The organism is Lentibacillus juripiscarius (assembly GCF_042685205.1).
GTDB classification, from domain to species: Bacteria; Bacillota; Bacilli; order Bacillales; family Amphibacillaceae; genus Lentibacillus; species Lentibacillus juripiscarius.
Window position 1 is genome coordinate 1 of record NZ_JBHUNA010000020.1, and the last position, 57,671, is coordinate 57,671.

General features: G+C 45.5%; 49 protein-coding genes and 2 pseudogenes (1 of these 51 running past the window's edge). 38 read left to right on the forward strand and 13 right to left on the reverse strand.

Annotation, left to right across the window (positions count from 1 at the left end):
• Window positions 1-214: 214 nt before the first annotated feature.
• Window positions 215-1,264 carry a dipeptidase gene (locus ACFSUO_RS08980; protein ID WP_382393234.1) on the reverse strand — a complete coding sequence of 350 codons (1,050 nt, stop codon included), beginning with the start codon at window positions 1,262-1,264 and terminating at the stop codon, window positions 215-217.
• 175 nt (window positions 1,265-1,439) lie between these two features.
• Between ACFSUO_RS08980 and ACFSUO_RS08985 the strand changes: the two genes are divergently transcribed.
• Both ACFSUO_RS08985 and ACFSUO_RS08990 read left to right on the forward strand, forming a co-directional pair.
• Complete coding sequence (locus tag ACFSUO_RS08985) at window positions 1,440-2,153, forward strand: FAD-dependent oxidoreductase (protein ID WP_382393236.1); 714 nt, start codon at window positions 1,440-1,442, stop codon at window positions 2,151-2,153.
• Between the two features lie 267 nt (window positions 2,154-2,420).
• Complete coding sequence (locus tag ACFSUO_RS08990) at window positions 2,421-3,308, forward strand: DMT family transporter (protein WP_382393238.1); 888 nt, start codon at window positions 2,421-2,423, stop codon at window positions 3,306-3,308.
• Between the two features lie 83 nt (window positions 3,309-3,391).
• Here ACFSUO_RS08990 and ACFSUO_RS08995 read toward each other — a convergent pair whose 3' ends face one another.
• The gene (locus tag ACFSUO_RS08995) at window positions 3,392-3,841 is read right to left on the reverse strand and encodes a flavodoxin domain-containing protein (protein ID WP_382393240.1); all 450 of its coding nucleotides are present in this window, start codon (window positions 3,839-3,841) and stop codon (window positions 3,392-3,394) included.
• 238 nt (window positions 3,842-4,079) lie between these two features.
• On the opposite strand from ACFSUO_RS08995, the gene ACFSUO_RS09000 reads away from it, so the two are divergent.
• A complete protein-coding gene (locus ACFSUO_RS09000; protein ID WP_382393242.1) occupies window positions 4,080-4,538 on the forward strand; it encodes a carboxymuconolactone decarboxylase family protein in 459 nt (152 codons plus the stop codon).
• Window positions 4,539-4,590: 52 nt separating this feature from the next.
• Here the strand turns inward: ACFSUO_RS09000 and ACFSUO_RS09005 are convergent, their stop codons facing one another.
• Window positions 4,591-4,776 carry a hypothetical protein gene (locus ACFSUO_RS09005; protein WP_382393244.1) on the reverse strand — a complete coding sequence of 62 codons (186 nt, stop codon included), beginning with the start codon at window positions 4,774-4,776 and terminating at the stop codon, window positions 4,591-4,593.
• A gap of 63 nt (window positions 4,777-4,839) precedes the next feature.
• On the reverse strand, window positions 4,840-6,039 hold the full coding sequence (locus ACFSUO_RS09010; protein WP_382393246.1) for a M14 family zinc carboxypeptidase: 1,200 nt from the start codon (window positions 6,037-6,039) through the stop codon (window positions 4,840-4,842).
• Between the two features lie 483 nt (window positions 6,040-6,522).
• Between ACFSUO_RS09010 and ACFSUO_RS09015 the strand changes: the two genes are divergently transcribed.
• The 3 genes from ACFSUO_RS09015 (at window position 6,523) to ACFSUO_RS09025 (ending at window position 11,323) form a co-directional block, all read left to right on the forward strand.
• On the forward strand, window positions 6,523-7,866 hold the full coding sequence (locus ACFSUO_RS09015) for an aminotransferase family protein (protein WP_382393248.1): 1,344 nt from the start codon (window positions 6,523-6,525) through the stop codon (window positions 7,864-7,866).
• Between the two features lie 174 nt (window positions 7,867-8,040).
• Window positions 8,041-9,447 carry an APC family permease gene (locus ACFSUO_RS09020; RefSeq protein ID WP_382393250.1) on the forward strand — a complete coding sequence of 469 codons (1,407 nt, stop codon included), beginning with the start codon at window positions 8,041-8,043 and terminating at the stop codon, window positions 9,445-9,447.
• 691 nt (window positions 9,448-10,138) lie between these two features.
• A complete protein-coding gene (locus ACFSUO_RS09025; protein ID WP_382393559.1) occupies window positions 10,139-11,323 on the forward strand; it encodes a M24 family metallopeptidase in 1,185 nt (394 codons plus the stop codon).
• A 109-nt stretch (window positions 11,324-11,432) separates the two neighbouring features.
• Here ACFSUO_RS09025 and ACFSUO_RS09030 read toward each other — a convergent pair whose 3' ends face one another.
• Complete coding sequence (locus ACFSUO_RS09030) at window positions 11,433-12,419, reverse strand: 2-hydroxyacid dehydrogenase (protein ID WP_382393252.1); 987 nt, start codon at window positions 12,417-12,419, stop codon at window positions 11,433-11,435.
• A gap of 197 nt (window positions 12,420-12,616) precedes the next feature.
• On the opposite strand from ACFSUO_RS09030, the gene ACFSUO_RS09035 reads away from it, so the two are divergent.
• From ACFSUO_RS09035 to ACFSUO_RS09080, 10 genes are all read left to right on the forward strand, one after another.
• Window positions 12,617-13,306 carry a GntR family transcriptional regulator gene (locus ACFSUO_RS09035; protein WP_382393254.1) on the forward strand — a complete coding sequence of 230 codons (690 nt, stop codon included), beginning with the start codon at window positions 12,617-12,619 and terminating at the stop codon, window positions 13,304-13,306.
• The gene (gene gabT / locus ACFSUO_RS09040) at window positions 13,303-14,658 is read left to right on the forward strand and encodes a 4-aminobutyrate--2-oxoglutarate transaminase (protein ID WP_382393256.1); all 1,356 of its coding nucleotides are present in this window, start codon (window positions 13,303-13,305) and stop codon (window positions 14,656-14,658) included. The genes ACFSUO_RS09035 and gabT overlap by 4 nt, the downstream gene beginning before the upstream one ends.
• 106 nt (window positions 14,659-14,764) lie before the next feature.
• Complete coding sequence (locus ACFSUO_RS09045) at window positions 14,765-16,207, forward strand: NAD-dependent succinate-semialdehyde dehydrogenase (protein WP_382393258.1); 1,443 nt, start codon at window positions 14,765-14,767, stop codon at window positions 16,205-16,207.
• Between the two features lie 23 nt (window positions 16,208-16,230).
• Window positions 16,231-16,617 carry a Rid family hydrolase gene (locus ACFSUO_RS09050; RefSeq protein WP_382393260.1) on the forward strand — a complete coding sequence of 129 codons (387 nt, stop codon included), beginning with the start codon at window positions 16,231-16,233 and terminating at the stop codon, window positions 16,615-16,617.
• Window positions 16,618-17,385: 768 nt separating this feature from the next.
• Complete coding sequence (locus ACFSUO_RS09055; RefSeq protein ID WP_382393262.1) at window positions 17,386-18,645, forward strand: M20 metallopeptidase family protein; 1,260 nt, start codon at window positions 17,386-17,388, stop codon at window positions 18,643-18,645.
• A gap of 1 nt (window position 18,646) precedes the next feature.
• On the forward strand, window positions 18,647-19,639 hold the full coding sequence (locus ACFSUO_RS09060; protein ID WP_382393264.1) for a pyridoxal-phosphate dependent enzyme: 993 nt from the start codon (window positions 18,647-18,649) through the stop codon (window positions 19,637-19,639).
• Window positions 19,640-19,769: 130 nt separating this feature from the next.
• Window positions 19,770-20,615, forward strand: coding sequence for a D-amino-acid transaminase (gene dat / locus ACFSUO_RS09065; protein WP_382393266.1), 846 nt, complete (start codon window positions 19,770-19,772; stop codon window positions 20,613-20,615).
• Between the two features lie 48 nt (window positions 20,616-20,663).
• Window positions 20,664-21,800, forward strand: a complete 1,137-nt coding sequence (gene alr, locus ACFSUO_RS09070) for an alanine racemase (RefSeq protein ID WP_382393268.1) — start codon at window positions 20,664-20,666, stop codon at window positions 21,798-21,800.
• 91 nt (window positions 21,801-21,891) lie between these two features.
• Complete coding sequence (locus ACFSUO_RS09075; RefSeq protein WP_382393270.1) at window positions 21,892-23,439, forward strand: Na+/H+ antiporter NhaC family protein; 1,548 nt, start codon at window positions 21,892-21,894, stop codon at window positions 23,437-23,439.
• A gap of 42 nt (window positions 23,440-23,481) precedes the next feature.
• On the forward strand, window positions 23,482-24,552 hold the full coding sequence (locus tag ACFSUO_RS09080; protein ID WP_382393272.1) for a tartrate dehydrogenase: 1,071 nt from the start codon (window positions 23,482-23,484) through the stop codon (window positions 24,550-24,552).
• Between the two features lie 226 nt (window positions 24,553-24,778).
• Here the strand turns inward: ACFSUO_RS09080 and ACFSUO_RS09085 are convergent, their stop codons facing one another.
• Entirely contained in the window at window positions 24,779-25,372 is a 594-nt protein-coding gene (locus ACFSUO_RS09085) for a hypothetical protein (protein ID WP_382393274.1), read from the reverse strand.
• Between the two features lie 336 nt (window positions 25,373-25,708).
• On the opposite strand from ACFSUO_RS09085, the gene ACFSUO_RS09090 reads away from it, so the two are divergent.
• Window positions 25,709-25,846: a hypothetical protein gene (locus ACFSUO_RS09090; RefSeq protein WP_382393276.1), complete on the forward strand. Its 138-nt coding sequence runs from the start codon at window positions 25,709-25,711 to the stop codon at window positions 25,844-25,846.
• Between the two features lie 204 nt (window positions 25,847-26,050).
• Complete coding sequence (locus ACFSUO_RS09095) at window positions 26,051-27,712, forward strand: peptide ABC transporter substrate-binding protein (protein ID WP_382393278.1); 1,662 nt, start codon at window positions 26,051-26,053, stop codon at window positions 27,710-27,712.
• A 66-nt stretch (window positions 27,713-27,778) separates the two neighbouring features.
• Here the strand turns inward: ACFSUO_RS09095 and ACFSUO_RS09100 are convergent, their stop codons facing one another.
• Complete coding sequence (locus tag ACFSUO_RS09100; RefSeq protein ID WP_382393280.1) at window positions 27,779-29,170, reverse strand: plasmid pRiA4b ORF-3 family protein; 1,392 nt, start codon at window positions 29,168-29,170, stop codon at window positions 27,779-27,781.
• 218 nt (window positions 29,171-29,388) lie between these two features.
• Between ACFSUO_RS09100 and ACFSUO_RS09105 the strand changes: the two genes are divergently transcribed.
• Window positions 29,389-30,222, forward strand: a complete 834-nt coding sequence (locus ACFSUO_RS09105) for an aldo/keto reductase (protein WP_382393282.1) — start codon at window positions 29,389-29,391, stop codon at window positions 30,220-30,222.
• Window positions 30,223-30,419: 197 nt separating this feature from the next.
• Window positions 30,420-31,976, forward strand: coding sequence for an AbgT family transporter (locus ACFSUO_RS09110; RefSeq protein WP_382393284.1), 1,557 nt, complete (start codon window positions 30,420-30,422; stop codon window positions 31,974-31,976).
• 43 nt (window positions 31,977-32,019) lie between these two features.
• Here ACFSUO_RS09110 and ACFSUO_RS09115 read toward each other — a convergent pair whose 3' ends face one another.
• From ACFSUO_RS09115 to ACFSUO_RS09125, 3 genes are all read right to left on the reverse strand, one after another.
• Complete coding sequence (locus ACFSUO_RS09115) at window positions 32,020-32,853, reverse strand: YitT family protein (RefSeq protein ID WP_382393286.1); 834 nt, start codon at window positions 32,851-32,853, stop codon at window positions 32,020-32,022.
• 639 nt (window positions 32,854-33,492) lie between these two features.
• Window positions 33,493-34,317 carry a phosphosulfolactate synthase gene (locus ACFSUO_RS09120; protein WP_382393288.1) on the reverse strand — a complete coding sequence of 275 codons (825 nt, stop codon included), beginning with the start codon at window positions 34,315-34,317 and terminating at the stop codon, window positions 33,493-33,495.
• Window positions 34,314-35,705, reverse strand: a complete 1,392-nt coding sequence (locus ACFSUO_RS09125; protein WP_382393290.1) for an MmgE/PrpD family protein — start codon at window positions 35,703-35,705, stop codon at window positions 34,314-34,316. Before ACFSUO_RS09125 ends, ACFSUO_RS09120 begins: the two co-directional genes overlap by 4 nt.
• Window positions 35,706-35,964: 259 nt before the next feature.
• Here ACFSUO_RS09125 and ACFSUO_RS09130 point away from each other — a divergent pair, with 259 nt between their 5' ends.
• The 12 genes and pseudogenes from ACFSUO_RS09130 to ACFSUO_RS09185 all read left to right on the forward strand — a co-directional run bounded on the left by ACFSUO_RS09130 (window position 35,965) and on the right by ACFSUO_RS09185 (window position 47,738).
• The gene (locus ACFSUO_RS09130; RefSeq protein WP_382393292.1) at window positions 35,965-36,408 is read left to right on the forward strand and encodes a hypothetical protein; all 444 of its coding nucleotides are present in this window, start codon (window positions 35,965-35,967) and stop codon (window positions 36,406-36,408) included.
• 250 nt (window positions 36,409-36,658) lie between these two features.
• Window positions 36,659-37,336, forward strand: coding sequence for a ribose-5-phosphate isomerase RpiA (rpiA, locus tag ACFSUO_RS09135; protein WP_382393294.1), 678 nt, complete (start codon window positions 36,659-36,661; stop codon window positions 37,334-37,336).
• 116 nt (window positions 37,337-37,452) lie between these two features.
• Entirely contained in the window at window positions 37,453-40,083 is a 2,631-nt protein-coding gene (locus tag ACFSUO_RS09140) for a sigma 54-interacting transcriptional regulator (RefSeq protein WP_382393296.1), read from the forward strand.
• Window positions 40,084-40,322: 239 nt separating this feature from the next.
• Window positions 40,323-40,550 (forward strand): hypothetical protein, encoded by a 228-nt coding sequence (locus tag ACFSUO_RS09145; protein ID WP_382393298.1) that lies wholly within the window; start codon window positions 40,323-40,325, stop codon window positions 40,548-40,550.
• 18 nt (window positions 40,551-40,568) lie between these two features.
• Window positions 40,569-40,886, forward strand: coding sequence for a PTS sugar transporter subunit IIB (locus ACFSUO_RS09150; RefSeq protein ID WP_382393300.1), 318 nt, complete (start codon window positions 40,569-40,571; stop codon window positions 40,884-40,886).
• Window positions 40,887-40,900: 14 nt separating this feature from the next.
• Window positions 40,901-42,199 (forward strand): PTS sugar transporter subunit IIC, encoded by a 1,299-nt coding sequence (locus tag ACFSUO_RS09155; protein WP_382393302.1) that lies wholly within the window; start codon window positions 40,901-40,903, stop codon window positions 42,197-42,199.
• Between the two features lie 69 nt (window positions 42,200-42,268).
• On the forward strand, window positions 42,269-42,604 hold the full coding sequence (locus tag ACFSUO_RS09160) for a PTS lactose/cellobiose transporter subunit IIA (protein WP_382393304.1): 336 nt from the start codon (window positions 42,269-42,271) through the stop codon (window positions 42,602-42,604).
• 102 nt (window positions 42,605-42,706) lie between these two features.
• Window positions 42,707-43,690: a Gfo/Idh/MocA family protein gene (locus ACFSUO_RS09165; RefSeq protein ID WP_382393306.1), complete on the forward strand. Its 984-nt coding sequence runs from the start codon at window positions 42,707-42,709 to the stop codon at window positions 43,688-43,690.
• An 81-nt stretch (window positions 43,691-43,771) separates the two neighbouring features.
• Window positions 43,772-43,936: a hypothetical protein gene (locus ACFSUO_RS09170; RefSeq protein WP_382393308.1), complete on the forward strand. Its 165-nt coding sequence runs from the start codon at window positions 43,772-43,774 to the stop codon at window positions 43,934-43,936.
• 104 nt (window positions 43,937-44,040) lie between these two features.
• Window positions 44,041-45,117 (forward strand): CdaR family transcriptional regulator, encoded by a 1,077-nt coding sequence (locus ACFSUO_RS09175; RefSeq protein WP_382393310.1) that lies wholly within the window; start codon window positions 44,041-44,043, stop codon window positions 45,115-45,117.
• A 119-nt stretch (window positions 45,118-45,236) separates the two neighbouring features.
• Window positions 45,237-46,358, forward strand: coding sequence for a glycerate kinase (locus ACFSUO_RS09180; protein WP_382393312.1), 1,122 nt, complete (start codon window positions 45,237-45,239; stop codon window positions 46,356-46,358).
• Between the two features lie 18 nt (window positions 46,359-46,376).
• Window positions 46,377-47,738 (forward strand): annotated as a pseudogene (locus ACFSUO_RS09185) (GntP family permease).
• A gap of 60 nt (window positions 47,739-47,798) precedes the next feature.
• Here the strand turns inward: ACFSUO_RS09185 and ACFSUO_RS09190 are convergent.
• Complete coding sequence (locus ACFSUO_RS09190) at window positions 47,799-48,581, reverse strand: HAD family hydrolase (RefSeq protein WP_382393314.1); 783 nt, start codon at window positions 48,579-48,581, stop codon at window positions 47,799-47,801.
• 196 nt (window positions 48,582-48,777) lie between these two features.
• Here ACFSUO_RS09190 and ACFSUO_RS09195 point away from each other — a divergent pair.
• The 3 genes and pseudogenes from ACFSUO_RS09195 to ACFSUO_RS09205 form a co-directional block, all read left to right on the forward strand.
• Window positions 48,778-48,957, forward strand: a pseudogene (locus tag ACFSUO_RS09195) (small, acid-soluble spore protein, alpha/beta type); the annotation flags it as partial.
• Between the two features lie 408 nt (window positions 48,958-49,365).
• The gene (locus ACFSUO_RS09200; protein WP_382393316.1) at window positions 49,366-50,922 is read left to right on the forward strand and encodes a Na+/H+ antiporter NhaC family protein; all 1,557 of its coding nucleotides are present in this window, start codon (window positions 49,366-49,368) and stop codon (window positions 50,920-50,922) included.
• A 246-nt stretch (window positions 50,923-51,168) separates the two neighbouring features.
• Complete coding sequence (locus tag ACFSUO_RS09205; protein ID WP_382393318.1) at window positions 51,169-51,453, forward strand: hypothetical protein; 285 nt, start codon at window positions 51,169-51,171, stop codon at window positions 51,451-51,453.
• Window positions 51,454-51,523: 70 nt separating this feature from the next.
• Here ACFSUO_RS09205 and ACFSUO_RS09210 read toward each other — a convergent pair whose 3' ends face one another.
• Window positions 51,524-52,381: a CvfB family protein gene (locus ACFSUO_RS09210; RefSeq protein WP_382393320.1), complete on the reverse strand. Its 858-nt coding sequence runs from the start codon at window positions 52,379-52,381 to the stop codon at window positions 51,524-51,526.
• A 147-nt stretch (window positions 52,382-52,528) separates the two neighbouring features.
• On the opposite strand from ACFSUO_RS09210, the gene ACFSUO_RS09215 reads away from it, so the two are divergent.
• Window positions 52,529-53,425 (forward strand): AEC family transporter, encoded by an 897-nt coding sequence (locus ACFSUO_RS09215; protein WP_382393322.1) that lies wholly within the window; start codon window positions 52,529-52,531, stop codon window positions 53,423-53,425.
• Between the two features lie 118 nt (window positions 53,426-53,543).
• Here ACFSUO_RS09215 and ytaF read toward each other — a convergent pair whose 3' ends face one another.
• Window positions 53,544-54,170, reverse strand: a complete 627-nt coding sequence (ytaF, locus tag ACFSUO_RS09220) for a sporulation membrane protein YtaF (RefSeq protein WP_382393324.1) — start codon at window positions 54,168-54,170, stop codon at window positions 53,544-53,546.
• A gap of 123 nt (window positions 54,171-54,293) precedes the next feature.
• Here ytaF and ACFSUO_RS09225 point away from each other — a divergent pair, with 123 nt between their 5' ends.
• Together ACFSUO_RS09225 and ACFSUO_RS09230 are read left to right on the forward strand one after the other, a co-directional pair.
• Window positions 54,294-56,450 carry a DNA topoisomerase III gene (locus ACFSUO_RS09225; RefSeq protein WP_382393326.1) on the forward strand — a complete coding sequence of 719 codons (2,157 nt, stop codon included), beginning with the start codon at window positions 54,294-54,296 and terminating at the stop codon, window positions 56,448-56,450.
• 1,069 nt (window positions 56,451-57,519) lie between these two features.
• A protein-coding gene (locus ACFSUO_RS09230; RefSeq protein ID WP_382393328.1) for an AbgT family transporter crosses the window boundary here: on the forward strand, window positions 57,520-57,671 show its 5' end (the start). The gene runs 1,372 nt beyond the window's last position; only the first 152 of its 1,524 coding nucleotides appear in the window; the start codon lies at window positions 57,520-57,522; the stop codon falls past the right edge of the window.

A 57,671-nucleotide genomic window follows, 5' to 3' on the forward strand; every position in this document is an offset into this window, starting at 1 on the left:
TGGAAGGCCAAAAGAACATCCTGTTTTAAAGTTAAAAGGACTTAGTTTGGAAGTATGAATAATTCAGGATAAACTATACTTTCTGACGTACAAAAAAATCGGTACCCCACGTGAGAAGGTACCGACTGGTACGCGGGGACAGGTTCCTTGTCCCCGCGTGAGCGCATTGATTTACATTTTTTGGTGGGACGATGGACCTGTCCCCATGTCCCGGTTATTTCCATGTGTCCTCTAATACACGCACCCAATTCCCATGGGTGATTTTCTGCAGTTCATCATTGTGGAATCCGTGTGCTTTTAGGCGGTCGAGCAGTTTCGGCAGGCCGGTTACGTCTTTCAGGGAGTCGGGGACGGTTGTGCCGTCAAAATCGGAGCCCAACACCACGTGATCGACACCGAATTTCTCGGCTATGTATGCCACGTGCCGGACAATTTCATCCAGTGATATGTCTGTTCCAAGGCCGCCGTCTTCCCGCAGCATATTGACAGCGTAATTGATGCCAGCAACCCCGTTCGATTCGGCGATGGCCGCAAGCTGTATATCGGTTAGATTCCGGGCAATCGGACTCAGCGCATGGGCGTTCGAGTGGGTGGCAACAAGTGGAGCATCCGTGATGTTTGCGACGTCCCAGAAACCTTTTTCATTCAGATGGGTGGTGTCTATCATGATGCCGAGCTGATTGCACTCCCGGACAAGCCTCTTGCCGGCTTCGGTCAATCCTGCTCCTGTATCTGGTGTTGATGGATAACGGAACGGCACACCTTCCCCAAAGACATTTGGTCGGCTCCAGACGATCCCGAGTGAGCGAAGGCCTGCCTGATATAGCACATGAAGTGCATCCAGGTCGGGATCAATGGCCTCCGCACCTTCGATATGAAAAATCGCAGCCATGATGCCTTTATCCAGGCAACGGGTCAATTCATCAGCGGTTCTTACCACTTTCAGCCTTCCAGTCGATGCAGCCTCCAGCCGGAACAGTCTGGAAGCGAGTGCATTGGTGAATGCCAGTGCTTCATCCTGTTGGATAGGCGGGGGAAGCGGTACGTCATAGCCGCTATCTGTCATATAATCTTCCGGTTTCACTTCATAATTCTTGTTTGGGGTGTAAACGGCAAAAAATCCTCCACCGAACCCACTCATTTCAGCACGAGGCAAGTCAATGTGGCCTTCTGAGCTTTCTGTGAAAAATGACGGTGCATTATCAGACATGTGCAGCCTGAGCAATGTATCGTTGTGCCCATCGAATATCGGGAATTGTGTCATAAAATGGTCGCCCCTTTGTACAATTTTTATACTGGTATCATATCACATCTGTAACCGGGACGCGGGGGCGGGTTCTCTGTCCCGAGACCAGCCGGGATCACCCTGGTGTTTACAGGGCAGCAAAAAGGGAAATAGTCATGGTAGTGAAAACTTTTTTGAAAAGGAGATGAAAGTGATGTCTGACATAATAAAATTGCGCCGGAAAGAAATAATTGCTAACGACACGATGGCGTTTTACTGGGAGATGCCGGATGGATTCGAATTTAAAGCTGGGCAGTTCGGCGATTTTACATTGATTAACCCGAGTGAGACCGATGAAAAAGGCGACACAAGAGCTTTTTCCTTTGTTCAAGCTCCGTCTGAAAACGAGCTTGTCACGGCCACTCGTATGCGGGATTCGGCTTATAAGCGTGAACTGGAAAAACTTTCGGAAGGTGCAGAGGTGAAATTTGACGGACCGCATGGGAATTTCAAACTTCATAAAACAGAGTCAACTCCCGCCGTATTTATTATCGGGGGTATTGGCGTAACACCGATCAGAAGTATGATTGCGGAGGCAACACTCCAGCAAACGTCACATGACATGACGTTGCTTTTTTCCAACAGTACACCGGAAGATGCGCCATTCATGTCGGATTTTAGAGAATTTGAGAAGAAAAATCCTCATTTCACGTTTGTTCCCGTCATGACGCAAACGGATTCGGGTGAATGGAATGGAGAAAGTGGCCACATCGATGAAGACATGCTGAAGCGTCATGTATCTGATGTGAGTGAACCGATTTATTATCTTTCTGGGCCCGCCGGCATGGTTACGGTGATGTATGATATGCTCGTTGAAGCGGGTGTAAATGAAGATAATATTCGGGCGGAAGAGTTCACAGGCTATTAATGAGAGACTGTCATAAAAAAGATGGAACTATCATGGTGTATAGCACTGTGATAGTTTTTTTGTTTTTATGGGGTTGTTCTGGTAAAAATGACACTTGGAATCTCTTTGTTGACTTGCTTTTCCATTGCATAGGCATTTTGGATAGCTGGAGTTCACAGGTGCTAAACCAACGTTCTTAACATTTATCTTACAAACATGCATAACTCGTTCCGTCTACTTTTTTGAAAAAATTCATGTATAATAGAGGGGCAATGGGGAGGGACGCTTATGACTAAAAAAGCTTTGGTGATGGCATTTATTACCATTATTATTTGGGGATCCACATTTGCTGCTATTCGTGCGAGCCTTCATGGTGGCTACAGTTCAGGTCATTTGGTGCTGATCAGGTTTCTAATTGCCTCAGGCTGCTTTCTGCTGTATGCATTGTGGCCTGGGACGACATTCCGATTGCCAGCCAAAAACGACCTGCTGAAAGTGCTGGTTCTTGGCTGGATTGGCATCACGATTTACCATACCGGCATCACGTTTGGTGAGCAGACGGTAGCGGCCGGGACTGCAGCGATGATTGTTGCTTCAGCCCCTATCTTTACGGCAATTATCGCCATTTTTGCCTTAAAGGAATACCCAAGCTTTTTTGGCTGGATTGGACTTGGTATCGGTTTTATCGGTATTTTTTTGATTACACTGGGTTCGGCGGATGCGGATTTTGCGATATCGGGCGGTGCGTTGCTGATTGTGATTGCGGCAATTGCGACGTCGATTTTCTTTGTATTTCAAAAACCACTTTTAACCAAGTACAGGCCGGTTGAATTGACGGCTTACTTTACGTGGTCAGGGACGCTGCCCTTATTGGTTTTTTCGCCCGGATTATTCGAGACGATACAGGGGGCAACAGTGGAAGCGCACTTGGCAGCGGTATATGTCGGTATTTTTCCCGCAGCGATTGCGTACGTGACATGGGCGATTGCACTTTCTTCCGGTAAAGCTGGCGCGGTGACAAGCATCATGTACATTGAACCGGTATTTGCTATTTTCGTTGCCTGGGTCTGGTTGCAGGAATTGCCCAGCCTGTTGTCTGTTATTGGCGGTTTAATTGCGATATCGAGTGTTATTCTTGTTAATATGTTTGAACGGGGGCGGCGAAGGGCTGGTTAGAAGAGTTGCATAGCGGGAATTTAGTTATAATTCAACGCGAATCCGGCTTTTTTCGGCGGATTCGCGTTTTAAACAATGACGATTTATTTCGCCAGCTCCTGCAAAAATCCTTCTGCAAATTGCTCGCAATGTTCAATGTCCTGGTCATCAGGCTCCAGTTCAACTTTCAGCTTTTCTTTATAGACAGCGCTATTTCGCTCTTCGGCCTTTGTTGCCAGGGTGTCAAGGGCCGGTCCGTATATGTCATAATAGGAATCACAAGATCCGAATGTCCCGACCAGTTTGCCGGATAGGTCCACATCGTCCATGTCCTGATAGAAATCTTCCACTTCAAATGGAATGTCATCGTCCCATGAGTAGGAACCGAGCAGTATACCATCATAATTGACTAGTTCCTTGGCAGGGATCGGCTCGAAATCAAATGATTTGAAATCGACATCATGATCCTTTGCTTTTATATAATCGGTAATGGTCTCAGCCATAACTTCTGTGCTGCCTGTCAGGCTTGCATATAGTACGAGAACTTTTGCCATGGGCTCTTCAGCTCCTTTTTGTTCATTCCTTATATATAGTTTACAACCTAATGAGAATGAATTTCAATTATTAGCTTGGCCATTCACAAAATAGCTACAAAAAATCGACAGATGCGTGACAGATTAAGACGGGTCATGGGGGTTATCTTTTTATTTCCCGGGCAATGTTTTTGTCGTTTTTTCTGGAAAGGTTTACGATGAAACAGAAAGAAAATTTCTATACACGGGAGTGATCAGAATGGAAGCTCGGCTTGATTATTATTCAATAGCACCAGAAGCGGCAAAGATTATGGTGGAATTTGAGAAGTATATTCAATCGACCAATCTGGACACAATGCTTCTCGAATTAGTGAAAACAAGGGCTTCACAAATCAATGGGTGCGCATTTTGCTTGGACATGCATACGAAAGACGCGCGGGCAAATGGTGAAACAGAACAGCGGTTGTATTGCCTCAATGCATGGCGGGAAACCGACTTTTACACCGAAAAAGAACGCGCCGCTTTAGCTTTGACAGAAGCGATTACCGAAATAGCAAACCATCACATTTCCGATGAACTATATAATGAGGTGCGGGAACAATTCAATGAAAAGGATTTTGTTGACTTGGTCTACGCAATCAACACCATAAACAGCTGGAATCGCCTGGCAATTACAACAAGGGCAGTCCCGGGACGATACAAGCCAAAAAGCAAGTAAGAACAAAAAATCCTCGCTGATTCGGGACGTGGGGACAGGCTTCTTGTCCCAGTCAGTCTGGGACAGTGAACCTGTCCGCATGTCGCTTGTCAAGGGAATGGTAGAATGTACGCAGAAGTTCGTTATCTATTGTGCCATTGGTAACTTCATAGAATGTATGGCTGACCATAATTTTGTCACCGAACGATACAATGAAATCTGTTTGATCACTGGATGCATAAATCATAATGGCAGTCATTGTTTCCGGGACAAAAAACCCTCTTCACAACGGGTGGTCGTGAAGAGGGTCTGTTTGTATTGCTTATCGTTCGGTCAATGGGATGTCGTCATAGTTATCCGGATTTATTTCGTCCACTTCATCATTAGCAAGGCTGTTCAGGATCCCATAGACGCCTGTTTGTACGGCCTTTACCAGCTGGCCTTTTTTCTTCTGTCCAAAACTTTGTGTCTGCCCGGTCACTTCAAATAAAACTGTTCCACTGCCGTTAAGGGCGAACGAACCGAGCGCTGTACCCGGCAAATCCAAATTTTGCTGGTAAAGGGAAATGTTATTGTACGGTGAATTTCCAATGCTCTGAAGTGCCTCATATGCCGCGACACTTAGCTGTTTGGAAAATTCCTCGTTATAGCTGTCAGCGTATTTGCTGTATTTTTCTCCTGCCTCACTGTCTGGATGTGGGACAAACACACCCGATAAGGATAATGTCACTTCATCGTTGGTACCCTCAATCATATATTGTCCTTGATGGTGGAGATCGATGAATGTGTTCACTTCGCCAAATTCATCTTGCAATCCTTTATACACATCGCGAACGGTTTGCGCTTCTGGTGTAATATACCATCCAGGTTCTGCAGATGATCCTGGGAGATCCTCCGGCTGCGGAGTGTAGTCGAGGTTCGGGTTAAAATCCCTGTTCATATCAAAACCTGGGTTAGATGCATAATCCCAATACTCGTTCGTGTACGTATAGTAATTCCATGATGGAGATGCGTCTTCCAGCTGCGGAAAATCATCCACGACCTCGCTCCATGACATATCAGTTCCGCGACGGTTTAATTCAGTGGCGTCCGGGTTAATCATCGGCATCGCGACAATCGTCAGTTCTTCCCGAAGCTTCCGAAACTCAGGCGAATTGTTGGAACCAATCTGTTTGAGCATTTTTAATAATGCGGCTGTACCCGTTTTTTCATTCCCATGAATCTCACTTTGAATGAGAACTACTTTGTCACCGGTACCCACTCTAGCTGTATAAATCTCCCGTCCCTGATTGGAGTGTCCGGCTACATTGACGTCAACTTTACCGTTGCTGGAACGCTCCATTTGCTGCAGTTTCTTACTAAGCTCCTTATGATCAATAAACCCGGAGATGGAATAGTGCTGCTCGCTTGGTGTTCCGGGTGCGTAATTCCCGTTACCGGGTGCAGCTGCTGCAGGTGTAAGGATGCTGGCACTCAGCAAAACAGAACCAAAGACAGCTGCCACTTTCTTTTTCCTCATCATAAAATCCCTCCTCATATTGATTGCTTATATATTCTTTGTTCAGCACTGTTTCCCCTTTAAAAAACAGAAAAATCAATCAAAAGTCACACTTAACGGAACGCAAGAACAGGCCCATTGTCCCGAGTTGCGGGAGGAGTAAACCAGTCCCCATCTCCCACTTGCAATACGCCCTATTTTTTGATAAATTTACAATAATAAAAATATGCTGCTTGATCTAATTGACTCTGCTGATGAAGCAGGGCATGTCCTTAGATTGAAACCAGGTATACAGACGGGAGTGCTATGCATAATCCTGTCTATATAGCTGGTTTTTTTTACAAATTAGGAATGTATAAAATTTCAGCTAAGATAATTACTCAGCTGCAGTGAAAATTTTAACGTCCTAAGTGTAAGTGCAACTATGGTAATCACCTGCGGCCAAAAGGCTTGGTGCTAGCCAAGTTTACTTTAGTAGCAGCCAAATGAATAAAGGGAGGGAAGGGAATGGAACATTTAGCAGAACTGGATAAGAAACATTTTATTCACCCGACATCATCGATACAGCAACAGCAGGCAAATGGACCGAAAGTAATTATGGAAAAAGGGGAAGGCATCTACTTAACGGATATAAATGGAAGCGAATACATGGATGCCATGTCCTCGCTGTGGAATGTCAACATTGGCCATGGCCAGGATGAACTTGCTGAAGCAGCGGCGGAACAGATGAAACAGCTGGCATTCAGCTCCGCCTTTTCCACTTTCAGTCACGAACCAGCAATCCGGCTGGCTGAAAAAATAGCATCCATTGCGCCTGACGGTTTAAACGCCGTGTTTTTCACGTCCGGCGGATCAGAATCCAATGACTCCGCTATTAAACTCACACGGCATTACTGGCGGATTCAGGATCAGCCGGAGCGGAGGAAGATTATCGGCCTGAAACGGGCATACCATGGGGTTGCGGCTGCATCGACCAGTGCAACAGGTATCAAGGAGTTCCAGGAAATGGCCGGAGAAATGATGACAGGTTTTGTTCATACCGAAACACCATATGAAAAAACGGCTGATGAAGCGATCCATGATTTACGGCAAACTATTGAAACAGAAGGCCCTGACACGGTTGCAGCGGTTATGGCAGAACCGATACAAGGGGCCGGTGGTGTGCTCATTCCGCCTGACGATTATTTGCGCCAAGTCCGCGCATTGTGTGATGAATATGGGATTTTGTTCATTGCGGATGAAGTCATCACCGGATTTGGCCGGACAGGTAAGATGTTTGGTGTGGAGAACTTTAGCATAACACCTGATTTGATGACGTTTGCTAAAGGAGTTACAAGTGGGTATTTACCACTCGGTGGTGTCATCGTTTCCGATCATGTGCATGAAATGCTGAAGGAAAAATCAAAGGGGACACTTTTCCACGGGTTCACTTATAGCGGTCATCCGACTGCAGCTGCTGTAGGGCTGAAAAATATCGAAATTATTGAGCGTGATGGCCTTGTAGAAAATGCCAGGGAAATGGGCGGGCAGATGCTGCGGGCATTTGAGAAAGTCCAGTCCGAACTGGACATTGTGGGAGATGTCCGCGCTAAGGGGCTGCTTGGTGCCGTTGAGCTGGTACAGGATCCGGCTACCAATAAGCGTTTCTCACCGGACCAGCAGGCAGCGCCAAAAGTGATTGACCAATTGCATGAACGAGGGATGATTTGTCGCCCAGTATCGTTTGAGGGAACAGACATCATCTGTTTTGCACCACCACTCATTATCAATCGTGAGCAGGTCCATACGATGGTGGAAAAACTGCACGATGCCGTGTTTGCCGTGCAAAAAGAGCTGCAAGTAAAAGGTTAGATAGAAAGATAGACTTAAACTCGTGCGATCCGGGCAAAAACTCGCTCGAAAATCGGGAAAGTCGTGCGACCCGGGCGAAAAGTCGCGCGAAAAACCTTAAATTCGCGCGGCAACCGAAAAACTTGATCACCACAAATGTAGCAATTATCCGATTCATTCGTTAGGAGGGAGAAAGTGGAAGAAAAAAAGCTGTTAAAAATATTGGGGAACAAAGATGTGCTGGCCCTCGCTTTTGGTGCCATGATCGGCTGGGGATGGGTTGTGACAACAGGTCTGTGGATCACCGAAGCTGGTTCGCTGGGGGCGATTCTAGCATTTGCCATCGGTGGTGTACTAGTCGTTGTTGTCGGACTGACGTATGCGGAGCTCGCTTCCGCACTTCCGCTTGCCGGGGGTGAGCATGTCTATACATTCAAAGCGATGGGCAGAACTGCTTCGTTTATTGCAACCTGGGCAATTATTCTTGGTTATGTATCAGTTGTTGCCTTCGAAGCGGTGGCGCTCCCGACTGTTTTCGAGTATCTCGTTCCCGATTATAGTCAGGGGTATTTATATACGATAGCCGGCTGGGATGTGACAGCTACATGGGCAGGTGTAGGCATTCTAGGGTCGATTCTTGTGGCCTGGGTCAATTACCGGGGCATCAAGCTGACAACGGCTATTACATTCATCCTGACGATGCTGATTTTGGGAGCAGGGCTTCTACTGATTACCGGAAGCACAGTCAGTGGCGATATCCAGCACATGCAGCCACTGTTTGAGAAAGGTATTGCGGGTGTCCTGACTGTCATTATTATGACACCGTTTATGTTTGTCGGCTTTGATGTCATTCCGCAGGCGGCGGAAGAAATTAATCTACCACAGCGAAAAATCGGTCAGCTGCTGATTGCTGCTGTTGTCTTGGCAGTGCTTTGGTATGTGGCGATTATTTTTGGCGTATCGCGGGTGCTGGGTTCCGGAGAACTGGATGCATCGAACTTGGTCACGGCTGATGCGATGGCAAAGGCGTTTGGTGACAGCCGGATGATGGGCAATATTCTTGTGCTTGGTGGAATTGGAGGTATTATGACTAGCTGGCTTGGATTTTATGTTGGCGGCAGCCGGGCTATTTTTGCACTGGCCAGAGCAGGAATGCTGCCGAAGTCGCTAGGAGAATTACATCCAAAATACAATACACCGCACAAGGCTATCGTGCTGATTGCTGTTTTGTCCACTGCCGCACCGCTATTGGGGCGTCCTGCATTGGTATGGCTTGTTGATGCTGGCGGACTCGGTCTTGTTGTTGCATGGCTGATGGTGGCAATTTCGTTCGTCATTCTTCGGAAAAAAGATCCGGAAATGAAGCGTCCATTCAAACTTTCCGGCGGTACGACAATTGGCTGGGTTGCCATCGTTATGGCGTGCGGTGTCACGGTTTTATATATGCCTGGTATGCCATCGGCGCTCATCTGGCCGTACGAGTGGGCTATTATCGGCCTGTGGATTATTCTTGGTGTGGTACTTTATCACGTTTCTCTTTCGAAATATGGCAGGGAATACGCAGATAAGCATATGAAGGAAGAGATTGACAAGATTGCCTGATTCTTCAGTAGTTGTGCAACTTTCTGGGAAGATATGCAGACTGGATCGGTGCCGTCTGTTATTTTCACCTTCTTTCTGTTAAGCTGTTTCCGTTTTTTTTGAATTAATCATCATTTGAAAGAAGGGGCACCTTTTCAGTGGCCTCGACTTTTGGCCTTGAGAAGCCTTCTCTCTCGGACTTTTAGCGGCGCTTTCCCGCGAGGTGGTTAAGTAAGGTTCATTCTCTAGAGTGGCGAAAAGACTACAATCTTTTAGAGAACAGCCTTCCGTTAAAACCTATAAATTTCCAAGCAGCGTTTCCAAATTCCTGGGGCGCTTCTTTTTTATGTTGTAAAGCTATTTTCATGTACCATTACGTTATGCACCTGCATAAAATATGAATAAATGGTGCCTGCGAATGTTCCAACGGGGCAGCACTGCCGCCGCAAACAATCAGGTTTTTGTAACAAGTGCCCAAATTATTTTAATTGTACAAATAATGTTTGACTTCCGGATAATACGTGAATATACTAGTAGTATCAAAAATGTCGACAGTCGACAGGGTAGTCCACATAAATCTATGAATCGGTTTGTAATAACATGTTCTGCACAGTACTTTCCGAACAGTTTTGCGTATGAAAACTAAATAGTTAAAGGTAAGCGGTTTCAAAAAGGGATCGCAAAGTTTGAACATGGGGGAGGGGTAACCGTGTTGACATTTCCGTTTTCAGAGTTTCAGGAGCGATTGAATAAAACGAAGCAGCGGATGGTTAACGAAGGGGTTGATTTGCTGCTTGTGACAGATCCGGCTAACATGAACTACCTGACCGGATATGACGCGTGGTCGTTCTATGTTCACCAAATGCTGATTGTCATGCTCGAGGATGAACAGCCGATATGGGTAGGCCGCAGTCAGGATACGAGCGCGGCACTTCATACAACGTGGCTTGATACCGACCATATTGTTGGCTACGGTGATCAATATGTCCAGTCCGGCGTCAGACATCCAATGGATTTTGTCAGTGATTTGCTCAGGGAAAAGAAATGTGATAATAGAACAATTGCTGTGGAGCTTGACGCCTATTATTTTACGGCAAGAAGCTATATGCAATTGACCAAGGGACTGCCCAATGCGACGTTTAAAGATGGCACCAATATGGTCAACTGGGTCCGCATCATTAAATCGGAACGCGAGATTTCGTATATAAAACACGCCGCCAAGATTTCCGAAAAGGCGATGCAAGTGGCCTTTGACACGATTAATGAAGGTGTCCGGCAATCTGACGTTGTTGCAGAGATATCTCATGCACAAATAAGCGGAACAGAAGATTTTGGCGGTGATTATCCGTCGATTGTACCGCTTTTGCCAACAGGGGATAAAACATCCGCAGCCCACTTGACTTGGACCGATGACCGTTTTCAGAATGGGGATCCAGTGATCATTGAACTTGCTGGCTGCTATAAACGCTATCATTCACCACTGGCACGAACGGCTGTGCTTGGGCAACCGGATGAAACCATGCAGTATGTCTCTGATGTTGTCCTGGATGGAATTAATGCGACGCTAGATGCTGTTAAACCAGGAGTAACATGTGAAGAGCTTGAAGCAGTATGGCGGAGTGTTATTGAAAAAAGTGGTATCAAAAAAGAATCGCGCATGGGTTATTCGATGGGGTTGAACTATCCGCCTGACTGGGGAGAGCACACAGCTAGTCTGAGACCAGGCGACCGAACAGTGCTGGAGCCAAACATGACCTTCCATATGATACCAGGCATTTGGATGGATCATATGGGTGTTGAAATTAGTGAATCCTTCCTGGTGACAGACACAGGCTGTGAAGTATTGGCTGACTTCCCGCGGGACTTGATGGTCAAACCAAATATCCGGCTCGCGTAATTAGAAAAATAACGTCCTTGTGACAAGCTAAAACCGCAAAAAACCCCGTATCACTTATGAGAGTGGTACGGGGTTTTTTGTGATTCTTACGGACTGGAGTTCTGCCCAATTATGTCGCCTTTTCGGGCCAGACACTTGCATCAACCAGATTAGGCGGCTTCCTTCCGTTCAGACCCGCCTCCAGATTTTCGGCGGCAAGTTCAGACATCTTCAGTTCCGTTTCATGGGTAGAGGAGCCAACATGCGGCGTCGTCACGGTATTTGTCATTTTTAATAGCGGATTATCAGGCTCAACCGGTTCATTCGCATAGACATCAAGTCCCGCTGCAGCAATTTCACCGTATTTAAGCGCATCAATTAAATCTGCTTCAACAACCGTCTTCCCGCGCGATCCGTTGATGAAGATAGCGGAGTCTTTCATCAGCTTGAACTCCCGCTTGCCAATAAGCCCTTCCGTTTCAGGCGTCAGCGGTGTGATTAAACAGACAAAGTCCGATTCCGTAAGCAAGTCATCGAGGGTGCGGTAGCCTGCCTGGAAGGTCGTTTCCACGTCCGGTTTCCTGCTGCGGCTATGGTACAGAATATCCATGTCAAAACCGAAGTGGGCCCGTTTGGCGATCGCTTTTCCAATTCGCCCCATTCCGACAATACCGAGTGTTTTATGGTGGACATCCGTGCCGAACAGGTCATTGCCGACAGCTTCGATTTCCCATTGCCCATTTTTGACATACTGATCCAATTCCGGAAGACGTCTGGCTGTTGCAACGAGAATACCGAAAACTGTATCCGCCACTGTATCGGTCAGCACTTCCGGTGTATTCGTTGCCATGATGTTTCTTTTCTTCAGCGCCTCCAGGTCCAGATTGTTGTAGCCGACGGAAACATTGCTGACGATTTTCAGATTGGGTGCATGGCTGAGCAGTTCATCATTGACTGGAAGCTCAAGCCCGATAATTCCTTCTGCCTCCTGCAATTGGCTCAAGAATTCCGGATCTGTGGCGGGGTCAATGTCTTTGAAAAAACGGACATCATATCGCTGTTTCAGATCGTCAAGGACAGGCTGTTCCACCCGGTTGTATGCAATTATTTTTTTCAATGTACTCCCTCCCCTTCTTCATGCAAAACATGTGCATCTATTATTAAAATAGGTGTATTTAAAGGTAAAGTCAATAAATTTAAAAAAATGGAAATACTATTTGACAATATGAATTATCTGAATTATGATGAACGTATACATCAATGTCGACAATCGACATTGAACATTCGGGGAGGATACAGAGAGGAGCTTTTGGTTTGCACGAACAAGATAGCAGTGGGATTACGCAGAAACCATTAAGTGAACTGATTGCCGACCAGCTGAAACGAAAAATTTGGAATGAGGAGATTCAGCTCGGTGAACGGCTGCTTGAGACAGAGCTGGCAGAATTATTTGATGTCAGCCGCAGCACGATCCGGGAGGCGCTGAAAATCCTGGAAATTGAGGAGCTGGTGGTCATTCAGGCACGAAAAGGAACTTATGTCGCTGCATTCACCGAACAGGATGTGGATGAGATCATCGAACTGCGCACATTGATTGAGGCGCGTGCGTTTACCCAAGCAACTCATCATCTGGAACAGAATCATGTGGAGGATTTGCAAGCCATTGTTGATCAGATGAAAACGAAGGCAGATGAGAAAGACTGGAATGCGCTGTTTGATCTTGATATGCAATTTCACAGCTATGTTGTTCGGCTGTGCGGGAATTCACGAATCATTAAAATTTACGATTCGCTGCAAGTGCAAATCAGGACATTTCTTATGCACCTTGACCAGTATTATTCAAACCATCAGTCGTTCTATGATGAGCATAAACAGCTGCTCCAGGCATTAGTCTCAAAAGATGTGCATACAGTGGAGGGGGGAGTCAGGAACCACATTGAATACGTGGAAACGAAACTGCTCGGTCAAAAAACGATACAGAATTTAAGGAGGTATAATTTATGAATAAACAATTTGCGCAAGTAAAAACGGAATTGCCAGGACCAAAAGCAAAGGAATTGCTCGACAGAAGGCATGAGGTTGTCCCGCACGGTGTCAGCTACGGTGCCCCAACGTTTGTTGACTCAGCAAAAGGGGCCTTGCTCCGGGATGTGGACGGGAACCAGTTCATCGATTTTGCCGGGGCAATAGGTGTAATCAATGCCGGGCATAGCCATGATACAGTTGTCAGTGCGCTACAGGATCAGGTCGCCAAATATATTCACACCGGTTTTAATGTGATGATGAATGATCCATACATCGAATTTGCAGAAAAGATTGCTGAGCTCGCACCGGGCGCGTTTCAAAAGAAAGTCATGTTTCTCAACAGCGGGGCAGAGGCTGTGGAAAACGCTGTAAAAATTGCTCGCAAATATACTAAACGGCAGGCAGTCGTATCCTTTACAGGCGGATTCCATGGACGTACCTTGATGACGATGTCCATGACAGGCAAAGTGAAGCCATATAAATTTGAGTATGGCCCGTTTGCACCGGAAGTCTATCATGCACCATTCCCATACAATTATCGCCGTCCGGAGCAGATGACGGAAGATGAATATACGGATCACCTGCTGGAACAGGTAAAGAATTTCTTCATTAGTGAAGTGGATCCAAGTCAGGTTGCAGCCTTCATCATGGAACCGGTTCAGGGGGAAAGCGGCTTTATTATCCCGAATAAAAAGTTCGTTCAAGGGGTATATGACTTGTGCAAGCAGCACGGCATCCTGTTCATTGCTGATGAGATACAGACCGGATTCGGACGGACTGGAAAATATTTTGCCGTAGACCATTTTGGTATTACTCCAGACTTGATTACTATTTCCAAATCAATGGCAGCAGGTTTGCCAATCAGCGGGGTCATCGGCCGGCAGGAAGTAATGGACGGTGCTTCCGGCGGTGAACTGGGCGGAACATTCTGTGGTAGTCCGCTTGGCTGCAGGGCTGGACTCGCCGTGCTTGAAGTGATGGAAAAAGAGAAGCTTAATGACCGCGCAGTAACTATCGGCAACAAAGTGATGGAATCATTCAAGAAATTGAGTGATCAGTTTGATGAAGTTGGGGACTACCGCGGACTTGGCGCAATGTGTGCAATCGAATTTGTGAAGGATCCTAAAACGAAAGAGCCTGCTAAAGAACTAACGGCTCAGGTGCTGCAGGAAGCTCGTGCACGAGGACTTATTGTGCTGAAAGCCGGTGTGCATGACAATGTGGTCCGTCTATTGATGCCGCTTGTGATTACCGATGAGCAGCTGGATGAAGGGCTTGCCATCCTTGAAGAGGCGGTTGAAGCTGTGGTTGCCGGTGAGAAGGTCAGATAATAAATTTTTTAAAACCGGGAATGGACGGTCTTTTACATTGACCAGCGAAACGGCCCCGCTGCTTTCGGGGCCATACCACTTTTGATGAAGATAGGAGTGACCAGGAATGACAGTAAAAACAGACAATTATTTGATGTGCATCAACGGTGAATGGGTTGGTGACGAACTCGGGACATTGAATGTTACGAACCCGGCAAACGGAGAAATCGTCGGCACCGTACCCAATGGTGGTGAAAAAGAAGCGGATTTAGCGGTAGCGGCCGCCCATGACGCATTTGCATCATGGTCCGAATTAACAGCACATGACAGGGCAGGGTACTTGCAAAAACTGAATCAGCTAATGCTGGAACACCAGGAAGAGCTTGCCCAGATCATGACGATAGAAATGGGGAAGCCAATTAAAGAATCACGCGGTGAAGTCAATTATGCCGCCTCGTTTATTGAATGGTTTGCTGAAGAAGGCAAGCGTATTTATGGGGAAACAATTCCAACACATAAAGATGGAAAGCGTCTCCAAGTCTGGAAAAAGCCTGTTGGTGTTGTCGCGGCTATTACGCCATGGAACTTCCCGGCTGCCATGCTGACACGGAAAATGGGACCGGCGCTGGCTGCTGGCTGCACGGTTGTGATGAAGCCATCAGGTGAAAGCCCGCTAACTGCAGTTAAGCTGATGGAACTGTGCGAAAAAGCTGGCTTTCCAAAAGGCGTCGTGAACCTTGTGACCGGATCATCATCTAAGATTGCCGGTGCCATTATGGCGAATGATAAAGTCCGCAAAATTACGTTTACTGGCTCAACGGAGGTTGGCAAAGTCTTGATCAGGCAAAGTGCCGACCAGGTGAAGAACCTGTCGCTGGAACTTGGCGGGCATGCTCCATTGGTGGTTCTTGATGATGCGGATGTGGATTTGGCTGTGAAAGGAGCAGTCGCTTCCAAGTTCAGGAATGCCGGACAGACGTGCATTTGCGCGAACCGTATCTATGTTCAGGAAGGGGTCTACGATGCGTTCAACGATAAGCTTGCAAAGGCGGTTGAAGCGCTGAAAGTTGGAGACGGCACGGATGAGACGGTCGATGTAGGCCCGCTTATTAACCAGGATGGATTGGATAAAGTGAGCCGGCATATGCAGGACGCTGTTTCGAAAGGTGCCAACGTCGTTACCGGAGGCGAACCGGTTACAGATGGTAAAGGTGTTTTCTATCAGCCTACTGTTGTGAAGGATGTCGATGAATCGATGGTCGTCATGCAGGAAGAAACATTCGGTCCAGTTGCACCCGTCCAAAAGATTACCAGTGATGAAGAAGCGGCTAAATTGGCTAATGATACACCGTATGGACTGGCAGCTTATGTGTTTACGGAAAACGTGGCCAGAGGTACCAAGCTTATTGAAAAACTGGATTTTGGAATCGTCGGCTGGAATGATGGCGCACCGTCCGCACCCCAAGTGCCGTTTGGCGGTATGAAAGAGAGCGGCATTGGACGGGAAGGCGGACATGAAGGCATTGACGCCTTTATTGAGTCACAATACGTTTCTATCGGAATGGAATAATCGGCAGGAGAGGATGGTTGCAGTTGAAAGAGGCAATCCAGACACTGAATGCCCCGAAACCGAGTGGACCGTATTCACAAGGAGTGAAAAAGGATCAGTTCATTTTCGTATCCGGTCAGGATGGGGTCCAGCCGGGCGAAGATGAGGAAAACAGAGGTTCCATAGCCGAACAGACGGAGGCGTGTCTCGATCATATAAAAAGCATTCTGTCGGAAAAGGATGCAGACCTTAATGCTATTGTTCATATGACTTGTCATTTGGCTGATCTTAACGGGCAAACGGTGCAGGAATTTAATCGTGTCTATGAAATGTATTTTCGCAACGTGGAAGTAAAACCGGCGCGTATTACAGTCGGAAGCCAGCTGCTTGGAACAGATGTAGAAATAACAGCCATTGCAGCTGTGGAGTGACACTGCCTGAGGTTTGTGGGCAAATCGAATCTAGTAGAACATCCCAGGAGTTCTTTCCAAATGAAATATTTGAGTCAATTTTATTAATCAAATCTGAAATATCTGGATATGTGCTAAAACTGTTGATTTCCACTGCAGGCGGTCGCTTTCCGCGGGCATGGCTTGAGCCACCTCGTTCGCTTTGCTCACTGCGGGGTCTCAAGGCTCATGCTATTCCCGCAGGAGTCGCCGCCTTCCGTTCCAATCAACGTGGTTAGCGCTTTACATTACCGGACATTTAAACGATTTTTAATTATTCGGATAATAAATGAATAAGCACACTTATGAAATTGGCTCATTTAACATGCCGTCATAAGATCTTGTTAAACGAAAAGTAACGGATGCTGCCTATTTCATAGAGTAGGCGGTATATCTTTATCTATTTCGGGAAGTGAACAGAATGTGCTGCACCAAACGGTCGATACACCGAATAACGGCTAAAATGTGAGCAGAATTCGTGGGAGAGTTCGAATCATCGTGTGGAATAATTTAAGAGAGGAGCACATCCCAGCAACTGGAATATGCGAGACTCCTGTGGGAGGAAAGGCCTAGATGAGACCCCGCAGAGTGTAGCTCGAGGAGGCTCATTAGCCGCCCGCGGAAAGCGAGTATATTCCAGTTGCGGTGATCGATGTGAATATCCTTTTCCACACTTTTTCCAAACACCCAGCTCTGGAAGGGACTTTTGAAACGTTCTACTAATGCAGTGTTTTAAAAGGGGGGATGGAAATGATGGTGAAACCGGAAACCATTCGAATAAAGGCGGAAGAAATGGCCGCTACATTGACTTCGTGGCGTCAGCATCTTCATCGCTGTCCCGAATTAAGTTTTCAGGAAGTGGAAACCTCAGAATTTGTTACGGAAAAACTGAAAAAGATACCCGGGATGAAGGTGGAGACAAATGCCGGCTATCCGACAGCTGTTACCGGCACCGTTTCTTCCGGTTCCGGACCAGTTATCGCAGTTCGGGCGGATATGGACGCTTTGCCGATACAGGAAGCGAATGAGTGTGATTATAAATCCTGTCATGAAGGGGTTATGCATGCGTGCGGACATGACGCACATACCGCGATTGGGCTGGGGACTGCTAGTTTGCTAGCTGAGTTAATTGACAAAGGGGAACTGGATGGAACGGTTAAATTTTTGTTCCAGCCGGCAGAGGAAACAGCAGATGAGACCGGTTCAACTGGTGCTCCGTATATGATTGCATCCGGGGTGCTGGATGATGTCGAACAAATTGTGGCGCTTCATATGAGTCCGGAAGACCCGGTTGGTGCTGTTAAAATTCATGACGGCTATAGCATGGCGAATGTGGATGTCTTTGAGGGACGTATTTTCGGAAGCGGCGGACACGGAGCATACCCGCATCTTGGCACTGACCCGGTCTGGATGCTCGGGCCGGTGCTGCAGGCGTTGCATGGCATTGTTGCACGCCGCGTATCTCCGCTTGATTCTTCCGTTATCAGTGTTGGAAGCATACAGGCTGGATCGGCCAGCAATGTCATCCCGTCTGAGGTATTGGTAAAGGGGACCATCCGCAGTTATCAGCCGGATGTCCGGGAGTTGCTCCATCATGAACTGAAGAAGGCATTTTCGGTTGTCCGCCCCTTGGATGGTGATTATGAGCTAAGTTTGAAACCGGAAGATCCAGCATTAAAGAACAACCCGGCAGTTAACAGCGTGATCCGCGAGTCGGTGAAGCAGCTATATCCGGATTTCAAGATTTTGGACACTCCCTTTGGACTGGGCGGAGAAGACTTTGCCCACATGACAGCCACTGTCCCAGGGGCGATGTTTTTCCTTGGCTGTGCAGTCAATGACGGCCATACACGTGATTTGCACACACCACTTTTTGATATCGATGAGAGTGTGCTGCCGATAGGAGTGTCCATCATAGCAGAAACAGTCAGGCGCTGTCTGGAAAATGGAAATGGTCATAACAAGGCACATTCCGATTCGCGACAGGAATCTGCAACAAGGGAGGGATAGCATGCAAGCACAACCCGTTACCCAGCGGGATGTCTGGGAGGCAAAAAAGCGGATTAGCCACAGCGCGGCAAATACACCGCTCATTTACTCTCCCGTCTTGTCCGACATAACAGGAGCATCCATCCACTTGAAACTGGAAAATTTAAATGAAAGTGGTTCATTCAAAATCAGAGGGGCAACCAACAAGATTCTGAGTCTATCTCCAGAACAGCAGGATCGAGGTGTCACGACATTTTCCACTGGCAATTTCGGTGTTAGCGTTGCAACAGTTGCGCGGAAACTGGAAACGAAAGCAATCATATGTATATCCAAGCGGGTTCCAGAAGCCAAAGTGGATGCGCTGAAACGCACTGGAGCAAAGGTGGAAATTGTCGGGGAATCGCAGGATGAAGCGGAAAAGCACTGTTATCATCTGGAACAGGAACACGGCCTCACCGTCGTCCATCCGTTTGATGATCCGCAAATTATTGCCGGGCAGGGTACTATTGGATTGGAACTGCTGGAAGAACTGCCTGAGATGGATACAGTAATTGGCGGTCTCTCCGGTGGTGGGCTGCATTCCGGACTGGGGGCGGCGCTGAAGCCTGCTGATTCAGGTATCCGGGTTGTCGGTGTCTCCACAGCGAAAGGGGCAGCGATGTATGAAAGCATTAAAGCAGGAAAACCGGTGATAGTGGAAGAGCAGGATACCCTTGCTGACAGTCTCTTGGGCGGAATTGGCCTCAACAATCAGTACACATTTAACATGGTACAGCAGTACGTTGACGATATGATGCTGCTTGAAGAAAATGAAATTGCCAGTGGGATGGCGTTTATGCTGGAAACACACCGAATGGCAGTAGAAGGTGCAGCTGCTGCAGGTGTCGGTGCTATCCTGCACGATCGTGTCAGGCCTGGTTCACATGCAGTTGTTGTCATCAGCGGTTCCAGTGTTGATGCTTCAACCATGCTTTCGGTTACTGCGGACTATCAATCTACAGAAACAGGTCAGTAATAGAAAAAACAGAAAAAAACTATTAATCTGCCAGTCATATGCAGTAAAATAGCAAAAGGGGCTTTCCGGCGTCCAGCCTCTCTGGGGCAGGAGCTGAAATTTTTTCTAAATGGATTGGGAGGTTTTTATCATGAATAACATCTTGTACAATGACGAGATTATGGTGCGGGATAATGTCGTTGAAATTGAAGACCGGGGTTATCAGTTCGGAGACGGTGTCTATGAAGTCATCGGTGTCTATGATGGCGAGCCGCTCCTGATGGATGAACATATGAAGCGACTGGAAAGGAGTGCCCGTGAGATTCGGCTTACACTTCCCACAGAAGTCGGTCAATTGAAAGAGAAGCTGCAGCAACTAGTGCAGGCAAACGGACTGGAAGAAGGAATCATTTACTTGCAAGTATCACGCGGGGTTTCGCCACGCTGGCATGAATTCCCTTCTAAGAGTACAAAAGCCGTAACGGTTGCCTACACACGGGAAGAAGAGCGGGAAACCGCATTAGAAGACAACGGTGGGACAGCTATACTGGCGGAGGATATTCGCTGGCTCCGCTGTGATATTAAAACACTCAACCTGCTTCCAAATGTGCTTGCCAAACAGAATGCTGTGGAAAACAATGCAATCGAAGCCATCCTGCATCGCGGCGATACCGTGACAGAGGCGAGTGCGTCGAATGTGTTTATCGTCAAGGATGGCGAACTGTACACACATCCAGCTGACAACTATATTTTAAACGGCATCACTAGACAAAAAATTTTGCAGCTGTGCGATGAGCTAGGGCTGAAAGTGCATGAAGAAACGTATACCGTTGATGACCTATTAAACGCGGATGAAGTTTTTATCTCGGCAACAAAAACAGACATTGCTCCAATTTTAAAAGTGGACGACAAGACAATCGGCAAAGGAACGCCGGGCAATATAACACAACAGCTGGTGAAGGCCTTCCGTACGCTGTATGAGAAAAAGAAAGCTTGAACTACGACGATTACACCAGGGTAATTGGCAGTTAGGGGGTATAATGAATTGGCTCATCCACCATTGACAACCTGCGGCCCAACGAAAGCAGAAGTGGATTTGACTGCTTTCCGGGATAATGTTAAAGCATTTAAGAATATTGCAGTTGATTCAGATAGCCGACTAATGGCTGTTATCAAAACAAACGCCTATGGACACGGAGTTGTGCCCATAGGCCATGCTGCCATTGAAGCTGGTGCGGACCGACTGGGCGTGACTACCGTTGAGGAGGGGGCATTGCTTCGGGAAAATGGCATTGACGTCCCGATCCACATTTTGAGTACTATCATGCCGGCACAGGCGACAGATGCCGTTACATATGACTTGACGGTGTCTGTTTCTTCCAGCGAGCTGGCAGAAGCTATTCATGCTGCGGCTGTCAGTCAGGAAAAGACCGCACCAGTTCATTTAAAATTGGACACAGGATTACACCGGTTTGGCATTGCTCCGGAATATGCACGGGAATTTTGCCGGTCCTGTTATCATCTTTCCGGGCTTTTCTGGGAGGGAATCTATACGCATTTTTCCAGTGCTGATGAAGGGCTTTGGGAGACAACAGAAAAGCAGTTCTCACTGTTTATGGATACTGTGCTGGACTTAAATGAATGCGGTTACAATTTCCCGATAAGGCATGCAGGTGCTTCCACCATTGCCATCGAGAGGAGAGACATGCATCTGGATATGATCCGGACTGGGGTTGCCCTGTTTGGGTATCCGCCGGAAGTCCGCCAGCAGGGGATGGTACCATTGAAGCCTGTCATGGCATTGAAATCGAGGATTCTGCACGTGCGCACACTCCCGCCTAATAGCTCCGTCGGTTATGGTGGCAATTATGTCACATCAGGGTACGAAAAACTGGCCATCGTTCCGGTCGGTCATGGAGATGGGTACAAGCGGGCACTTTCCAATAAAGGCGAGGTGCTAGTTCGTGGCAAGCGTGCAGCCATTGCCGGAGAAATTTCCCTGGACCAGATGATCATCAATGTGACGCATATTAGTGATGTCCAGGAGGAGGATGAGGTCGTCCTCATAGGTTGTCAAGGGGGGGATACGATTTCGGCGCGTGAGATAGCGGAAAAGGTGGACAGTATTGTAGATGAAGTGCTGGCAAGCCTGATGGAACGGGTGAATCGGGTGTACAAATGAGAAGAAATGCCAGCCAGAGTTATGGGGGACATTAGGACTAAAATGACAACACAGACCTCGCAAACAGTAAAATCAAATTGGAGGAGAGTGTATGGATTTTTTGTCGGTCATCCCGCCGATTGTTGCGGTGGCATTGGCAATCATTACGAAGCGAGTGCTGTTGTCGCTCTTTGTCAGTATTTGGGTTGGCGGCCTGATTGCAGCAGGAGGCAATCCGTTTGAAGCGGTTGGTATTACGTTTACCTGGTTGAAAGATGTAATGGTTGATCCATGGAATGCCCGGTTTCTTGTCATGACGGCACTGCTCGGGTGTGGAGCCGCGTTTATGTTCAAGACAGGCGGATCACAGGGCTTGATTAATGTACTGGAGAAGAAATTGACCACCAAGAAACGAGTTCAGTTTTTGTCCTACTTCCTGGGACTTATCATCTTCTTTAACGACTATGTGAACTCAGTCATTGTTGGGAACGCCTCCAAAGATATCTCTGCGAAACATAAAATTTCGAGGGAAAAGCTGTCCTATGTGCTTGACTCGACAGCTGCTCCAATTGCGACGATTGGGCCGGTTTCTGACTGGATAGGGTTTCAGGTCTCGTTAATTGCCGGTGCCTTTGCAAGTATTGGCATTGTTGGAATGGAGCCTTATTTCGCATTTTTGCAGTCGATTCCGTGGAATTTTTATGCTATTCTTTGTTTGCTGGCAGTTCCGATGATTATAGCAGGCAAGGATTTTGGCCCGATGGCAAAAGCGGAAGAGCGAGCACAAAAAACTGGCAAGCTGATTCCGGAAGGATCGACTCCGCTGTCTTCTGTCGATCAGGATTTGGGGGAACCGTACAAAAAAGAAGGTAGTGTCTGGAATTTCATTTTGCCGCTTGTCGCTCTCATCTCCGTAGGTATATGGGGATTGTGGTACGTTGGCGGTGGTGCTGAAGGAAAGTCCATTATGGATGCCCTTGCTGACACAGATGTCTCGGTTGCTCTGACATGGGGAGCTTTTGCCATGACGGCAGTCGGTCTCATTCTTGGCCTCATTCAGGGAATGGGCTTTAAGGAAAGTGAAGAAACACTGCTGGGCGGTATCCGGACCATGCTCCCTGCGTTAATCATTATCATTCTTGCTTGGTCGATAGGTACCGTTACATCCGAACTCGGCACTGCTGAGTACGTTGTTGGTGCCACAGAAAGCTGGATGACAGCCGGACTCCTGCCGTTTTTGGTTTTTGTCATCGCCATGTTCATCTCGTTTGCAACTGGTACATCATGGGGCACCATGTCGATCCTGACTCCGATTGCAATTCCAATGGCGTTTAACTTCGGCGGGGAGCCGCTTATCCCGATTATCATTGGAGCTATTTTTGCCGGGGCGATCTTTGGTGACCACATTTCACCGATATCAGACACGACGGTCATGGCATCGATTTTCGCGGAATCCGATCATATAGCCCATGTCAATACACAAGCACCATATGCACTTGTTCCGGCCAGCATTACCGGAGTGCTCTACCTGGTTTATTCCGTGATTGGCAGCAGTATTGTCCTGCTGGCAGCCGGTATTATTGTCCAGTTTTTCTTATTGCGCTATTTAGGGAATCGCCATGCGAAAAAGTATATGGAAGCAGAAAACAGAATTGCTTAATATCCCACTTAAAGGAAAACAGCAGAAACGAGGGAACCACCCATGAAGCATTTGTCCATTGCACTTATTCCAGGTGATGGAATAGGACCAGAAGTTGTAGCAGAAGGAGTAAAAATCTTAAGAACAATCGAGGAATTGGATCCCGAGTTGTCGTTTTCGTTTACGGAATTTCCGTGGGGCTGTGAGTATTATTTAAAACAGGGGAAAATGATGGATGCGGATGGCATCGACCAGCTCCAGAACTTTGATGCGATTTACCTTGGGGCGGTCGGCTATCCGGGTGTTCCGGACCATATATCATTGCGGGATCTGCTTATAAAAATAAGGAGATCGTTTGATCAATATGTAAATCTTCGTCCTGTTTCTCTGTTGGACCCATCCTTCACGCCGCTGAAGGACAAGTCAGACAAGGACATCGACATGCTTGTTATTCGGGAAAACAGTGAGGGGGAATATGCGGGAGCAGGCGAGTGGCTGTATAAAGGAAGGCCGGAAGAAGTGGTCCTGCAGACAGGGATCTTTTCCCGCAAAGGCACGGAGCGGATCATCCGCTATGCCTATGAGGAAGCCCACCGGTCGAATAGGACGCTGACAAGCATCAGCAAAGGAAATGCATTGAATTATTCGATGGTTTTCTGGGATGAAGTGTTTGAAGAAGTGGGAAAAGAATACCCGGATGTCGAAACCTATTCCTATCTTGTTGATGCGGCCAGCCTGTATTTCGTTTCCGATCCGGAGCGGTTTGAAGTTGTTGTCACATCCAACCTCTTTGGCGACATCGTGACTGACATCGGAGCCGGTATCACCGGTGGACTGGGACTTGCCGCCGGGGCCAATATCAATCCGGAAATGAAATACCCGTCCATGTTCGAACCTGTCCACGGTTCAGCCCCGGACATAGCCGGAAAGGGACTGGCCAATCCGATTGCAGCTATTTGGTCGGTCAGTCAGATGATGGACTTTTTCGGTGAAGAAAAGTGGGGGAAAGCTGTGTTGGATACCATTAAAGGCTTGACTGTGGAAAAGGAAAATCTGACACCTGATCTTGGTGGAAAAGCGACAACAAATGAAATAGGAGACCGGATCTCCGAAAAACTACAGAAATTGATTTGAAAAAAAGTATATGAGAGGTTAAAGAACTGATGGACACCCGTAAAAAGAGGTTGTTCAAAAAGTGAATCCTAATCCGAAAAAACCTGCTTCTTAAAAATTTGAAGCAGGTTTTCGTATGTGAATCAATCTAAGAGGTGGTATGTGATTTGTAGAAATTATACAACCAATCGTATAATCTAATATAATTGGAAGGAGTATCAGATAAGTTTTGAATGCCTGTCGTTCATTATAGCTCACGAAGTTTAGATTCCTGTTCAATCGAACGTAAAGCCAACGTTTTCAAATGCTTTTCTTGCTGCGTTTGGCTTTCCTTTAAGGAATGTAATTGATTGTTGATATGAGACAGTTGTTCCGTGTTTTGAGCGATTTGTTTTTCGTTTCCATTGATGAGATTCTTGTTTTCAATGATGAGTTCAGAATTTTGTACAATCTGCTTTTCACTTCTGTCAATTTTATCCTCAACCCGTTTAATATCCCCTTTCGTGGCCATACTAGACTGTAGCTTTTGCATTTCATCCTTCCTAGCCATATTAGTCTGTAGCTTATGCATTTCATCTTTCGTAGCCATATCAGTCTGTAGCTTATGCATTTCATCTTTCGTAGCCATATCAGTCTGTAGCTTTTGCATTTCATCCTTCGTAGCCATATCAGTCTGTAGCTTATGCATCTCATCCTTTGTAGCCATATTAGTCTGAAGGTTATGCATTTCATCCTTCGTAGCCATATTAGTCTGAAGGTTATGCATTTCATCCTTCGTAGCCATATTAGCTTTAATGTTCTGTAATTCATCCAGTATCTGGTTGATCACTTGACCGTCCATTGCTGCCCCCCTCTCCTTATTTGCTTGAGAAAAGTATATCACCAATAATCTTCATCGACAACTTTCCAATTATCCGTATAATCACTTCAAAATTCAATTGTATTAATAGTATAGTTTGCAAAATTGCATTTCTCCTAGGGTAATACTAAATACGCCACCACGCACCAGGCGGGAATTAAATTTTATTTATTTTTTAACCATTTTTTGTTAGTAGCATAACTCATGCTAAGAAATTACTTGTGTAAAAATAAATTTCTCTATAAAGTGGTTGATTTCAAATGATTATGTATTGTATAATTATTCCTAATTTCAGAAAATAGTAATATAATTTGGAAGTTGCTTGTACAGATCAATGTACCAGACCATGGTGCGATGACGAATACGGGTTGGAAAATGACAGACATGCTGGCGATTACGGACTTGAATACGCTTGTACAATTGGATATTTATAAAAATACATTTCAATACATATAAATGGGGACGTACCAAATGGACAAGCTATCGAAAACATTGACCGGATTAATGCTCTGAGCGGGCATTCACCAGCAGAAAATATAAACATGAAAGATTTAACAGCAACATTTGGATTACTGGGGACATTTATTAGGAACCTCGACACAAAGATTCCATATTTTCTTGTTTTTACTATACTGCATTTCATCAAGGGAGGAATCACACATGAATTGGAAAAATTTAACAATAACCATCATAATGTTCTTGATCATTGCCGGAACGCTTGCAGCCTGCGGTGGAGGAAGCAGTGACGAAGCAAACGGCAAAAGCGCAAGTTCTGATAAAGAGGATGGAAAAGAAAAACTGGCCGATAAACAAGAACTGACTGTAAATATTGCAACAGAGCCACCGGCGCTGCACCCGCAGAAGGCGACCGATACAACATCAGCCGCTGTGCTTGATCAGATTTTCGAAGGGCTGACTCGTGTTAATCAGGAGGGCGAAGTAAAGAATGCAATGGCGTCAGATATCCAGATTTCGGATGACAAGAAAACGTACACGTTCACTATCCGTGACGATGCCAAATGGTCAAACGGTAACCCAGTAACAGCAAAGGATTTTGAATATGCGTGGAAGTGGATGCTTGATCCGAAAAGTACTGATACTGATTTTGCTTACTATCTTTACCCGATTAAAAACGCGGAAAAGGCTAAAACCGGCGAAGTTTCGCTTGATAAAGTCGGGGTTACTGCCATAGATGACCAAACGCTGGTTGTGGATCTGAAGCAGCCAACGCCATACTTTCTGCAGTTAACAGCCCACTTTTCCTTTTATCCGGTAAACCAAAAGGTGGCTCAGGCGAACTCGGATTGGGCGTCTGATGCAGGTGAAAAATTTGTCACCAATGGACCATTTCTTTTGGAGTCGTGGAAACATAAAGACGAAATTGTTTTAAAGAAGAATCCTGATTATTGGGATGCTGAGACTGTCAATCTGGAAACCATAAATATGCTGATGGTAAATGATCCGAATACTGAACTATCAATGTATGAAAGTGGCGAATTGGACTGGGCTGGCGATCCAACCGGAACAATTCCATTATCAGCCATTCCGTCACTAAAACAATCGGATAAGCTGAATGTTTCACCATTAGCCGGTACGTACTACATTGAATTTAACACTAAACAAGAACCATACAATAATAAAAATATCCGTAAAGCACTTTCGATGGCAATCGACCGGAAAGCAATTGTCAAGAGCATTACCAAAGGCGGTCAAAAGCCGGCGATGGCGTTAGTCCCACCGGTTATTTGGGAAGAAAATGAACAAGGCTACTTTAAAGATAACCATGTTAAAAAAGCAAAAAAACTGCTGCAAAAGGGGTTGGAAGAAGAAGGACTGGATAAGTTGCCGGAACTGATCTTCAGCTTCAACACCAATGAATCGCACAAAGCTATTGCCCAGGCGCTGCAGGATATGTGGAAGGAAAAGCTGGGAATTGACGTAAAACTTGAGAATAAGGAATGGAATGTCTATCTAGATTCACTAAGTGAAGGAAATTTTGAAATGGGCCGCATGGGTTGGCTAGGGAGTATTAAAGATGCTACTAACTTCCTAGATATGTATGAGACGACAGAAAGTAATAATTATACGGGATGGGAAGATGAAGAGTACCAATCTTTGATGGAACAAGCAAGGAAGGAAACGGATTACCAAGCCAGAAAAGAACTGCTGCGGCAGGCAGAACAGATTCTCATGGAGGATATGCCGATTGCACCAATTTATTTCTACACAAACGTGTGGCTGAACAAAGACTATGTAAAGAACATTAAGGTATCGTCACTTGGCGGTGTACAGTACAAATGGGGATATATTGCAGAACATTGATGATACGGAAGGCTAAATTAATAACGATTTAAAAAACCTGAACCCTTTTGAAAGGGGGTTCAGGTTTTACTTATCATCAATAAGGAAATACTGATCCGGGCCATAGCCGACTGCTTCTGCTATATACGGGGTGGTTGGGTCTGAAGCTGTTTCCTGAATGTCATCTACTATAACAGTGAATTTCCACTCATCACCATAATCATATAAGTACAAAAAACGCTGTCCGCAATAGAGCCCGACAGAACCAATCATCGTTTCAGCTGCATTTGGTTTCCCCGACCGATCATCTGGTGAAACAATGCATGATTTGGACCATTTCCTTCCATCCATAAAAAATGAGTAAAGGTGGTCGTCATCAAACTGAAAGGCTCTAATAATCACCTTATGTAAGTCATCCATAGTATGTTTTGCAGATAATACGATTTTCCGCCATGCAATGTCGTCAAAAGCCACTTTAAAAGTGTGCACTCCATTTGTAAAGTTCTGTTCCATCCTGGGCAACGATTTGTTCAAATCACTTTTTGAAAACAGGGTTGCAAAGGCTTGATGAAAAGGCTGTGGTCGTTGGTCCTTCGTTTTGATTAAACCGTCATTTTCTTCAGGCAGTGTGGATCCCGGTATTGGGTTAACCTCACCGTACTCTTGTCTTAGTGGAATATTCCAAATAAGGAGGTTTCTGGATTTCATTAAAATAGGAAGCATGTTTATACCAAAGTCCGTCAATGTTAACGACTTTGCAAAATAGCTGTTTTTCTTTTTAAAATAATCAATTTTTACCTGGTCTTTTTCGCAAATCCATAGACCGAACCATTCGAAATAAAGAAGAAAATAATTCCAATCAAAGATGAGGTTCGCAACTAACGTTTCTTTATCCAGTTGCAAGCAAAAATCTGACTTCTTATCTAATAAATTTTCCACAATATCTGGTAGAATATAGTGAATACCAGTATGTTGTTTGTCCAAAAGCATTTCCCAATTTGCATTGGTCCAGAACGTTTCCAATAAAAAGAAATATTTCTCCGTGTCAGTTAATTTCTGAAACGTGTTCCATCTTTCGGTCACCACTAAATGTAGCTTTTTAAATTTTCCAGCCTTCATTATCAGATTACCACTTAAAGCAATGTGAAAGAAAAAGTGTATATATGGATAGTTCTGTTGCTGTGAATAGCTTGTTGCGTTTTCTGTCTTTATCGACATCCGGTCTTTAATGGCGGGCAGATGTTTTTTCGAAATATATTCATTCGTATTTGTTAGGTGGATTTTATGTTGCTCAATATAATCCATAAATCGTTCAAAATCGGATACTAAGTGGATAGGAAATGTTTCTCTGTTAGCTTTCGTTGTTATTTGGTTAACCTGGGTATTTGGGCTTATTTGATCATTGGTATCCCCTAATAAACTCTCGAATGACAATTGTTCTATGTGCCCATTATTACTTGAAGCAGAATAGTTTTGCAAAAAAGTCCCCCCTTATTAGTTAAATTATATAACAGGTGAAGCTTAAAAACTATATATTCTATCTAAACCTGATTCTATTTTGATTTTGTATTAATGTATACGCAAAAAATGAACAAGTGCTAATTTCGACAATGATGCGCCGGAACTGGCAATTTTGTCTGGAAACTGGATGATAATGTATAATGGTTGAAAAGCGCATTAAATGGGAGGTAATACGTATGATTGATAATCTTCAGGATACAGTGACATTAAACAATGGCGTCCAAATGCCTGGGTTTGGCCTTGGCGTTTATAAAGTCGAGGATGGACAAATGGCTGTTGATTCGGTCAAAGCCGCGCTAAAAACTGGCTACCGGAGCATTGATACGGCATCCTACTATCAAAATGAACGAGGCGTTGGTCAGGGCATCCGGGAATCTGGTGTGCCAAGGGATGAGGTTTTTGTAACGTCCAAAGTTTGGAATGATGAGCAGGGGTATGACAGTACATTACAGGCGTTTGAGTCAAGTCTAGAAAAGCTTGGCTTGGACTATTTGGATTTGTACTTAATTCATTGGCCGGTAAAAGGTAAGTTCAAGGAGACATGGAAGGCAATGGAAAAGCTATATCAAGAAGGAAAAGTGCGTGCAATTGGTGTTAGTAATTTCCACGTTCATCATTTGCAGGATTTGATGAATGATGCCAATGTCAAGCCGGTCATTGACCAGGTTGAGTACCATCCACATTTGACACAGGAAAAGCTGAGGGCATTTTGTGAGCAGGAGGACATTCAGCTGGAAGCCTGGTCACCATTGAAACGGGGACGCATTCTGGATGAACCGGTGATCACGGACATTGCCGCAAAATATAATAAAACGTCTGCACAGGTTATTCTGCGCTGGGACATTCAGAACTATGTTGTTACAATCCCCAAATCAACCCATGAGGAGCGCATCAGGGAAAATACGGATGTTTTTGATTTTGAACTGACTGAAGAGGAGATGAGACAGATCAACAGCCTGAACAAAAACGACCGCGCAGGTTCCAATCCGGATAATTTTGATAAAGTTTAAAAAGAACAGATACAATCTATCTGTTCTTTTTAAATAGCTTTTCACATCCGCTATATTGTAAATTCAATGTTGAGAAATATTTTAGTTTTCCCATTTACTATTTTTCTATTTAAATCGAGTAATTTCGACTATATAATATATGCAGCATAAAATGTTAGATTTCAGAATATTATTTACAAAAAAGAGAGGAGTATTAGATGGGGAAAGAAAAGAAAGGAATCTTTCAGCGTTTTTTGGATGGGATTGAGTTTATCGGTAATAAACTTCCTCACCCAATTACACTGTTTGCCATTTTAGCGCTGATTGTTCTTATACTTTCAGCTGCCTTACAGCCATTAGACATCAGTGTGGAACATCCCGGCGAGGATGGTGAAATGGTCGAGATTAAAAATCTATTGAATGCGGAAGGGCTGCAATATATTTTTGGCAGTATGACGGATAACTTTATAGGGTTTGCGCCACTTGGGGTTGTTCTTGTAACTATGCTTGGCATCGGTGTTGCTGAGCGGACAGGCCTTATTAGTGCATTGCTTAGAGGTTTCGTTTTATCAGTGCCGAGGCGTTTCATTACGGTAGGACTTGTGTTTGCAGGGGTTATGTCCAGTGTGGCGTCTGATGCTGGTTATGTAGTGCTGCCACCGCTTGGTGCTCTTATCTTTGCGGCGATGGGCAGACATCCACTGGCAGGTTTGGCTGCCGCTTTTGCAGGTGTATCCGCTGGCTTCAGTGCGAACCTCGTTTTGTCAGGTACCGATGTGATGCTTGGGGAACTGACTATTGCTGCGGCGTCGGTGATTGATCCGGCATACGCCGAAAACATGAATATTGCGATGAACTGGTTCTTTATTGCTGCGTCAGTATTTGTTCTGACAGCAATCGGAACGTGGGTAACAGAACGTATTGTTGCTCCGCGCCTCGGTGAATACAAAGGGGAAAATACAGATGAAGACGTCAGCCAGGATCAGCTTGAAGGACTGAAGCCAATTGAAAAGAAAGGGCTGATTTGGTCCGGGTTGTCGCTTGCAGTTGGACTTGTGTTGACAGCGTTGCTTATTTTGCCAGAAAATGCGCCGTTGCGGGGTACAGAAGGCAATTACATGGACCAGATTATTCAGTCGCCATTTATGAGTTCACTAGTACCGATTATTGCGATTCTGTTTTTTATCCCTGGATTTGTGTACGGCAAGGTCACGAAAGTTATCCGCAATGATAAAGATGTTGCGGCACAAATGTCCGATACGATGGCTTCGATGGGGATGTTTATTGTCCTGGCTTTTACTGCCGGTCAATTTGTGGAGTACTTTAATGAAACCAATATGGGCACGGTGCTTGGTGTGTATGGAGCGGAACTTTTAGATAGTGTCAATTTGACAGGCATTCCGCTAATCCTTATGTTTGTCCTGATCACTGGTTTTATTAATCTATTCATTGGTAGTGCTTCAGCAAAGTGGGCGATGATGGCGCCGATTTTCGTGCCAATTATGATGCAGCTCGGCTACTCACCGGAACTGACACAGATGGCATACCGTGTAGCTGATTCATCGACCAATATTATTACACCGTTGATGACCTATTTTGCTGTGATTATCGCCTTTGCACAAAAGTATGATAAGAAAATGGGAATCGGCACAATGATTTCCGTCATGCTGCCATATTCGCTGTTCTTCCTAATTGGCTGGACCATCATGCTCGTTGTATGGATGCTGCTGGGCATTGATCTTGGCCCAGGTTCTCCGATCATTTATAATGGCTAGATAAATAGAAATCCTCTCATGCTAATTAATGAGAGGATTTCTATTACCTTCCTTTATACCCTTTCCGGAAAATTTCCTGGACTGGGTGGACGGTCACATAGGCGTTCGGATCGATATCAAGGACAATTTTTCGAAACGGTACAATTTCATATCTGCTGATAACCAGGTAAAGTACTTCCCGCTGTGATTGGGTATAGCCGCCTCTTCCTTCCAGCACCGTAATTCCGCGCGCCATTTTGTTGGTGACGGCTTCCATAACCTCATCCGGCGAACTGGATATAATGATGGCCGCTGTTCGTTCGTTGGCACCTTCCACGACGACATCAATCACTTTGGCACCTACATAGACGGAAATAAGCGTATACATCGCCCGCTCCTGCCCGATGATAAAAGCCGATCCCGCAATTACCGCAATGTCGATGACGAGCATTCCTTTCCCGATTGTCCAGCCGAACAGCTGGCTGGCAAGCCGGGCCAGAATTGCCGACCCACCGGATGTGCCGCCTGCCCGGAAAATGAGACCGAGGCCAAGCCCGACGGACAGCCCTGCGAACAATGCAGCCAGCAGCATATCATCGTTAATGTTCTCGCCCCAGCTAACCGTAATGTGCAGAAAGAATGAGGAAAAGATGATTGCAATAATCGTATAAATGGTCACACGTTTTTCAAACAGTTTATAGCCAACCGCAACAAGTGCCGTGTTCAGGACAAAGTTGACCGTACCCGGCGACCAGTCGAACAAATAGTGAGCAACAATCGTTACCCCAATGACGCCACCTTCCGACAGCCGATTGGGAATCGCAAAATAGTTAACGCCGATGGCAAAAATAAAACCCCCGATGATAATCATGAAAATGTCTTTTACAGTTTGATTCATATGCAACCTCCCTTCATGTGCATGCTCTCCCGTGCGATTTCAAAAATGGCAACTGCTGTCCATTATAACGAAAGGATGCTAGTTTGAGAAATGGATGCGGATTGATTTGGGCGGGAGATGGAAAAGTCGCGCGACCCGGGCTGAAACTCGCGCGAAAATCGGAAAAGTCGCGCGTCCCGGGCCGAAACTCGCGCGAAAAACAAGAAAGTCGCGCGAGCTGGGCTGAAACTCGCGCGAAAATCGGAAAAGTCGTGCGAGCTGGGCTGAAACTCGCGCGAAAATCGGAAAAGCCGCGCGAACCGGCCGAAAGTCGCGCGAAAATCGGAAAAGTCGCGCGACCCCGGGCCAAAACTCGCGCGAAAATCGGAAAAGTCGTGCGAGCTGGGCTGAAACTCGCGCGAAAATCGGAAAAGTCGCGCGAGCTGGGCTGAAACTCGCGCGAAAATCGGAAAAGTCGCGCGAGCCGGGCCAAAACTCGCGCGAAAACCGATAAACTCGTGCGAGCCCACCCTCAACTCGTGCACCGGAGACTTGCCTCCAAGCAGCTGCCGCGCGAGAACGGCATCACAGCTAAAAATAAAAAACAGCCGGGTATGCACGCAGCCCGGACTGTTTAAGTTTAATAGATAATATTCTCATTTAATCGTTAAATGTTATGACACGGCCCCATAAGTCTTTCGTGCCCCAGATGCCGCGGCGCAGTACTTCCAGCTGTACAATCTGACTATGGTCGACAAACACGTTGACTTCCGGGCCATAGTTTTTAATATACCATTCAAATACGTCCGGATCGGCCGCTTCGAACATAACGTTTTCTGTACCAAGCTCGCGAGCGAATTGGGTGGCGATACCCGTACGCCATGAGCTGACACTTTCGGTGATGCCTTCTGATTCAATCATCAGCATGTACGCGCCGGCATCTAGGCAGCGTTTGCCGACTTCGATTGCCTGAGACGGGTCGGTAATGCCTTCTGTTTCGTTTTGTTCGACGGTGTTGGTGCCGCCCGCCCCGAATTGAACGCCAATTTCCGGTTTAGCAAGCAGGCCAGCTTTTTGCACTTTTTCGACGAGACGGACAATGTCATCGGTCGGCATGGTAATGAATCCGGTCGAAATTTCGATAATGTCGAAGCCGATGCGCTTACATTCACTGATATAGTGGTCGACTGCTTCAGGTCCTTGTGTCAGCACGGTTTCCATGAATCCACCTGTGGAGACTTTGACGTCGTAGTCATGGGCCATGTCCAGCAGTTCACGCAGTTTATCTTCCGGATATAGCGTAAATGCGCCGCCAGAAAACTTGAGAATATCGATATAATCGCCCATTGTTTCCAGAATGTCCCGCAAGTACTGTTTGCCCATAACGGCATAGTATGGGCCGCGGATTTCGGTCATTCCTTTTGTACGTGGCTTTTCCTGGCGATTGTTCATCCGGATATTTTGAAATGCGCGCTGATTTGTCATTTGTCATCATCCTCCTTGATTTTTACCTCACCAAGCAACTCGGTCAGGTCACGAATGTTCACATGTTCCAAATTTTTAATCGTATCGGCAATCCTGGCGGCAATCTTGCTGTCCATGCCGCTCGTCAGTTTATTATATTTCTCCATTAATACATCCCAGCTGGCTGGCTGTGTCGTAAAGCCCTGGTAGTCGCGTTTTTCCATTTCAAAAACACTGCCATCGTGTGTTTCCAGTTCAATATGGCAGGCCATTTCGTCTGGAAAACGATTGCTGTATGCCTCGTTCGGCTGTACATCCACTTTTTGCAGCAATTTTTGGATATCGTCACGTGTGATTCGGTCTGGATCGTACTGTTCCGGCATAACCTGACCGTCCAGATAAGCGGCGGCTAGCATATATGGCAGGGAATGGTCTGCTTCTTCTTTATAGCGAATCAGCTTTTTGCCGCCTTCTTCACCGCCGCCGATAATGTTGTACGCGACGTCGAATGTTTTCAATCGAATAGCTTTAATATTTTCCGGCGCGATATTTTCTCGTTCGCGCAGTTCTAGCAGTCCCTCAATTGATGACTGGGAGTGAATTTCAGCGTTATATCGTTTAATGATTGTATCCGTAACACGTTCGAGATCCTCATCTTTCCAATCCAACTCAAACGCTCCGGCAATCGAATCCATGAACCCTTTATTGCCTTCAAAGACTTCTCTAGGCCCGGTGATACCATATTTGGCAAGCATGGACGCATGGACCGCACCCATTGCTGTACTTGGATAAGCGAGTCCTTTCCAGTTTGATAATTCACCGGTTCTTGTTACACGGAGTGAATTATAACCGGTACCCACAATGGCTACCGCGTTGGCAATTTGTGTGCTGCTAAGTCCCATTGCCCGTGCTGCACCTGCAGCGGCACCGTATGCACCCTGCACGGTATGGTCAAATCCATGTTTGCGTACAGGCGCCACATCCGTCAGGCGGCACTGCACCTGATAGGCAATCGCTAGCGCCAGCAAAAAGTCACGTCCGTCCGCATTGGCTGTTTCGGCCGCAGCCATTACTGGTGCGATGTTGTCGGACGGATGCCCGGTTTCTTCCTTAGCAAGATAAGAATCATTGTAATCGAGATACCGGATAGCAGCACTGTTAAAAAATGTGCCGTAATCAGGTGTTGTTTTACCGCCGCCGATGAGCGTAACCAGCTCGGCACCGCCAATATCTTCCGTCATCCGGCGAATCTTTTCAACCGGTTCACTGCCAAGCGCCCCGATAGCAACACCGATGGAATCAAGGACACGTCCCTTTAATGCTTCCTTTGCTTCGTCGGACAGGTCATCCCATCTTAAGTTGTGCGCCCAATCAGCGAGCTGTTCGACCATTGTATTTTGCTTTGACAAGTGAATCACCTCCAAATGATTTGGAAATGAAACCTCAGTGGCCACAAAGAGGAATCGGAAGGGGGATTAGTTCCTCCTTCAATTCTTATAATACACCAACTGGTGATAAAAATAAATTATTTAATTTAATAAAACCGATATTAAAAAGTTATCAAAAGTGATAAGTTAGTTTTTAGAGCATGAATTCGTTGTAAGTGCTATGTACTTAATGGTTCATCTCAGGAATAAACTGATACTAACACGGTACGGGAGGGGTCTGATGCGAAATGTGGTTCTGATAGTAATGGCTGCCGGGTTAGGCGTAACAATCTACCTGTTTTTATATACATCACCGGAGGAACGTGCAGCAGAAGTTGTTGAAACATTTTATACATATGAGCAGGATGGCGCCTTCTCCGATTCGTGGGCTATGTTTCATCCATTCATGCAGGAAAAATTTCCGAAAGGGCACTATTTGCAGGACCGTGCACACGTGTTCATGAACCATTTCGGTGTGACGACATTTTCGTTTACCGTCGGGGAGGCTGTCGAAATGAACAACTGGAAACCGGCCAAAGAGGCGGAACCGATGGATGAAGTATACAAAGTGCCAGTTTCCCAAATGTATAAAGGAAAATATGGGAATTTTACCCTGGTGCAGAATGTATTTGTGACGGAAGTAGATGGAGAATGGAAAGTACTTTGGGATTATAAGAAGGGGTAGCGTTTGTCATACTTCTCTTTTTAAGTACACCGTTTTTAAGAAAACAATTTTTTTATATACAATCGTTCCAACTTTAGAAAAAGTGTGGTGCTTTTTTAGAAGTGGCATAACACCTTACACTTACCGGAAACGATTATATAAATAGAACCCCGATTCACGATGGGTGCCTATCATGTGACAACGATGCCTTTACGTGTTGGAGTGGAATGGAAGCTTATCAAAATGATGAAAACAAGGGAGCTGTTAAACGATGGATGCAAAAGAAATGGCAAAAAAACAAGCAGGGGAAGCTTCATTCCGGTTCATTGAAAACGGCATGACGATTGGTCTTGGTTCGGGTTCCACCGTTTATTGGATGATCCGAAAGCTTGGCGAGCATGTCTGCGATGGGCTAAACGTTGCAGGCATTCCATCATCAAGGCAGACGGAAGCGTGGGCGAAGGAATTCGGTGTTCCGCTTACGGATTTCTCCCAGACGCAAACGCTGGATCTGGCCATTGATGGAGCGGACGAAGCTGATCAGTCATGGAATCTGACAAAAGGTGGCGGTGGTGCACTTGTCCGGGAAAAAATCATCGCAGCAGCCGCAGAACAATTTGTCGTTATAGTCGACGAATCGAAACTCGTGGACCAGCTTGGGGCATTTCCGCTCCCGGTGGAAGTGCTGCCGTTCGGCTGGGAGGTAACGGCAGAGCGCATTGCCAATTTGGGTGCCAAGCCGGTCGTGCGTCAAAATAATGGGAGCCTGTTCACTTCTGACAATGGAAACTATATTCTCGATTGTGACTTTGGCACCATCCATGAACCAGCAGCACTGCATCAGCAGCTGAAGCAGCTTGTTGGTGTGGTGGAAACCGGAATTTTTGCCGGCATGGCGGACAAGCTGCTCGTTGGTCACCCGGATGGTGTGGACATTCGTGACAGCTGACGGACAGCAAGAAGCGGCCGGTCCAAGGCATGATTTTTTCCTGTGTTCCTGCTAGAATAAAATAGGAAGTATAAATTAGCGGAAAAATGAGGTTACACATACACATGAGTCGACTGATGGATATATACGAGCAATTACGAAAAGCCGGCAATGATGGAGCAACTGCCGCTGAAATAGGGGAACAGCTTCAGATTGACCGCTCCACTGCAAGCCGGTATCTGAATGATCTGGTGAAAGCCAACCGCATTGAAAAAATATCGGGCAAACCGGTCAGATATGCGGTGCATGCTTTGGTACAAAAGGAAGCCCCCGACACAAATGTAATCGGTTCCGGGGAGAGTCTACAGCCAATTCTTGAAACAGGAATGGCAGCCTTTTTATACCCGTCCAGACCACTTCCAATTTTATTGACAGGGGAAACGGGGACAGGAAAGTCTTATTTGGCCGAAAAACTGTCAAGTCTGGCCATTGAGAATTCGGAAACGTATGAAAATATGCCATTTATCGCATTTAACTGTGCAGATTATGCCCAAAATCCGGAGCTGCTTGTCGGGCAGATTTTTGGGATAAAGGAAGGCGCGTTTACCGGTGCAACGGAAGATAAGGTTGGACTTGTGGAACAGGCGGACGGCGGGATTTTGTTCTTGGATGAAATCCACCGCCTCCCGCCATCAGGCCAGGAGATGCTGTTTTATTTGATTGACAAAGGTATTTACCATCGGCTCGGGGAAGCCACGCAGGAACGGACGGCAAACATTGCGCTCATCGGGGCAACGACAGAAGACTCGGAAACATACCTGCTCCCGACTCTGCTGCGCCGGTTTTCTGTAAAATTGAATGTACCCTCACTGAGGGAACGAACAGCAGCGGAACGGGAGGCGTTAATTGACCGTTTTCTTTCTGATGAGGCTGCGAAAATGAATGCGGCGCTTTCGATTGAAGAAGACTGCCGAGAAGCATTCCTCACCTATGATTGTCCTGGCAACATTGGCCAACTGAAAAGTGATATTCAGATTGCTTGTGCTCGGGCTTATTTGCGCTACTTGAACAGGCATGAAACGAAGGTGCTTGTTAAGCTGGAAGACTTTCTGGGTGAAAAAGAATTCGTCGAACAGCGGAACTGGAATGAACATAAAACGTCCAAGCAAATTGCGGCCCGCAGTAATACGGAACAAACAGTATATCCATTTCCGAATATTTATCAGCGGCTGGACAAGCAGTCAAACGAAGAAAATGCTGATATGCAAAAAGCAGTGCTTGATTATATTCGGGAATTAACACAAAAATATAAACAGCCTTCGTTATTACAGGAAAGCTGGCAACATTTGATTGACAATGATTTATTTCGGGTACTACAGGACGCACTGGGTGAATTGAATGCCATTCTTCCATTTGAACTGCATACAAGCCAGCTTTACGTAATTGGATTGCATCTGCAGAATTACCGGAACCATTTGCTTGAAGATGTGCAGAAAGTACCGATTCCTGTGATGATCCACCCGAATGCAACGTACCGGGAAGCAGCCGGTAAGCTGGCTTCTCACCTAAGTTCGGAACTTAGCATGGGTTTGCCACAGGAGGAAGTCGAACTAATTGCTCACTTCCTCACACCGGAGCAAAAGGTGCAGCCGGAAGTAACAAAGGAGCAGGAAATCGCCGTTGTTCTAGTGACACACGGAACATCGACTTCCACTTCCATGGCTCAGGTAACTAATCATCTGCTTGGGAACAATGTCATTCATGCGGTTGATATGCCGCTGAACATTTCAGCCGAGGATACGTATGAACGGGTGAAACAGACGATTAACGGTCTTTCCCATATTAGTGGTGCCCTTCTTTTAGTGGATATTGGTTCCTTGATCACTATGGGTGATACGATTCAGCAGGAAGTACTTGTGCCCATCCGGACGCTTTCCAGTGTGAATTTACCAATGGTCCTGGAGGCAGGAAGACAGTCCCTTATTTCCGATCAGACATTGGATGGGATGTATACTGAAACTAAAAATGCCTTTATGAGGTTCGTGGAAAAAGAACAGGCATCCGGTGTCCGGAAGAAACGGCTGATAGCGACGGTATGTTTCACGGGGGAGGGTGCCGCACAGCTCCTGGAATCATGGATTGAAAATCAGCTGTCCGAAATTGATCAGGATGTGTTAATACGGTCGGTAAGAATTGATCCCGCAACGAAAGACACGTCCGTTCTTACTGGCTTGAAAGATTATTATGATGTCATTGCTATCATTGGCACGGTTCCAGTATCCATTGACGGAATTCCTTATATACCGGCTTGGGAACTGTTGCAGCATGAAGGGATTTCCCGGATGCATAAGCTGTTGGAGATCACCAGGAAATCGGCTTTGCCACCTTTGAATCAAGACGTTTCACATGATGAAATATATGAATTGATCACACACGGACTTCAGGAAATTATAACGTATGTGAATCCGAAAACAATTGCAAATTTGCTGCAGAAACACATTCCTCCAATCCGTGATTTTTATGATTGGGACAGCAATCGGGAGCTTGGCATGTGGATGCATATTGGTGGGCTAATCGATCGCATCATTGCAGCAAACCTGCAACAGAGTGACAAGAAATTACTCTCCTCCATCCCATTGGATAATCAGACGGTACTGTCAGCACGCGAACTGGAATTATGGAATCCATTTTGCGACAGGCTGGAAGAGACGTTTCATATTCATGTTCCAGAGGAAATAAAACGAGAGTTGGCTAAACTCTCTCGCTAAATGTGTGCAATCATTACTGCACACATTTTTTTATTGTGTTTTTTCGCACGGTTAGCGGAAAGATTTTAAAATCATATTCCTTGCCACTCGGGGGTTCAGCAATTATTTTACGACTTTGCTTCTAAAGTTGGCATACTTTTTGCTTTATAACAGGTGAATGCACCCTTCTGTGGATGGGATGGATGCATGAAAGTTGCCCAAACGTGGAAAATAACCACTGGTTAGCTGGGAGGGATAGGATGAAAAAATTCTTTATTATTTACGCATCGGTGTTCGCACTTATTTGGACCGGTTACGGTCTTTACGCAGTGCTGACTGGAAAACCATCGGCAAATGTAATCCTCGGATTTGGCATAGGTTTTTCAATTTTTATCTATGCGGCTTCATGGTTTTCATATTGGCTTATGGGGCACTACAAGAAAGTTGACAAAATGGCGAAAGACATCCTGACAAAACAACATTCATGATAAAAGGAGCGGATTAATATGGCAGATCAAGTGAAAGTTATTATCTTGTGCAGCTGGGGTGCGACGTCCAGCCAGCTTGCTAAAAAGGTACAAGAAGCAGCAGGGGAGCGGGGAATGGATGTAGAGGCATATGCCGGCGGAACCGGTGAATTTAAAGAGAAAGCAAGCCAGTATGATGTTGCATTGCTTGAGCCGCAAGTGCGTCACCTTAAAAAAGAAGTGAAAAAAGTGGCGGAACAGCATGATATTCCGGTCGAACTCGTCGATCAGCGGGCGTTTGCACTGATGGATGGAAATAAAGTGCTTGATCAAGCATTAAAATTACTGGAAAAATAAAGGGGGAGACCACCATGAACGTAGTAGAGTGGATGGAAGATAAACTAATGGAACCGTTGGGCAAAATCGCCCAGAATAAATACTTGCAGTCCATTCGTGATGCATTTGTTATTTTTGCGCTACCCGTTATTATAACGGGTGCGATTTTCCTGATTATTGCCAATCCGCCGACATCACTCGACTGGGGAATTATTAATGCGTGGGAGGATGCGATTGCACCGATACAGGGACAAATTCTATTCCCGTATAATCTGACTTTCGGGATTATGGCGGTGACTGTTGCATTTGGTGTCGGCTATAGTCTTGCATCACGGCATGACATGGATGCGGCAATGGCAGGTATTCTATCTATGCTGGCGTTTTTCATGACAGCATTCCCGGTCACAGATATTAGCCAAGTGCCGTTTGGCGATATTTTGAATTATCTAGGCGGACAAGGTTTATTTGTAGCAATTATTTTAGGTATATTGACGACCGAAGCAATGCGTTTTCTAATTAATAAAGGTGTAGCCTTTGAAATGCCGGCAGGAGTACCCCCATATGTCATGCGAACGTTCCGTGCACTGGTGCCATTCTTGCTTATTCTGCCTGCGGTATGGGCTCTGGAATGGATTGTTTGGGCTAACTTGGAAAAAACGATACCACAGGCAGTTCTTGATTTGTTCAGTCCGCTTGTGTCGGCATCGAACTCTTACTGGGCCGCACTTGGCATGATTCTATTGATGCTTGTGCTCTGGTCCATCGGTATTCACGGCATGAACGTGGTATCATCTGTTGCTTACCCATTCTGGATGACCCAGATGGCGAATAATGCGGATGCCATCAGTGCAGGCAATCCATCTGAAGCAACTGGTATTGTAACTGAGCCGTTCTTCCACATGTTTACACACATTGGTGGTTCCGGTGCAACACTTGGTCTTGCTATATTCATGCTGTTTGCTGCTTCCGTTCAATTGAAACAGGTCGGTAAAACAGCGATTATTCCATCACTATTTAATATTAATGAACCGTTGATTTTCGGGGTACCAATTGTATTGAACCCTATCTTAATTATCCCATTCGTATTGGGTCCTGTTGTCATTGTGACGATTAACTACATTCTGTTTGCGACAGGCGTTATACCTCCGGTTGTTGTGCAGCCGCCGTTTACGGTACCAATATTCTTTGGCGGTTTCATTGCAACAGGCGGTTCGGTGGTTGCCGGACTGGTACAAATTATGAACGCTGTTATCGCCGCGCTCATTTATTGGCCATTCTTCAAACAGTACGATAAACAGCTTGTACAGGAAGAAAAGGCGACAGAAGAAGCCTAAGATACATGTTTAAAAAGAAGGACTTTGCAATCACTAAGACAGCCAAGAGGTAAGAGGAGTGTTAATGTAATGAACTACGAGGAAATCATGACACAATTGATTTTGCACGGGGGCAATGCCCGCGGTGCTGCCTATGAAGCTTTAAACGAAGCGGAAGAATACAACTTTGATGAAGCTGAAAAATTGCTAGAAGAAGCGAATGACGAGTTTTTGAAAGGTCACAAATACCAGACCGAGTTGATCCAGAACCCGGATGATGAAGGTGTTCCGAGCTTTTTTATGATTCATGCACAGGATCATGTCATGACCGCGCAGGCTGAACTGCAATTGATCAAGCGCATGATCGAACAGCTAAAGAACACAGAAAAGCTGGAAAAACGGGTTGAAAAATTGGAACAGCAATAACTCATGTGAATGCTGCTTGACTGCCGAATATGCGGTGTCAAGCAGCATTTATACATATGGAAAGACTATAACAAACAATCCGCTGAGGGGAGAGGTTAGGACATGAAATTTGGCACAGTTGGTACGGGTTGGATCACTGATGCATTTATTGAAGCAGCCATGGAGACGGATACGCTTGTACATACGGCAGTTTACTCGCGAACGGATGACAAAGCCCGTGCATTTTCCGAAAAGCATGGCGTGAATCATGTATTTACCGATCTGGAAGAAATGGCGGCAAGCGATGAACTGGATGCTGTCTATATCGCATCACCGAATTCACATCACTTTCATCACGTGCTAACGTTTTTAAAGGGACAAAAGCATGTTTTTTGTGAAAAGCCTATTTTTTCCAATTTACAAGAATGGGAGGAAGCGTACCGCATTGCTGAGGAAAATGGTGTCTTCTTGTTTGAAGCGATGCGGAACTTGTATGCGCCGAACTTCACACGTATTCAGGAAGGTGTGGAGCAGATTGGTGCAGTCCAGAGCATGATTTTGCCATTTGTGCAATATTCGGGACGTTATGACAAATACCTGGCCGGTGAGGATCCGAATGTATTTACAACAGCATTTTCCGGCGGTGCACTTATGGATCTCGGTGTTTACCCGCTGTCCATTGCGGTCGGCTTATTCGGCAAACCGTCAAATGCTGCCTATTTTCCGGTTCTGCTCGACAGTGGTGTCGATGGCAGCGGAACACTGGTCCTCGAATATCCCGGCTTTACAGCAACTATTCTTTGTTCCAAGATTGCCCAGTCGATCAACACATGCGAAATTCACGGGGAAAATGGGACACTGGTGTTTGAGAATGCGGGTGATATGTACCATCCGAAAGTGCTGCGGAACAAGGGAGATGAAGTGGTAGAATTGTCTGCAGACGATCATCCGAATAACATGGTTTATGAGGCTGAATCATTTGTCCGTATAATCGAGACCAATGATACTGACGCATACGAACGACTGAAAACGATCAGTTATGACGTTTTAGCAGTAGCGGAAAACGTTCGGAGAGAAAACGGTATTATTTTTGACAGTGAAAAATGATGGAGGGTTTTACAGGGCCGGGATAGCCGGTCCTTTTTGATGGGGGAAGAGTGGTTAACGGAGGGGTGGAAGTGAGCTCAATTGCGGGATTATCAACCTGTTTATATCAACCGGTCGGGAGTGAATATCAACTGGTTTGTTGCGGATGTCAACCGCCCGGGGGTACTTATCAACTGGTCTACGGCAGCTAACAACTCTTCTGTGGCAACTATCAACCCATTTACCGGTGAACATCAGTCCACATGAAATTGCCTTTATAACTCGGTTTACTTTTGAATCTCATTAATTATTAAATTAAGATTGTGATATCGATAAGTATTGTTTCTTTCAACATAAAGGGGACTTTAATATTGAAAATAACGAACAAATTGGGGCAAGAAATCATAAAGAGGCTCGCGGAAAATATCGATGTTGATATTAATATAATGAATCTAGATGGAAAAATTGTTGCCAGCACGGATAAATCGAGAATAAATGAGCTTCATTCTGGGGCAATCGAAGTAATTAAAACCAATAATTCTTTAATTCTGAATAATGAGGATGTACATTATTATCCGGGGACTAGGCCTGGTGTTAATCTACCAATAGTGAATCAACAGAAAATGTCAGGTGTAGTTGGAGTGAGCGGAAGTCCGCAAGATATTATGCGCATAACAGGATTAATTCGTACATCGGTCGAAATTGTTATCGATCAAATCTATACCCAGCAGCAGAAATATTTTAAGGAGAGGCAATGGAATAATTGGCTTCATCAATTACTCCATCCCAGTGGATATAATAAAGAGAAACTTCTGGAAGAAGCTACTTATTCGCTAAGAATCAGCACAGAAACCTATTGGCGGGTTATTGTATTGCAAGGTGCAGGTGTACATCATCTTCTGGAAGAGATCCGGCAAGAAATAACGTTATCCAAAATAAATTCGTTATTTACTCTTCCATTTAAGGAGGATGAAGTTATAATTGCAGTTTCAATCGATTTTGAAGCCATACAGCGCTTATTAAATTGGCTTTATCATAAAAAAGTTAGAATTGGTGTCGGGGACCAGATGTACGGATTAGATGGTATACGTCAGTCATATCAGCTAGCAAAGCAAGCTTTATGGTTTAATGAAGGGAAGAGAAAAATAACTTACAGTCAGGAATGGAACTTAGAAAGGCTGGCTGGATCAATACCTGATGATGTGTTTAATAATATTTGTTTGAAATATAAACACCTTCTTGAATCATTAGGGGAAGTATATATTAATACGATTGACACTTATTTTTTAAAGAACTTCTCCGCAAAAGAAACTGCAGAGACTTTACATATTCACCGCAACACGCTTCTATACAGATTAGAACAGATAACTCTTAAAGTAGGATTGGATCCACGACTTTTTGACGATGCTTTTCTGCTACGAACAATAAGAAGTAGAAAGGAAATATAACTGTGCAAATGCACAAATTATTGGATTGAATATTTTTAAAATTTATTAATATCGCTAATTGTTAGCGCTTTCTCAATGTTGTTTAATAAATATATACACTAAGAACAAAGGAGTACTATATGAACATCGTAGTTGCACCTGATTCGTTTAAAGGGAGTCTCACATCTATTTATGCATCGAAAATAATGGAAAGAGCTATTAAGACAATTGATGAAGACTGCCATGTTAGTTTGAAACCAATGGCTGATGGTGGGGAAGGTACGTTGGAATCATTATTTTCTGCGAGCAGTGGTATTCGTGTTCCTATAACGTGCACAGGACCATTAGGGGAACAAATCGATACATCTTACGCGATAGTTGATTCAAATTTGGCCATCATTGAATGTGCCAGCATTGCAGGCTTGGTTCAGGTTCCAATGGATAAAAGGAATCCAGATGTTACCACAACTTTTGGGTTAGGTGAAGTAATACGCGATGCCCTGGATAGAGGTTGTAGATCGTTTGTCCTAGGTCTTGGGGGCAGTGCCACGAACGATGGTGGATTGGGTATGCTACAGACTTTAGGAATGGAAGCATATGATGGAAATGGCAATACGGTTACCCCTTTTGGTAAAGGTGTGAAGGACCTCATGGATGTCAGTTTTTCAGGGATTGATACAAGATTGGCCGATGCTGATATAAAAGTTGCTTGTGATGTCGATAACCCGCTTTGCGGTGAAAGGGGAGCAACAAGGGTCTTTGGGCCGCAAAAAGGAGCGAAAGCTGATCAAGTAGAGCAATATGACCTTGCATTAGATGTATATGGCAGTGCAATTGAGTCTTCCCTAGAGAAAAAATTAAAGGACATACCTGGCGCTGGGGCGGCAGGCGGTCTTGGCTTCGCTTTATTAGCCCTTGGAGGGAACCTTGTTTCAGGGGCACATCTATTAGGGGATTTAATCAATGTTGAAGATGCAATTGAAAATGCTGACTTAGTTCTCACAGGTGAAGGCCAAAGTGATGAACAGACGCTTTACGGAAAAGCACCGGGTTATATTGCATCTATTGCAAAGAAATATCAGGTTCCTGTGATTTTAATGTCGGGTGGTCTTGAAGGTGATTTAGATATATTAAGAGCAAGATTTACAGGCTGTTTTTCAATTGTGAATAAGCCAATGTCGCTGGAAGTCTGTATTGAAAAGGCTGACGAACTGCTTTTTGAGCAAACGAAGCAGGTAATTCAATTATTGAAAAACTTTTAGAAAAAAGGGGTGGAGAGATTGGAAGGTTTTGGACTCGTTTTACTTATTGTTGTTGGGGTATTGTTTGTCATTTTTGCTACAGCTAAACTAAAATTGCATCCATTTTTATCTTTAATTATCGCCGCATTTGGTATAGGCATTGTATCCGGACTACCGTTAACAGAGGTTGTTAATTCGGTAAATGATGGTTTTGGCGGATTGATGGGAAGTATTGGTCTTGTTATTGTTTTTGGCACTATTATAGGCGTTATTTTGGAAAAATCCGGAGCTGCACTCAGGATGGCGGAAGTTGTGTTGCGATTAGTAGGGGAGAAACGCCCGCAATTGGCAATGAGTATTATTGGCTCAATTGTCAGTATCCCAGTATTCTGTGATTCCGGTTATGTTGTTTTGTCCTCATTAAAGAAAGCACTTGCGAAGAGGGCTAAAGTTACAGTCGCATCGATGGCCATAGCCTTATCAACTGGACTATTCGCAACACATACATTAGTACCACCAACCCCGGGGCCGATTGCTGCAGCTGGAAATATTGGTGCTGAAGCTTACTTGGGAACAATTATATTGATTGGTGTTATCGTAGCGGTTCCGGCAATTATCGCTGGTTATATTTGGTCAGTGCGAGTAGGAACAAAAATTAAAGTAGAAGGGGAAGACGATGATGCTTCCGCTTATGATTATGATACAATCCTAAAAGAGTTTGGCGAGATGCCTTCAACGGTCAAATCATTTGCACCAATTGTTGTACCTATTTTGTTGATTGGTTTTAGTACTATTATTACATTTGTCGGCTGGTCAGGAACGTTTTTCGATATATTTTTATTTTTGGGATCACCAGTTGTTGCTTTATTAGTTGGGGTGTTGTTTGCATTTTTGTTACTGCCTAACTATAACGAAGAGACACTTACGGAATGGATTGGTATTGGGATTAAGGAATCTGCCCCAATATTGTTGATAACCGGTGCAGGTGGTGCATTTGGAACAGTAATTAGTGCAACGCCTGTGGCTGATTTTATACAAGGGGTTGGTGAAAATGCGTTTTTTACGGGTACATTATTTATTTTTATTCCATTCTTAATTGCCGCCGCATTGAAATCAGCCCAAGGGTCATCAACAGCAGCACTTGTAATTACTTCAACATTAGTGGCACCATTACTTCCAGAGGCAGGAATTACTGGGGCATTGCCGCTTTCCTTAGTGGTTATGTCAGTAGGTGCTGGTGCAATGGTTGTTTCACATATAAATGACAGCTATTTCTGGGTTGTTAAGTAATTTAGTGGGATGTCCGTAACACAGGCATATAAAGCACAAACTGTAGGAACGTTATTGCAAGGGGTTGTAGCGATTACTGTTACGTTTATTCTATGGATTCTGTTCGTTTAGGAATAAGAACGTTCCAAGGGGTTTACTCTTGGAGCATTCTTTTATTGATGTTACTATATGCTAAATCATCCCAAGCTGCTCAAGGCCACGGGCAATACCTTCTTCGTTCACTGTCGCGGTCTGGTGTTTAGCATATTTGAAAAGGTCGTCGTGGGCATTTCCCATAGCGAAGCCTTCCCCGACAGTTTGCAGCATTTCTTTATCGTTCATCCCATCCCCGAAAGCAATGGTATGTTCAGGTGCTATGCCGAGCAGATCGAGGATTTTTTCAATGGAATATCCTTTGTTGACATTTGTCCGCAGTATGTCGTAGCAGTTTTCTGCACCGTTGACATGGACGGGGGAAACCTGGAAATTGGTCTCGGTCTCATATAAACGAGCCTGGTCTGGTGTTACATTCATTGCCGTTGCGCCTAAAACTTTGTCCAATACAGCAGGTGAAAAGGCAGCGTTTGCTTTCAAATCGAATAAGTCGATAAAGTTCTGGACGAGTGGCCGTTCAAGGTTTGTGGAATAATTTTTTTCCCTTGTATACATCAGGAGCTCGTGATCATTATCTTCTGCAATGGTGATGAACCGTTCCATACTGTTTTTCGGAATTGGTTCATTTACGATGGTCTCGTTGTGGTGACTGGCGAATGCGCCGTTGTACGCAATAAATGAATGGATATCCAATTCTTCAGCCAGGTCGCTGATTTCATGAAGTGGTCTGCCGGTTGCGAGAAAAACATCGACGCCATTTTCTTTCACCTTCGTGATGGCCTGTTTCGTCGTTTCCGTATATGTATGATCCGATTTTAAAATGGTTCCGTCAATATCCAGGAATAGAAGTTTGTATGTCATGTGCATCTCCTTGTCTGTGTAGTCTCTGTTGTGCATTTTAGCACAGGCCTGGTAGTTTTGCGAAAAAATAACCAGGCAACTCCTGGAATTCCGCAGATATGCATTTTTTTACAGGGGTAAAAGGGTGCAGACGTGAAAAGATACAAATGTAACAGGTTAATTAATCTGTTCTAAATCCCACAAGGAGTGATCAGTTGTGGCAAATGATAAAAATGATTTGCTGGTGCCTGGCGCGGAGGATGCAATGGAAAACATGAAACAGGAAATTGCAGATGAATTTGGCGTTCAGCCCGGAGCGGATACAACTGCACGTGAAAACGGCTCTGTGGGCGGCGAGATGGTAAAGCGAATGCTTAAAATCGCCGAATCAAGCATGTGTCCGACAAAAAATAACCTCAGGCATGCCCAAAAGACAGACCCAGCACACGCTGGGTCTGTCTTTTTTAAAATGGAACGCGGGCACAGATCCATTGTCCCGCCTTTAGTGCCTATGATTTGTGTCCATTAGGAAAAAAAACTATAATTTAAGAGGTTGTTTAAAAAGTCCGGTAAAAATGACACATCGAATTTCTTTGTTGGCTTGTTTCTCCGCTGCTCATGTATCTAAATACATACATTCCGCTGCTCAAAACTACGCCGCCTCGAAATTCTCGGTCCTTTTTATCCTCCTTTTTATACACGCACTTTAACAGGATTTTTCTATCCTTTGTAGAAATATTATCGTGAGAATTTAAATATGCTACTAATAGGAATAATCAAATAATTTTTCGAGAGGAGATTACACATGGAGTTTGGGATACTTTCGCTTCTTCCACCGGTGATTGCGATTGTACTTGCGCTCATTACCCGGAATGTCATACCTGCTTTGTTTGCAGGAGTCTGGCTTGGGGCAACGATGCTTTACGGCTGGAATCCGTTCCTGGGACTGTACAAAAGTTTCAGTGACTTCATCATTCCGAGTGTGGGGGATCCGTGGAGTGCAACCGTTCTGATTTACTGCGGGCTTTTCGGGGTACTGATTGCGTTTTTGCAGAAAACTGGCGGTGCACATGCCATTGCTAATGCTATTTCGCAAAAAGTGAAGACGCCAAGGGGTGCCCAAGGTTCGACGATGGTGTTCGGACTTATTATTTTCTTTGAGGATTATTTTAACGCACTGACCGTTGGAAGTGTTATGCGCTCGGTAACGGATAAAATGCGCGTCTCGCGTGAAAAACTTGCTTATGTTGTGGACTCCACCTCGGCACCAATGTGTCTACTTGGGCCGGTCTCGACTTGGGTGGTGTTCGTGATGGGGCTGATTGGGGCACAGTATGCGGAACTGGGCATATCTGAATCAGAATACATGACTTATATCTTTTCAATACCATTTAACTTCTACTCGATTCTGGCAATTATATTGGTAGGAATTATTGTATTTTTGAAATGGGATTTCGGACCGATGGCACAGGCGGAGTATCGTGCACGAACATCTGGAAAAGTCTATCGCGATGATGCGGCACCACCGTCCGATGACCAGATGAGTGATGTGGAGATGCCAGAAGGATATACACCAAAAATCCGGAATATGATTGTACCGATTGTCGTCCTTGTCGCCATGATTCCACCACTATTCCTGTGGACTGGCGGCTATCCGGATAAAGGTTTGGTAACCGCCTTTGGGGAAGCGGATGGAGCGACATCCATTTTAATCGCTGCATTCACCGCCGCAATTGTAGCTATGGTGATGGGGATGCAGCAAAAACTCTATACATTCAAGGAATCAATGGACATTATCGTCAGCGGATTCCGTAGCATGATGCTCGTTTACATCATATTGACACTGGCCTGGTCCATCGGCAGTGTGACAACAGAACTTGGAACAGCTGAATACATCGTGCATTTTGTGGAGCAGACCACCTCTCCTATCGTCATTCCAGTGCTGCTGTTTGCTATTGGTGCTGTTGTAGCATTTACGACAGGAACATCCTATGGAACGTTTGCAATTATGATTCCAATCGCCATGCCACTGGCCGCATCCATGGATATTTCCATGTACCTGGCGATTGCTGCCGTATTCAGCGGTGGTATATTCGGGGATCACTGTTCACCGATTTCAGATACAACCATCTTGTCTTCTGCCGGATCGGGAAGTGACCATATTGATCACGTCAACACCCAAATCCCGTATGCTATAACAGCGGGTGTCAGTGGAATTGTTTCCTTCCTGACTGTCGGAATAACAGGCTCCCCGCTTGTGGCACTTATTGTCGGTGCTGTCGTGCTGTTTGTCCTGGCATTTATTCTTAATAAAACATGGGGAAAACAGATACCGGATGAATATGGCACCGTACAATCGTAAGCTTGATTGCGTAAAGTGGTGGATGCTGGAGCTGGCGTGAGTCCTAAATAAGACTGTGGCCAATCGTGCCGCAGTTTTATCTGAAATCATCCGACCCAACACCCGGACCCATTCAGGAAAAATACTGGTGTACGCACATGAAATGTAGCTTTTAGGGGCAATATTAAATAAACAGCGATAAAATTGACTTTGTATAAGCACGCAGATACACTAATAGTAGAATAGTAAAGAGAATGAGGTGGTATTATGTTTAATATGGCTTTAGTAGCCGGCGCAGCTTTACTGGTGGTGTTAATGGTTATCAACATCATTATTAGTAAAGTATCATCTCCTGATAAGTATGACATTTATAAGCCAGCAGGAGTACTATTTGCACTTGGAATTATTTTGCTTTCGATTTCATCAGTAGGCCGGATTGAAATTATGGGATTAGGGTTCGGCGGCTGGGGAGGCGCCAGTCTGTTTGCTGCTGCCATCGGATTTATTGTCACATCACTTGTTGACACCAGTAACCAATCCGAACAAAAATAAGCATATGAAAAAAATATCTGCCCTGTATAAGGGCAGATATTTTTTATGCTGCAGTCTTCGGCAGCCGGGTTCAATCCCCGTCTGCCTGTCCATCCGTCAGTATCGTCTTCCCGTCGCGCTGTTTAATCTTTCCTTCCTTCATTAGCTTGCCGAGCGCCCGTTTGAAAGCGGCTTTGCTCGTATTGAATGTTTGCCTGATGGCTTCAGGGCTGCTTTTATCAGTAAAAGGAATGATGCCGTCATTTTGTTGGAGCTGGGAAAGGATAGCTTCTGCATCTTCCTCCATCAATCCCCGTTTCATAGGCAAAAGAGAAACGTTAACCGATCCGTCGTCTTTCACCTCAATCACGCGGCCTTCCACCCATTCCCCAAGACGCGGCTCCTGTTTCCGTTCCGTATGATGGATGAAACCACGGTAGCCGTTCTCGGAGATAATCGCCGAACCTTCCCTGCTGGTGCGGTAGACACGCCCGCTAATCGGCTGGTTATAAATTTCTTCGGGAGCGAATTCCCAATGTGCTTCAAAGAAATGATCTGTGGCGGGAACAGCAAGCAGCCGTCCTTTTTTGTCGGCTGCCAGTTTTACAAACAGCATGTCTCCTTCGATTGGCCAGACGCTCTCCAGATAAGGAAGTTCATCGATGGAGACGAGGATTTGTTTCGGAATGCCGATATCGACAAACACGCCAAGCCCCGGGATAGCCCCGGTAACCTCGGCCCAGTCATAGGTATCTAGTCCAATGGAAGGGAGGCGGGTGGTCGCAGTCATATTTCCTTTTTTATCTAGGTAAAGAAAAACACGGACAGCCTGTCCCGGATCTAGTATGAGTTCCCCGTCATGAGTGGGGAAGAAGACGTTGTTTTGCAGCCAATAGCCTTGTTCTGCATTCTGAACGACGTTTAATGTATGTATAGTTCCTGCTTTCATCTGTATGCCCTCTTTTCCTGTAAACTTCATCTTCTCCTATTATAGGGATACCCCATTCGCTTGAAAAGTAATACATGAACGGCTGGGTCGAGTGTTGGGGATGCATATGGTAGACTGGTAAAAGATTAGAGAAGCGGGGATGGTTTCATGCATTTGTTTGTTCAGGTTGTGCTGCCGATTATGGCAGTATTTGGGGCGGGGTATGTGTTGCAGCGGATTCGCATACTGGATGTGAAATCAATCGCAGCAGCCTCCATTTATATTTTTCTTCCGGCGCTTGTGTTCACGACACTTTATGAGGCATCGTTCAACAGGGGATATACGGTCATCATCCTATTCGCGGCTGTTTTGCTGGTGGCGATGATTGGGCTAGTCAAATTGTTTGCGTGGGTGTTTAAATGGTCGGAATCCGTTGAAAGCGGATCTATCCTGACGACTGCATTCATGAACTCCGGCAATTATGGTGTACCGGTTATGCTGTTTGCGATTGGGGAGGCGGCCATGCCGTACGCGATTTTTCTAATGGTGCTGCAGTCGTTGATTATGAACGTGTTCGGTGTATACTATGCTTCCCGCAGCTCGAGCGGATTTTTACGGGCATGCACTACCATTTTCAAAATGCCCGCGACATATGCAGCTATTTTGGCGTTTGTCTTTCAGGCTTTTTCATGGGATGTTCCGGAAACCGTTTATTCGACACTGTCGATGCTAGGCGATGCGGCTGTTCCATTAATGATGGTTTTACTCGGAATGCAGCTGGCATCCATTACATCACTCCAATTCAATTGGCAGGTAATTTTGACCACGGCCGGGGTACGCATGGTGCTGTCTCCGCTGATTGCCTTTCTGTTTATTTGGCTTGTTCCAATTGAACCTGTCGTTGGCTCGGTGCTTGTTATTGCTGCTGCGATGCCAAGTGCAGCCACGACAACCATGTATGCGGTCGAGTTTGATACAGAACCGGATCTAGTTTCAAGCATCACACTGGTGACAACGCTAATCAGCATTGTCACGGTTACAGTGCTGTTAAACTTTGTGAGCTGATCACGGGGATAATTTTCAGCTTTACAGCTCCCCAGCCGCGGCCGGACAGCAGCATGCAGCAACTGTCTGATCCGCCGCCAGTGGGAGATGAAAAACTCCCACCGATTGAAGTTTCGCTTTATATCATGTTCAGTATTCCGAGCAGCATCAGCAAAAATGGCGGGAGGAGTGTCAGTTTTTGTGTCCATTTTTTTCTGGCCAAAAAAACACCCATCCGCACACCGCAAAGCACAAAGATTCCACTCATCAATGCGATGGAGGCTGCAGTCAGCAACGGTTCATATCCGAGCATGGCAGCTCCCAGCCCGGCGCCGAACGCATCCACCGCCAGGGCGAACCCAAGCAGTGTCGCCTCCATGGCGGAAATACTGCCTGACTGGTCTAAATCAGCCCGACGTGGTTCTTTCATGACAGTTTTGACATGGTTCCACGTTTCGTCGGCAGGCGCTTTTTTCGCTGGTGCCTCATGCTCGGCACGTGTCACATTAAATAAGCAGTATAAACCGATGCAGAACAGAATGATTCCGCCTATGCTGCCGGTAATTTCGGGTGTGATGATTGACTTGAGGAGAGTCCCAATGGTCATGGAAAGATAGACAATAAACCCCGAACAAAGCATAATGATGGCAACTGCTGAATAAGGGATATGAACTTTGCGCAGACCATACGACATCCCGGCACCGAACCCGTCAATACTGACTCCAATAATCAAAAAAAGTAATCCGGTGTAGTAGAGCATCGGCATCCATTTCCTTTCCGATTGTCTACCATATTGTATGGTGTTTAGCGGAAGGTGTGAAACGCGAACATACGCATGAAGTTGTGTTACAGTAACATCATAGCGTTAATAAAAGAGGGGATTTAGATTATGAGCAAAACAGTTGTACTTGCAGAAAAGCCTTCTGTCGGCCGCGATATTGCCCGCGTATTGAACTGCCATAAAAAGGGTAACGGCTTTCTGGAAGGATCTAAGTATATTGTGACATGGGCGCTCGGGCATTTGGTCACGCTTGCCGACCCGGAGATCTATGAGGAAAAATGGAAAACGTGGCGCCTTGATGATTTGCCAATGCTGCCGAAACAGCTGAAACTGACCGTCATCAAACAGTCCGGCAAACAGTTCAGCGCTGTCAAAGCACAGTTGAACCGAAGTGATGCCAGTGATATTGTCATTGCAACAGACGCTGGACGTGAAGGGGAACTGGTAGCCCGCTGGATCATCGAAAAAGCCCGGGTCAACAAACCTGTCAAACGGCTATGGATTTCATCGGTTACAGATAAGGCGATCCGCGAAGGGTTTAGCAACCTGAAACCGGGCAAACACTATGAAAAATTGTATGCTTCAGCGGCGGCACGGTCGGAAGCGGACTGGTATGTCGGACTGAACGCAACCCGCGCCCTGACAACAAAATTTAATGCACAGCTGTCGACAGGTCGGGTGCAGACACCAACACTGGCGATGGTTGCAGCAAGGGAAAAGGAGATTAAAGACTTCCAGCCGCAGCCATTTTACGGAATCGAAGCCAAGCTGAATAACGGCATGACCTTGACCTGGCATGATGGAAACAACAACAGCCGGATTTTTTCCAAAGAAAAAGCGGAGAATTTGCTGCATCAGCTTAAAAATAAACCGGCCAAAGTTGTGCGTGTTCATAAAACACATAAGAAAAAACATGCCCCACAGCTGTATGACCTGACCGAACTGCAGCGTGATGCCAACCGTATATTCGGGTTTTCCGGCAAACAGACGCTTTCACTGATGCAGAAACTGTATGAACAGCACAAAGCGCTGACGTATCCAAGAACCGACTCCCGTGTTCTGTCATCGGATATTGTTCCAACACTCAAAGATCGGGTGAAAGCAGCCAGCTCGAGCGGCTATTCCCGTGCTGCCAGCAAACTGATGAAAAAGGAATGGAAACTCCCGAAATCGGTTGTGGACAATAAACAGGTGACAGACCACCATGCCATCATCCCGACCGAAGAATCTGTCAGCATGGCGGACTTGAATGATAAAGAACGGAAAATCTATGACCTTGTTGTCAAACGCTTTTTAGCTGTTCTTTCTGATCCACATGAGTATGAACAGATGACCGTTGAGGCACAAATTGGAAATGAGCACTTTACAGCAAAAGGGAAAAATATTAAAAAACAAAGCTGGAAAGAATTGTATAACGACGGCGAAGCGGCGAATGTGCAGCTACCGGACGTGCAGGAAGGAGCCACTTCAGCTGGTGCAGCACTTAAGCTGACAACAGGAGAAACGAAGCCGCCTGAGCGTTTCACGGAAGGTGCGCTGCTGCAGGCGATGGAAAATCCGGCACGGTATATGGAACAGGACGATAAGCATCTCACCAAAACCATTCATAAAGCCGGTGGAATCGGTACGGTTGCCACCCGGGCCGACATTATTGAAAAGCTGTTCAACAGCCAGCTCATGGAACTACGCGGCAAGTATATTTATACCACATCGAAAGGCCGCCAGCTGCTTGATTTGGTCCCAGAAGAATTGCGCTCACCGGCATTGACTGCAGAGTGGGAAGACAAACTGGCCCGGATCGAAGCCGGTAAATTAACAAAAAATCAGTTTGTCAGCGACATCAAAACGTATACAAAAGAAATTGTCCAGCAGGTTAAAACGTCAGAGGATACATTCAAACACGATAATCTGACGGGAAGCAAATGCCCGGACTGCGGCAAGCTGATGATGGAAGTCGATAACAAAAAAGGCCGGATGCTCGTTTGCCAGGACCGTTCCTGCGGCTATAAGAAAAACATTTTCAAGCGGACAAACGCCCGGTGCCCGAACTGCCATAAACGGATGGAACTTCGCGGAGAAGGCCAAGGAAAAACATTCACCTGTCAGTGCGGCCATCGCGAGAAAGTCTCGGCATTCAATAAACGAAAAGAAAAAGAGAAGCAGAACAAAGTGTCCAAAAAAGACGTTAATAAATACTTGAATAAACAGGACGATGGTTTTAAAAATGATGCACTGGCCGAAGCGCTGTCCAAACTGAAAAAATAGATTGAATCCGACGGGGCTGGGACATAACGAAAACCATTAACATAAAAGCCGAACACTACTGAACAACTTGTATAAACTGCGACATAACTTTGTATGAGTGTTAGACCACCGCTTCGGAAATACACTGGGGTGCTCGTCGTGTTGCAAGTTCCTCAGTGAAGCAGCACTCCTCGCAACTCGCAGTTTACTCGGTGGATGTCTTGCTCGTCGCTTTCCGTGGGCGGCTGATGAGCCTTCTCATGCTCGTCACGTTACAAGCTAACTTGGTGAAGCATACGCTCCTCGCAGGTCGCAGATTACTCAGTGAAGTCTTGCTTTGTGCTTGCGCATTGCGGGGTCTCATCTAGGCCTCTGCTCCCACAGGAGTCTCCGTGTATTTCCTCCGCTGTGTTGTGCTTAACAACTTTATATTTTGATTGAGGAAATTACAAAAATGTTGAACTACAATTACGATGGTTGATTGGAGCGGAGGGCAGTCGACTCCTGCGGGAAAAGCAACAGCTGAAGATCCCACAGGAAGCGGTTTTTGCTTCCGAGGAAGCTGAAGCGTTGCCCGCGGTAAAGAAGACACTGCGAAAAGCGTGAGTTTGAGCAGATGTCGCACTTATACCCGGAGTGGTGAAAGCGACTGCCTGGAGCGGTGGCATAACGCCCCAACTTTTCAGTACGTCGCAGTTTATATCAACTACGCTGGATACAAAGTTTGCGAAAAGAGTCATTAGAAAAACTCAGGCCCAGCCTCGTCTTATAGTGAGTGCTGAAGTTTTTTGTATAAGGTCATCCATAAGTTATACTTTTTGACATTATAAAAATCCGAACTGGTTTGACATTGAACGGAAAAAATGTTGAATCAACGTTCGGATTTTTCGTTGTTTCCATACTTTTGTCCCAGCCTTTTTTGTACGAACGGTCCGACGTGTATTTAAGTGAACATTCACGGTTATTCATCTATGAAAATGGGCAAAAATCCTAATAAATATACTATTTTTATAGGAATTATGGTATTATCGTGATAAAGTAATAAACTGTTATCGATCCTGCATAAATAACGAACAAAGGAGGTGCGATCATGGCATCGAGCACGAAAGGGAAGAAAAACTCTATTTTTTCACGCTTCTTGAACGTAATTGAACGCATCGGGAACAAATTGCCTGACCCGTTCATGCTATTTGTTTTCCTGGCTATTGTAGTCATTCTCGTTTCCGGTTTCATCTCATTATT

Coding starts and splice junctions, on each gene's coding strand:
- ACFSUO_RS09075 (WP_382393270.1), top strand. CDS start 21,892: ATGGATTTTTTGTCGGTCATCCCGCCGATTGTTGCGGTGGCATTGGCA.
- ACFSUO_RS09165 (WP_382393306.1), top strand. CDS start 42,707: ATGAAATTTGGCACAGTTGGTACGGGTTGGATCACTGATGCATTTATT.
- ACFSUO_RS09215 (WP_382393322.1), top strand. CDS start 52,529: ATGCATTTGTTTGTTCAGGTTGTGCTGCCGATTATGGCAGTATTTGGG.
- ACFSUO_RS09205 (WP_382393318.1), top strand. CDS start 51,169: ATGTTTAATATGGCTTTAGTAGCCGGCGCAGCTTTACTGGTGGTGTTA.
- ACFSUO_RS09225 (WP_382393326.1), top strand. CDS start 54,294: ATGAGCAAAACAGTTGTACTTGCAGAAAAGCCTTCTGTCGGCCGCGAT.
- ACFSUO_RS09060 (WP_382393264.1), top strand. CDS start 18,647: ATGCAAGCACAACCCGTTACCCAGCGGGATGTCTGGGAGGCAAAAAAG.
- ACFSUO_RS09210 (WP_382393320.1), bottom strand. CDS start 52,381: ATGAAAGCAGGAACTATACATACATTAAACGTCGTTCAGAATGCAGAA.
- ACFSUO_RS09000 (WP_382393242.1), top strand. CDS start 4,080: ATGGAAGCTCGGCTTGATTATTATTCAATAGCACCAGAAGCGGCAAAG.
- ACFSUO_RS09105 (WP_382393282.1), top strand. CDS start 29,389: ATGATTGATAATCTTCAGGATACAGTGACATTAAACAATGGCGTCCAA.
- ytaF (WP_382393324.1), bottom strand. CDS start 54,170: ATGCCGATGCTCTACTACACCGGATTACTTTTTTTGATTATTGGAGTC.
- ACFSUO_RS09115 (WP_382393286.1), bottom strand. CDS start 32,853: ATGAATCAAACTGTAAAAGACATTTTCATGATTATCATCGGGGGTTTT.
- ACFSUO_RS09190 (WP_382393314.1), bottom strand. CDS start 48,581: ATGACATACAAACTTCTATTCCTGGATATTGACGGAACCATTTTAAAA.
- ACFSUO_RS09155 (WP_382393302.1), top strand. CDS start 40,901: ATGAACGTAGTAGAGTGGATGGAAGATAAACTAATGGAACCGTTGGGC.
- ACFSUO_RS09145 (WP_382393298.1), top strand. CDS start 40,323: ATGAAAAAATTCTTTATTATTTACGCATCGGTGTTCGCACTTATTTGG.
- gabT (WP_382393256.1), top strand. CDS start 13,303: ATGAATAAACAATTTGCGCAAGTAAAAACGGAATTGCCAGGACCAAAA.
- dat (WP_382393266.1), top strand. CDS start 19,770: ATGAATAACATCTTGTACAATGACGAGATTATGGTGCGGGATAATGTC.
- ACFSUO_RS09055 (WP_382393262.1), top strand. CDS start 17,386: ATGATGGTGAAACCGGAAACCATTCGAATAAAGGCGGAAGAAATGGCC.
- ACFSUO_RS09095 (WP_382393278.1), top strand. CDS start 26,051: ATGAATTGGAAAAATTTAACAATAACCATCATAATGTTCTTGATCATT.
- ACFSUO_RS09005 (WP_382393244.1), bottom strand. CDS start 4,776: ATGACTGCCATTATGATTTATGCATCCAGTGATCAAACAGATTTCATT.
- ACFSUO_RS09045 (WP_382393258.1), top strand. CDS start 14,765: ATGACAGTAAAAACAGACAATTATTTGATGTGCATCAACGGTGAATGG.
- ACFSUO_RS08980 (WP_382393234.1), bottom strand. CDS start 1,264: ATGACACAATTCCCGATATTCGATGGGCACAACGATACATTGCTCAGG.
- ACFSUO_RS08990 (WP_382393238.1), top strand. CDS start 2,421: ATGACTAAAAAAGCTTTGGTGATGGCATTTATTACCATTATTATTTGG.
- rpiA (WP_382393294.1), top strand. CDS start 36,659: ATGGATGCAAAAGAAATGGCAAAAAAACAAGCAGGGGAAGCTTCATTC.
- ACFSUO_RS09085 (WP_382393274.1), bottom strand. CDS start 25,372: ATGGACGGTCAAGTGATCAACCAGATACTGGATGAATTACAGAACATT.
- ACFSUO_RS09180 (WP_382393312.1), top strand. CDS start 45,237: ATGAACATCGTAGTTGCACCTGATTCGTTTAAAGGGAGTCTCACATCT.
- ACFSUO_RS09110 (WP_382393284.1), top strand. CDS start 30,420: ATGGGGAAAGAAAAGAAAGGAATCTTTCAGCGTTTTTTGGATGGGATT.
- ACFSUO_RS09120 (WP_382393288.1), bottom strand. CDS start 34,317: ATGACAAATCAGCGCGCATTTCAAAATATCCGGATGAACAATCGCCAG.
- ACFSUO_RS09015 (WP_382393248.1), top strand. CDS start 6,523: ATGGAACATTTAGCAGAACTGGATAAGAAACATTTTATTCACCCGACA.
- ACFSUO_RS09200 (WP_382393316.1), top strand. CDS start 49,366: ATGGAGTTTGGGATACTTTCGCTTCTTCCACCGGTGATTGCGATTGTA.
- ACFSUO_RS08995 (WP_382393240.1), bottom strand. CDS start 3,841: ATGGCAAAAGTTCTCGTACTATATGCAAGCCTGACAGGCAGCACAGAA.
- ACFSUO_RS09150 (WP_382393300.1), top strand. CDS start 40,569: ATGGCAGATCAAGTGAAAGTTATTATCTTGTGCAGCTGGGGTGCGACG.
- ACFSUO_RS09130 (WP_382393292.1), top strand. CDS start 35,965: ATGCGAAATGTGGTTCTGATAGTAATGGCTGCCGGGTTAGGCGTAACA.
- ACFSUO_RS09010 (WP_382393246.1), bottom strand. CDS start 6,039: ATGATGAGGAAAAAGAAAGTGGCAGCTGTCTTTGGTTCTGTTTTGCTG.
- ACFSUO_RS08985 (WP_382393236.1), top strand. CDS start 1,440: ATGTCTGACATAATAAAATTGCGCCGGAAAGAAATAATTGCTAACGAC.
- ACFSUO_RS09140 (WP_382393296.1), top strand. CDS start 37,453: ATGGATATATACGAGCAATTACGAAAAGCCGGCAATGATGGAGCAACT.
- ACFSUO_RS09160 (WP_382393304.1), top strand. CDS start 42,269: ATGAACTACGAGGAAATCATGACACAATTGATTTTGCACGGGGGCAAT.
- ACFSUO_RS09080 (WP_382393272.1), top strand. CDS start 23,482: ATGAAGCATTTGTCCATTGCACTTATTCCAGGTGATGGAATAGGACCA.